Origin of the sequence: Pseudomonas chlororaphis subsp. aurantiaca (assembly GCF_013466605.1) — a bacterium.
Taxonomy (GTDB): domain Bacteria; phylum Pseudomonadota; class Gammaproteobacteria; order Pseudomonadales; family Pseudomonadaceae; genus Aquipseudomonas; species Aquipseudomonas chlororaphis_I.
The window spans coordinates 6889669-6947339 of sequence record NZ_CP059162.1; the positions used below are offsets into that span (position 1 = coordinate 6889669).

A 57671-nucleotide genomic window follows, 5' to 3' on the forward strand; every position below is an offset into this window, starting at 1 on the left:
TCCGCTTCTCTCGCCACGCAACCGTTCAACACCGTCGACCCCGTAGCCACGCCTACCGATGTCGAAGCCTTCACCCGCACACTGTTCGGACACCTCGATAAACTGCCCGACGAGCAAGCCATCGAGCAGTTCCAGGCAAAGGCCGCGGACATCAACACACGGATCGATGAAACCCGCGGCACTGAAGAAGTACTGCAAAGTCCGTTGCATGTCCTGGCGGCGCAGACGCGGGCACTCAACGCAATCGCGGAAGTCGATCTCATCGCTAAGGCGGCGGGTGGCATTTCGCAAGGCATCAACAAACTCACCAGCATGCAATGATCCGCTCGCGCAAACATCTCGGCCTAGCCCTCGCGCTCATGCTGCTCGCCGGCTGCAAGATCGATCTGTACAACGGCCTGTCCGAGCAGGAAGCGAACGAGATGCTCGCGCTGCTCATGCTGCGCGACATCGCGGCGGAAAAGCAGACCATCAAGGGTGGCACAGTCTCGATCAAGGTCGACAAGAGCCAATTCTCCGAAGCGGTCGAAGTACTGCGTCAGCATGGCCTGCCGCGCAAGACCACGGCTTCGATGGAAGACTTGTTTCCATCTGGCCAGTTGGTGACATCGCCCGTTCAGGAACAGGCCAAGATCCTGTTCCTGAAGGAGCAGCAGCTCGAGGCCATGCTCACCAGCATGGACGGCGTGGTGAACGCACGGGTTTCGGTGGCCGAAAGCGTGCCGCAGTCGCGGCGTGAAAGCCCGGTGCTCTCGGCCTCCGTGCTGGTTCAATACACGCCTGATCGCAACCTGGCCAGCCGCGAAACGGATATCCGCGGCCTGGTGCAGAAAGGCGTGCCAAATTTAAAAGCGGAGAATATCAGCGTGGTGCTGCAATCCACCGAATACCGCTATCGCCCGCAGCTCGATCCGGCTCAAGGCGCCACGGACGAAAACGCCCTGGTGCGTTATCGCGTACCGCTGGCGGCCTCACTGGGTATCGTCTCGCTGTTATGCCTGGGGATACACGCCTGGCGCCAGCGCCCAACACTGCGACGCTTGGGTAAATCATGAGCGGACCGCTGCACAAAGAAGTCAAACGCCTGCATCGACTGGCTTGGCAGCCAGGCGCGTGGCTCGATACGAGCTGGTGGTCGAGCCTGGGGCTTGCCGACTGGGAGGCGCTCTATGCACGACATGTGTCATGCCGCCCCGCCATCGATGCCGCCCTGGTGGCCCGGCGCGGTTACCCCGACGGGCCGCTTCCCGGCTCGCTGAATGCACGCCAGACCGCACTGCTGGCACTGGAGCCGCGCCTCGTGACGCTAACCACTGCGCTTGGCCTGATCGCTCTTGATTGTCCCGAATACCTGCTGCTGCGCGAGCATCGCCAAGCGCTCTCCCCACGCCTGGGCGACCGTGCTTGCGAGCAACTCTTCGCCCTGCACCGAGGCTGGAACGCCCTACCGGCGATCGAGAACAACGCCAGCCTGAACGAAACCGTGCTTCAGGCGGGTACCCAATGGCTGACACGGCAAGCTGGCTCTTGCGCAGTCACCCACGCACTGCTCGGGTTACTGCCATTCGCCACGAACAGCGTCTCGGATTCGCACGGTCCGAAGCCAAGCGGCACTGCGAGCGCCCAGGACTGGCTCATCAAGATTGGACGATTCCTATGAACGGGCCCTTCATGCCAATCACCTATTTGCCCGGCCCCGCTCCACTGGAAACCATCGTCAGCGCCGAGGCACTGGCACATCACTACAACGCACAGCGCATCGTCGACAGCGCCAACGAAAAATCGGCGCAAATCCTCGCCGAACTCGAGCGCAAGATGGCCGCGACCCGTGGCGAGATACGCAGGATTCGCGAGCAAGCGCGTCAGGCGGGTCTCTCCGAAGCACAGGAAGAACTCGACAGGCTACGCGCCGACACCATCGCACAAAGCGTCGAATGGCTCGTTGCCGAGGACGAACTCGAACGCCGCATCGCCAACGACCTCGATGCACGACTACGCACCCTGCTCGCTCAAGCCCTCGCCACATGGCTCGACGAACGCAACGCCGTCGACGACGTGATGCAACGCGTGCGGCAGCGCCTTGAAAGAATGGCCGACGATGAATTCGCCACGCTATACGTCGCGCCCAGCGTCGAACACGCCGTGCGCGAACGGTTCAGCGCCACGCCACGAGTGCGGGTCCATATCGATGCGGAATTGAGCGAAGGACAAGCACGCCTCGAATCCCGTCTCACCATCATACGTTTCGACCTGGAGGCACATCGTGACCTCATCCTCGAACGCCTCGTACGACCCTGCCAGGAGTCGACGTGATCAATAGAATCGACAGTACGTCAACCGCCAGCAGCGGGCTGATCAACACCCAACAGACGGCGGCCAAGGAAGGGGCACGACAGATCTTTCCCGCGCGCTCGGCGCTGGACCAGGCGCAATCGGCATTGAAACCCGGTACGGCACCGCCGGCAGCGGTGCTGCAGCCCTCCAGCCTTGCCGAAGTTATGGAGGATGCCGGTTTCGCGTTGCATCAGCACCGCTCCGAATCGCGCCAGGGCACCCGTGGAATGCAACGGCCACGCGCACAATCCATGCTCCAGCAGCTCGTGCAGCAGATGAAGGACCATGGCGATGCACGGCTGGAAGACTTGTTGAAGCGAATTCCCCAGATCGACAACGAGGAAGACCTCGCCGACAGCATGCGTCAAGGAGGTTTCGATGCCGGCGAGATAGCCTTGCTGCTGGCCGCGCTGACCGCCGACGAAAAACGCAAGGATAGCGCCCGCCGCCGCAGGCTCGAGGCCGCGCTCGACCAGGTCATGGAAGACGACCAGTGGGCACTGCAACTGTTCTGCTCGCTGGAGTTCGGCCTGCAAAGCGCCACCAACCTCGCGGCACTCAAGCAGTTGTATCAGCGCGCGACCGGCCGGCAGACGCGCCTGACCCAATGGTTCGACGAATTCCGCCGCCTGCCGGACCGGCGGCGGAAACTGCGCGCGCTGATCCGTGCGCTGGCATTCGAACTGTCCGCGCAAGAGGCCGTCACCGACGAGCAATTGGCATCCGTCATCACCGACCTGAAGCGTATCCTGCACTTCTTCAGCATCGAAGATCACTGCGGGCGCGTCGCCGAGCAAATGAGCCAGGAGGCACTGGACAGTGAGTCCATCATGCTCGCCCTGCTCGACACAATCCAACAACCCTGGATTTACGCCGACTGGCTGGACGAACGCACGCGCCGCGATTTACCCGGCGACCAACCGCGCCATGGCTACGCTCGCCATCTGAAAGAGCTGACCAAGCTCCTGCCAGACGACTGCTTCGACAACATCGAACAGCGCGACTCCATCCTTGATGCTTTCAACGAACTCCTCGATCGACTGGACAACGAGGAATGACCCGTCGCCCGTGCATCATCGTGCTTCTCTCTACTGGCACTTCAGGTCATTGCCCGATGTCTCGGCTGTCGTTCCATAGCGAAGATACAACCTGCCCGTCATTCACGGTCACGGACCCAAGCTTCGCTTTCAGGAAACGATCGCCATGCATCTCTCCTTGCAACGCTACCAATACACCGTTGCCCCTTCGCCCATGCAGACCGCCACGTCCACCGAACAACCACAAGGCTCGCTGGGCCAATTGCTCGAACGTCTGCAAAATGGCCAAGCCCTTTCGACCAACCAGCAAAAGCAGGTCCTGCACGTGCTTGCCCAGAGCGAGACGAACGGCGACCGGGAACGTCCCGGCGAACTGAACGGCCAGGGCGTCACACTGCGCGACGAACAGGGCGCGGCCTATTTCAGTCTTCCCGGTAGCCATGCAAGCAGCGGTAAAATTGAGCTTCGCGGGCAAGACGATGGTCTGTTCCATGGCCTCGACGCTGAGCGGCGACAGACCGCCAGCGGCCCCTTCCTCCACGCGTTGCTGAGCGCCGCGCGCGGTACCGAGGTCGAGACCAATCCGGCGCATACCGACGACCTCGCGCAGCACCTGGGCGCTTACGCGCTCGCTCATGCAGAGGAGCTTGAGCGCTCGTTCGAAAACCTCGGACCCACCAGCGCCGAAACCGCTCCAACGGTGAGCGCGGCCAACGACAATGGCGATGTCCAGGAGCACCTGCTGCGCAATGTCCTGACCCGTACCGTTTCCCAAGTGGCGACCCGCATCAGCGCTCGGATGCTCGATCAGGTCCTCGCCGGCACTGTGCTCGAAGGGCTCCGCTTCGAAGACATGACTCAACTCCAGCCAGTGCTGGAGCAGTTCCGCGACGGCGAGCGCCCTTTGACCCTGCGTCTGCAAGGTCTGGCCGACGCCCTGGGCCGCGTGGCCAGGAGCCCGGACGGCGCCGTGGCCAACGCCCAGCAATGCCTCGAACTGTGTCTGAAAGCCGCCAGACTCGCCGAAACTATCCGTGACGAAGGCGTGAGCCTGGATGCCATGCAACGGGCGCTCACGCACATGCACGAGGCCCTGGAGCAGCCCATGCTCAAGAGCTGGGGCGACACCTCTGGGGCACGTGCAACCCTCGTGCAAGCCAGCCAATGGCTGGGCGAGTTAGCGCCGTTTCTCGGTCATGACGTGTCGCTGAAGGACTTTCTCGTCTCACTCAGCGAAAGCCCGACACTCAAGGAGATACTCTCAACGCAATACCAGGGCGCCGTACAGGTATTCGATGAGCTTGGCAGCTTGTTCGGTGCATTAAGGGAACGCCAGGTAGAAGCACCCGCCGCAAGCTCACTGGGGCAGGTGGCCTGGTTGCTGGGGCAGGTGGGTAGCAGCCAATTGGGGCAACTACTTTCCGAACGACTGAGCGATACGTTCGAACCCCTCTTCGCCACCTTGCAGAGCGCCAAGCATGCCGTGGCGGCGCTACGCGAGTTCCCCAGCGAACAATCCATGCTGCAACAGCTCCAATGGCTGGGCGAACGAATGGGACAAGGCGATTTCGAGCAGGCATTGCCTCGAGCGTTGCGCGAATCACTGCAAGACGGCATCAGGGGCCTACCCGTCTCGCTGGGACACATGCTGCACCTGGCGCCGCAACTGGCCCGTTACCCCAAGGACGGCGACTGGCAGGAAAAGCTAAGCTGGGGCGCACAATTGCTCAGCACTCCCGATGCCAGCCCGTTCTTGCAGCAGGTCCTACCCGAGCCGCTTTCTCAGCTTCTGGTGAAACCTTTCCAAGCGCTGCATCAGGCCCAAGACTTCCCTAGCAGCGCCTCTCCCCTAGCCCAGTTGCAATGGACCGCCAGTCTGCTGGCCAGGCCGGAGAACCTAGCGCTTCTGCAGCACTACGCACCGGCGGGCTATGACCAGGTACTCGCCCAATTGGGCAACCTCTCGGCGCTCAGCCAGAGCGCTGCCGCGCTGCGCCAGACCCTCGCCAGCGACAGCGCCTGGCCGAGCAAGGTCAAGGGCGTGGCGCAGCTGCTCCTGCAACCGCTGGCCCAGGAACTCAAGCGCCATCCGGAGCTGCTGCTGAAAACCGCGAGCTGGGCCAGCGGCGGCAACAAGACCACGGTCGGTGCGGCGCTCACCGCGCTACGCTTGTACACCACAATGCCGCAGGGTTTGAGCCCTAGCGAAAAAACCTCCTGGATTTTCAAGAGTGCCCTGCGCGAAGTGCTAAACGAGTACAGCGCGACGCTGGGCCTAGCGGTGACCCATGGGGAGAAGTTCCGCACCCTGCTCAACTACGCGAAACAGACGGTGCAGTTGTACCAGGCGTGGTCGAACCCGAAGCGGATGGAGCGGGAACTGGGCAATCTGACCGAGTTGCTCAAGCGAGACCTGCCCCTGCCTGACAACCTCAAACCGCTGCTTGATGCCCTGCCGGCCCTTCCAGCGCTGCTGCACGCCCACCAACAATACAAGGCACAGCCGGACAGCCTGCCTTGGCAGGAGCGCCTCTCGCGCATCGGCGGGCAGCTCTCCAGCAGCGATAGCCTAGCGCTCAAGCGCGTGCTCGATAGTGTCGAAGCCTATGCGGTGAACGGGCTGGTCGATGGCGCGAACCGGGCCATGCAGGCGCTATCCAACCACGACCCGCTGAAATTCCCGGCAGCTCAAGCCAATAACGTCCCCCCGGGCAATGGCGTGTCAAGCCTGATCGATGCTAACGATCCCTATATCCAGGCGTTCGAAGCCTTGGCAGCGCAAGCGGGCGTGGGGCCGGCCACGCACAACGTGCCGAGTGCCCCTGCGGCCACAGTAAACGCGTCTGCCGCGCCATCCATCGGCAACACCTCCACCGCCGCGCTCATGGCCGGGGGTGGCGCACTGGGTCTGATCGGCTCGCTCGGCTTGCTCGGCTATGGCCTGTACCAGCGCAACCAGCCGCAGGAAGCGATGCCGCGCGCCTTCGAGATGAAAGTGTTCAGCGACAAGCGCCCCGAAGCCACGGGGCAAGCCGCCAACGGCAGTGAACGTGAAAAACTGGTAGCCAATTGGGAGATCGTCATCGATATCGACGAGGTCAAGCAGGACACCGTCATCGATATCGAAAGCAGCGAGCATGAGACGCTCGTCGCTACCAACATTGCCGTCAACGTCGAGGAAGGGGACCTTGATGATGGCTTCGACATCAACGAGAAACTGGCATCCATGACGCCATCCAGCCCGCCCCGAAGCGGCGGTGGATTGCAGAGCACCCCTGCCCTGGTGATGCTGGGTTTGGTTGCGGGTGCCTCCGGGTTGGCGATGGCCAAGGGGTTGTACGACTTGAGCAACGTCCCGGAGCCGGCCAGCCCGGCCACCAACCCGCCTGACTCGACAACGGAGCCAACCGCCCCAACCACGGACCAGCCCGAGGCTGCAAGCCTGGCCCCCCTGGACGAACTCGACTACCTGAATCTGACCGACGACCTCGACAGGATCGATGGCGAGGTGCGCGAACTGCTCGCCCATGGGCAGACCTACGATATCGACGAGCTGCAGCGGCTGATCGACGATATCGACCAAACCCTGGAACTGCTAGGCGACATCGAGGGTGCCTTGGGCGTGAACCTCGACGACGTGCCGACCAAAGCAACTGCAACGCACGCTACCGTCCAAGCCCATCACCGCGCTAAGCGCTCCATCGGCTCGAACGATATCCGCACGCAACAGCAGGCCTTACACAACGCTGATGCCGCGCTGCAAAAAGACCCCAACGACCTGGGCGCGCTGGCGCAGAGCAAGCAAAGCCTGTCGCGGCTACGCCGCGACCTCGAAAGCCTCCAGTTGCCGGCCTCGCAGAGCGAAGCGCTGACCACGGCGCAAAAGCGAAAAGCCGAGCAAGTCATCCAGGCTGTCGACCGGCTATTGGAACCCCCGGAGTTTCCGCCAAGCCCGATCGACTTCCTGGAAATCCAGCTCACCGCCCTGGCTACCAAGCATGACTGCCTGAATAACATCGATAGAAAAACAAAAGTCAAGGTCAACTATGTAAGCGAAAGGGCCAAATTCGGCCTAAACACGATGATTTCAGCAGAAAAGAGAAGCGTAAAAGAGTTCGACCTTATCGATATTCTACGCCGCGAGCATATCCGCTTCCTAAACAAGAACAATGAAGGCCCTGGCTACGAGCGAATCTCCTTCAACGATGCCAGGCTACCCAATGCTTTACTGAATGACATCCTGGCTACCGATGTCGAGGCCCAATACCATGCGCTGATCGACGCGTTCAAAGCAGATGCCCATAGAAATCCGGAGTTATTGGCAAAACGCAAAGAAAAACTGCAGAAAAATATACAGGGAATAGTCAAAAATATAGTAAATAAATACCCTCGTTTTCCTGATATCAGCTACCTGAAAAAGTTCCTGCAGAACCAACAAGCCAGTCAAGCCAAACTGAACATCCCAGGCACCCCAACTGCCAACTTGAAAGACAGTTTCTTCATTGAGACCAGAAATGGCGGCGGCTTTCTGTTCTTCCTGAATAACCAGCGAGTGTACAAACTACCGGAAAACGAGCAGGCGCGCAGGACCTTTATCGAAGGAAATCAGAACCTGCAAAAAGATATCAAGGCCGCCCTCCCTCTGTTCGAGCAACTCGACTTAGGCGACAAAAGTCTTCGCTACGCATACTCCATGCCTAATCAGATGAATCTTTACAAGGGTCAATACGTCCCAATTCTGGCATTCCAAAAGACATCGAATATTGTCGACTCACTGTCGAATATCGGCTTGGAGCACGATAAAGCCAATATGGATACCTTGGCGGTCTCCGACGGTGAAATCTCCTGGGACAAGTGGATGGCTGCCGCGCGTTTTGCCAGTTTCGCACTGTCGCTGGCTCTACCAGTCGCCGCCGCCGCACCGGCGTTGGCCAGCCGGGCGATGCTACTTGGCGTGTTGAATACCGTGCAAACGCTGGGTCTTTCGACCGCGCCCAACGTTCTGAAGTCGATGTACGCCGACCTTCCCGAAGAGCGCGCCCAAGCCCTGAAAGCAGCCACCATAGATCTGATCGGCGAAGTCGGCGGCTGGGGCCTGACCGGCCTGAGCAAGGTCGGCGCTTTCAACAAGTTGAGCGAGAAGGTCAACAACATTGTCAACAAGATGAAAAAGAAACCGGTGAACCTGCCAGACACACCACCGGTACAGATGCCCAAGCGCCCGCCAGCGCAAGAGCTGCCCATCGACCTGTTGAAAACCAAACCCCAGTACCAGGCGGTTGATGACTTCTTGAAGGAGCGAATACAGGGTTACGCAAGATACGTCCAGACGCCCGCGCTGAACTGCTCCCACGCCATGCGGGATGTCATCAGCGCTCTGGAGGGGAGGCTACCAAGCACCCTGTCAGTCAGGAACATTGAAAAGGTCGGGGTCATCATGGCCAAGCCAGAAGGCGTGGACTCCCTGGCCAATCACTTTCTGGTAAAGGCCAATATCAACAATAAGGATATGGTGATCGACCTAACCGCCGGACAATTCCGCACCGGTCACAATATTACCGGTGGCGGCTTTATCGGAACCCTCGACGAGTGGCTGGAAACCTTCAGCAAGCTGGAAAAGAATAACGGCCGTATGATCGCGATCAAGACTACCGGCAAGAACGTAGACCTCGTCAAGGAGGTGAACGATACGATCACCAACGCCAAGAATATTTTCGATCTGCCACAAAGCGGCTTCAATCTCATTCATCAACCGCCGTGGTTCACCCAGGCTTCCGCTCATGATCTGGCGCAACGCTTCGCCGAAACCTGGAAGAACAGTCGAGAAAAACTGCTGGGTAGCCTGGACCAACTGGGTGATGCGATGCCCTTCAACATGGAAAGCCTGCCCGGCCCATTACTGAGCCGTCTGGACAAGCAACTCCTGAAGGCAACGGTCAAGACACTACTGCCCAATTCGGACAGCGATGTCGAGCTGAACAGGCTGCTCGATGAGATCGAACAAAAGCGGCAGCAACTGCTTGGCAATCAAGCGATCAGCGAATCCACCACTGCAACACCAAGCAGCACGTCCAGTACCGCAAGTACGACAGAGGCCAGCTCATCGACTGCCATTTCCGCGCTCAACCTCAAATTACAACAGATGGTGCAACTCATGCCGTCTTCGATCGAACGGGACGACTTATCGAGCATCATGGCTAACATAGAGCACATCGCCAACCAACTTAACTTCGACAGTTATTTAAGGGAAGACATCAACTCACCTTCCGCCCAGGAAACCCAGAGACTGATCAGCGACTTGCAAAACTCCCTAAAAGCAAGAGAGAAAGAAATAGACCAGATTGAAGACAAGTTCACAAATTATATAAAAATAGGGGAATTTTACATTTATTACGACGCCATAACCACAATGCTCAGCGATTCTAAACGACCCAGTGACAGTGATTGATGAAGAAGCCCGAAAACGCCTACTTTCCACGCTGGAAATACGTAGCGCGGGAATGCGCCAAGAGTGTGTGGGTGGCTTTGCGTGGCTCCGGGCGCTGCCCTCTTCCGAACGCGACCCGCCCCTCTCCCTGAAGCGGAGAGGGGTAATCCACGCCGGGAAGTCCGAGCGAACCTGAAGCCCAACGCGTCTGAAACTGCAAACAGGCGGTGGGGGCGCGACTGCGCCCCATCAGGAGGCCGAGTGGAAGCGTTGCAAAGCGCAGTAACAGCCGAAGGGCGAGCGTAGCGAGTCAGGGGGACGAGCGGCATGGATGCCGCGAGAGGCGTGTGGGGCCAGGGATGGCCCACACCGGATTGCCAATACGCTATGAGCTCCATTCCCGGTAGGCAGCCAAGAAACAAAAAATCCGCTGCCGGATATCTGGCAGCGGATCCTCAGGGCGCCCCGGCAACCGCCCTGCTTCAGCTGTTTTTGCCTTGCCTCACCCCGGCGTGTCAGACATTGCGCAAGCGTTGCTGCAACAACATCCGCGCCTGTTGATCCTCGAAACTCGAACGGTGTAGTTCCGCTCTCGCCAACCCGGGCTCATCGTCCCAGAGCGGGTTGATCGGCATGTGGTAGCCAGCGTCCTTTGCCTGCTGCACGAGTTCCGCCAGCTCCTGGTTGTTCTCGATCACACAGATTTCCTCGAAGCGGCCGATTCTTTCAGGCAGGAAGAAGGTGGCGGGATAATTGGCCGCAGGATCGGTGGCCGGACTACCCGAGTCGGCGTTGTGGTGCACCAGCCACTGCCCCTCTCGGCCGACCAGTGCCTCATTGATCTCGGGAATCATCTGCTTGATGCGCTGCGAAGCATTACCGACCAGTTTGTCTTCTGCCGCGTAGAACTGGGCCGGGTTGCGGAGGTCAATGGCAGCCTCGCGCAACAACCGCTCTTGTGCGCTTGGGCTGTAATGGTTCAAACGCTGCATGAATTTTCCATGGGACACATCCGGCAATCGCAGATTGTCGCGCTCATCCAGTTGAGCCAAAGACGGGCCGATCATCAGCAGGTCGTAATCGGCGGTCAAAGGCAGCTCATTAGGCGGCGGCGGCTGGTGGCAGCGTTCCGGGCCATTGGGCAACAGGCTCACATCCAGAGGGGTGCCTTTCAGCACCTCCAGCGGCTGGCCTTCGTGCTCGATGTGGTAGGCCAGCTCGCCTTCCTTGCCGACTTGTTTGCCTTGGAATATGTAGTACTCGCCACTTGGGGCACGTGCTCTAATCTCAATGTCACCGTGCACGCTGACTTCGGACAGCCGCAGTGCGGGCTCATCGCCGGTCTTCGCAGCGTTTTGGGCGAAATGCTTCTGTATCTCCTCCAAACGCTCGCGGCCCACGATCAGTGGACCGACACGGGCATGTCCGGCATCGAGACATTGCCGGACTTGTTTGTTGTATTTCTCGATGTCCTTGGGGTCACGGCCCTCCAGTTTACTGAAGCGCTGATCGGCACAGATCAAACCTGCCTGCGGTCCCCAGGAAGCACTCTTGCCCTTGATGAGGAAGTTCTTCGTCGGATGACCGTCAGAGATGAGGCCGGTGGCTAGTGGATCGACTGCACGCACGCCAATCACGCAGTTGCTTTCCGTGGCGTAGCGCTGAAAGGGCACGAGGTGCTCGAAGACAATACCCGTCTTGTCCTTGACCTGTTCAGCCAACGCCCGCATCGCGGGTTCTCGGGCCGCGTGTTCGGCCTCGGACATGCGCACTCTGCCCAGTTCAGGTAATGCGGTGCGGAGCTCGGCCGTTACGGGGGCCCCCTTTATTGCAGATAGGGTCAGCATATGAAGTAAGCTCCTAATTCGAATTTTTCCAGGCCTACCCCGCCCGTTGTCCACGTCATCGGCTGAATAGCGCTGCTCAACCGGCCTCGGGGTCACGTGGCGGTGGCGGCGGCTCCCGATACGACATCGCGCCTAACATGAGCGGGTACTGCCCTCCTCCAATGACTGCGGCCAAAGCATCGCGTACCGCCGTGACCTGTATTGCGCTCAAGCCCGTTGCCTGGATGAAGGGGGCGAGCATATCGTCGATAAGGAAGGTATTGGTTCCCGAGCTGGCACCCAACGCATAGCTGCCAAGAAGTTGCTGAACAAGCTCCCGACGCTCGGGAAGCGCTACCTCCAATGACAAGCGCAGCTCCTGGCGCGCCTCAGGCGAGCTCGAGCAGTGGCGCCAGGCATGTGAGAGAAATCCTCCAGCCGTCGAGGCCGCGGCGTTGATGACACCACGGTTCAAGTCCGCCAAGGGCTGCCACCCCTGCCCTGCCGAGGCCTGGCCTTGCCCTGAGGCTGGCGCACCGTGGGAAGATGCCTGGTTCGCAGCCATCGTATTGACTACCGATGAAGCCGTGATCATGGCAGCCGCCTGGGCATTGACCGGGCTAGAGTTGTCTTGCAGACGCAACCACGACAGCATGGCTTCGCTCATCGCGGCATGAACCAAGTTGTACGCCGCTAGGGTCGGTGCCAGGATGGCCAGCGAGCCGGTCATGCCGGCAGCGACCATCAGCGCCCCCCCAACCAGCAAGCCGCTGCCTCGGGACAGATTGGAGGTGGTGGTGGCCACACCACGCACGTTGTCGTGTACCAATCCCGCAGCCCCGAGCAGCAGTGGTAACGAGCCCGCCATCGCGCCCAGCGCGGTACGCGCTGCCGCGCTGGCATTGCCACTGGTCAAGGATTGTTCGATAGCAAAGGCGACAGCCTGTCTGACGAATGTCGGTATGCCGGTGGCTATCACCGATTGCAGCGCCATGTTGGCGACGTTCGATAGCCGTCGCGCATGCGGATTTTCAAATTCATTGCGGGCGACTCGCTCAAGTGCCGTCAGCACGGCGCGCAAGCGTCCCGCCACCGCTGCCTCATCGCCGGTAGAGGCATCGAAATACGCTTCTGCTCTTTCAGACGTACCCGTAATGTCAGAGCGGGCATCGAAATACTCATCGCTCCAATCGGACGTACCCGTGATGTCGGAGCGAGCATCGAAGAACTCTTCCTCTATCGTGGAAAGCGCATCCTCGAAGACCTCGCACAGCTCCACGGCAGGCGAGTTCGCGGATAAATCGCCTCGGTTCGGTACCTCACCGTCGTTCAAGTAACCCTGGATATCGGCGCTCAATGCTTCGGCACCTTGCCGTACCTGAGGCTCGTGGAAGGTCTCGCACCAGCTCTGTGTCTGCTCGAGCAGCATGTCGAGCTCCAGCACGGTATCGAGCATGGTCCGAACGTTGTTCGTAATGTCTTCAGCCTGCTCGCGCGGAATATTCGTCGGCGGAGTCAAATTCAGCGGTAGCTCTAGATTCTGGCTCCCCGGGGGGCTCCCTCCTGTCCCGGACACGGGAGGCATGGAATGCAGTTCGATGGTTTCAGTTGCCGGAGACGATCCGGCTTGAGTTTGGCGAAACGTCGGAGCATCGATTTTCATGAGCGTTCCTTGATGTCAGGAAGCACCTTCTGTCCCAGGTGATAGGTGCCATGCCCGGTCATCATTGACCAACCACAGCCATGTCGCTTCCAAAAACCGTCTCTTGCTTCCCAAACTCCACTCATCAACCTCCACTCATCGTCATGCGCTGTGATAGCGCTGCCACAAGGTCAAGATGACCGCCACTGCCGCCTCGCAGGCATCCAAGCCATTCGTCAGTACACAGTAATCATCCGGAGTATTCGGCCGTGCCAGGAGTTTTCGCAGGCGGGCCTGTTCGTCTTGCAGCGATGCAACCGCCTGATCACGCTCGGAGCCACAGGTGTCCTCTCTCAAAATGTCTTCAAGGTTTGTCAGACGCATGGGTTTCTCTCTCCAAAATCAATCACAACTCAGCACTTACAAATCGATTGGAAGTGACAGCAACTGCTGGCCCCTGACCAGCGCGATAGCCTTGCGGCTGAGCGCATGCACCCGATAGCCGCTGGGCAATACGCTGCCTTGTTGCAGGCGCATGCCATTGGCCAGCTCCACATAGATCGAATCCCGAGTACCCCCTACGGTCACGACTAGGGCCGGCAATACTTGGGCGGCTGGAGGTGCCGATGGGATGTTCTGGTATTGCGCAGTGAGGCGTGGCTGCGCTTCGTTGAACGCTTCGATTACGCTTGACAACGCCATGTTGCGATCGGAAGAAAGCTCGCCGCTCACCAGGAAAGTCCGATTGGATACCGCCAGGCTCACGCCTTCAAGCAAGTCATACTCGGTCAAGGTGGCGAGAAGGCGCTCGAACAGTTCTGCCTGGTCATTCTTGACCCACCAATCGCGCAAACCGGGAATACTCCGCAATTGCTCGGCGGTACGCAGCCAGTTGCCATCGGCGCGAATCGCCCCGTGCACTTCGACGGTATCCACCATGGCGCTGGCGACATCCACATCGTGGTAACCGTTGAGCTCCAATACCTTGCGTACGCTGTCGCGTACCGTATCCGCGCACACGCTTTCATCTCGGAAGTGCACTCGCCATCCGCGCAGCGCATCACGCAACGCGTTCACGCTGCTCGAGCGCTCACAGGTGCCACGTAGCACACGTTCGCCACGCGCCCTTCGCTCCAGCCGCAGGCCTTGCAATGCCGGCTTGCTCATTTCAGCCTGGAGCCAAGCTTCCAGATCGAATACCTGCACCTCTTTCTCCGGCTGCCAAACCACCAGGCCAACGGCAATCAGGCCAATCGCAGATACCGCCGCGGCAAAAAGGTTTGAGCGTCCCCGAGGCTTCTCCTGTGGCAAGGCGCGTGTGGGTACGCTGAGATAAGCGATGTCCGTATCTTCGTGCCCCAGCACAAAGGCCACTCCCGCAAGATCGACGGCCTGCCCGAGCGGCAGGCACTCCAGCTCGTTCATCGCTACGCCGTCTATCCACACCCCCCCTTCGGAGCTGAGCCGAACGCCCTCCTCGTTCGTCGAGAGCACGGCTTCGCTCATGTTTTCCAAGGGCAGCAGGATGTCTCCGTTGGGGCCGCCAATACGCAGCTCCCCCTCGGGCAAGACCAGCTCCCTACCGCTGAACGGTCCGTTCAGCCATCTCAATTTGAATCCGGACGACGACATGCCAAAGCGCTCAAATACTTGACAAAGGTTCAGCGGTGATCAGGAACAGCCTGAGCGTTTGGCGCTTGTTCTCCTGGGTGGTGCGGAATAATCTGCCCAGCAGCGGTATATCTCCTAACAAGGGAATCTTGCGAGTTCCAACGATCTGCTCGTCCTGGATCAAACCGCCAAGCAACAATCCCTGTCCCATCTTGAGCAAGGTTTGCGTGGCGATCTCGGAGTTGAGGGTTTGCGGCAACGGTTCCTGGCTACTGAGCGGCGTGGTTTGCCGTCCATCTTGAATCACCAGCGAAAGCATGATGTCGGTGGAGCCGTCATCCGAACGCACCACGCGCGGCGTGACACGCAGCAGCGAGCCGGTCGAAATCGACTCGAGCTTGGCTTCATGCTCTGAACTCACCTTGGTGTAGAAGGTGACGTTGCGGTCGAGCACGGCCTGGGTATTGTTCAAGGTGACCACCGACGGGCGCGACAGCATATGCGCCTTCGAATTCTGCTCCAGAGCGCTCAGGCTCAGCATGAAATTGCCGGTGTCGCTCACCACGCTGGAAAAGTTGCCGTTGCCGAGCCCGGTGCCACTGTTGAACTTGACCGTGCCCCCTCCAACCCGCGCGGACGCGGACCAGTCGACGCCCAGCGCCGACAGGTCTTCCGAGTTGATGTCGATGATTGCCACGGAAACCGCGACAAGCTCCGGTTTGTAGTCGAGCTGAGCGATCAGATCATCGTAGATGGGCAGGTTGATTTTGCGGTCGCGCACGATCACCGCATTTTGCCGTGGGTCGACCGACAGCATCGGTAGCGCCCGATCCGCAGCCTGGGGCTGGCCGTGATTTTCCTTCAGCGGCAAGGCGCGCCCCTGCATCATTTCCCTGAGCACAGTCACCACGCCCGGCACCACGACTTCCTGGCCACGGTAGCTGTAGTTCATATCGGCCGCGGTGGCGTATCGCAGTGCGAACGAGCGAATCACTTCCTGATTCTGATCGTGGTTGAGCTTCTGCCCATCAAGTTCCTTGGCGAGCTTTTCGACCCGCTCCAGGCAGACGGGAAGGCCATGGATCTCCACCGCGTTCGAGCCGGCCACTTCGCGCATACTGCAGTAGCGCGCATTTAACAGCCCCATGCTGTCCAACTGTTGAGTCAGCGTGTCGACCGGTAGATAGGTAGGAGCGATCAGCCGGCTGCCGAACTCATCGGCCTTATAGACATGGATCGTTCGCCCGTCGTAATACCAGGCAAGCTGATGCAGCTTGGCCAGGTGATCGAAGGCCTGCTCAGGACGCATGCCGTTCAAACTGCCGATGAACGAATCATCGATTCTCTGACTGACGATCACCGGGATGCCCTGATGCGCTCCCAAGTCCCGCAGTACATTGGCGAGCTTGCTACCTCGGGTGGAGAAGTAGAACTCCGGCGCTTCGTCCCAGCTCATGCTGGCAGTGGCGCTCTGCAGCGAAATGGCGCAGTACGCGGCGCAAACCAACAATGCACGTGAAGAACAGGCCATCGCGCTCATGCCAGATTCTCCGTGACTGAGGTGCAGCGAGCATCGGACGAAGCCTCACCAAGCACGGCAAACCAGCGGGCAATCGAGAGCATTTGGCTTAGCGATGCCTCCAACTCGGCAGGCTCGATGGTTGCTGCGTGCCGGCGCACCAGCCAGATGGCTTTCTCATCGAGCTGCAAACTGTCATCGAGGCCCGCAGCCGTGGAGGCGAGCCACAGGGTGGCCTGCCTGAGCCAAGTGTCATCATCACTATCACGGTCTACGGCCAAAGCGACCAGCAAACCGTTGGGGTGCTCCAAGGTCCAACCGCACTGGTCCGCTAGCTTGAAATGGATCAGCCCCCCTTGCTCACCTACCGGTCTCAACGATTCGAGAGAGGAAAATACAGAAGGAAGTTTCATCACGGGATCGGCATGCTCTGGAATAGTCGTTAACTACCTATTCTCGGGGTCGCCCCTGAAAACCACGATCAGGTGATGACCTGAATTCAATACCCGCCCAGTAATGGAAAGAAGCTTTTTGCTTCAGTTTTATGGAGATATCAAACGACGCAAGTCGTGCAGATCCCCTTCACACAACGGCTCACCATCACGGGCGAGGTTCTCCAGGTGTTCAGCCACCTCGCAGACGAGCGTCATGCCCACCAAACCCGCGCATCCTTTCAGGGCGTGCAAGGCTTCCAGCAGCTCGCCTTCCTTTTCCCGCCATGCCACAACGACCCGCTCATGCAAACTCATCAGCTCAGTGATCGCTACCAGCCTCGTCTGCTCGTCCGACATCTTGATCAATGGCCGCTCCAGATTCCGATTCGGCGACATCTCGATACCTCTGGAAACCTGCATCACGGCAACCTCGGAAACCATGGCGGCCAACTCATCGATACCGACGGGTTTGGTCAGGTAGCCGCACATCCCCGCTTCGCTGGCGCGCTCATGCTCTTGCTGAGCGGCATTGGCGGTCACGGCGACGATCGGCGTATCCGGATCGAGCACGCCAGAGTGCTCCTCACGCCACGCCCGTGTGGCAGTGAGGCCATCCATCTCCGGCATGCGGATATCCATCAACACCAGGTCGAACACCTGCTGCCGCCCCAACTTCAACCCCTTGGATGCGGATGCCACGGTTTCGACGACATGGCCCATTTCACGCAGCATGCGCCCAAGCACTTGCCGGTTGGTTTCCACATCATCGATGATCATTACTTTCAGTGACCATGGACACAGCATCGCTGAGCGCATGGCCATATCCGTGGGCATGGCTTCCTTGTCATGCAAAACGCTGCTTAATTTCTGCCACAATTGCCCCGGCAAATGCACTAACTCCGGCACGCCCAATACATTGGAAGATCCATTGAATACCTCGACTCCCCACTCACGCAATTGCTTCTGCAACACAAGCGGAGCAGGCAATTGCCCCGAGAACATCGGCAGCGGTGCGCTGGCATCATGCAATGGGACGCTCAAGGTAAAGCTCGCGCCCTCCCTCTCTCGGCTTTCCAAACTGAGTTCGCCATCCATCATCTGCGTCAGACTCCAGGCGATCGCCAAGCCTAATCCCGTTCCGCTGTCGTAAACGCTGCCCTGTACGAATGGCTGGAAAACCATGTTATGGCACTCTTCCGCAATTCCCTTTCCAGTATCGGTAACCGTGACCATGAGTCTTTCCCCGTGCATTACGGCCCGCAGATGAATCTCTCCCTGCTCGGTGAACTTGACGGCGTTACCCAGTAGATTGACCAGAACCTGGCGAATACGCAGCCCATCGATTACCGCGTCCTGCGGCACATCGGCCGCAACAAACGCCGTCAGCTTCAGCCCCTTTTCCTGGGCCTTGAGGCTAACGGTCAACAATGCTTGGTCAAAGATTGGCAACAGTGCTGCGCGACTGTATGCCAACACCAACTGGCCACTGTCGATGCGCGAGAAATCAAGCATGTCATTGATGATGTCCAAGAGATGTGCGGACGATTGTCGCGCGGTTCTGACCAACTCGAGATGACGCGGCGGTAGGTTGGAACGCTCCAGCAATGAGAGCGGACCGAACACACCATTGAGCGGCGTACGGATCTCATGGCTTAGGTTGGCCAGATGCTCGCTCTTGCGGGTGCTGGCTTTCTCGGCCTTGAGCTTGGCTTTGGCCAGCTCCTGAGTACGCTCCAGCACTTGCTGCTCGAGAGTCTGCTGATTAGACAAAACCAATCTCTGCTGCTTGTTGTAGAAGCGCGCGATAAGGCCCAACTCATCCGGGCTGCTCTCGGGCATCATTGGATTCTGGCCGTCTGGATGCCAAGCACCGATAACATTGATGATGCGTTGCAGCGGCGTACCCAACATACGCTTGAGCAGGAGCGACGCGCAGATCATCAACAACACTTGAACCAGGAGGTTCCAAGGTGTCGTTGAATACAACAAAGAAACCGTCGAGCGGGAAATCATCTCCGCTGGGTAGATCACCGTGATGCTGCCGAGCGGATCTCGCATTGGCATGCATAGTACATAAAAGCCAGCGACTCGAGCCGGCTCCTGATCACAGCCTCCTGGAAGCTGCTTGAGCACGAGAGCCGACAATGGGTCTTGCGTGCTCCACAATACGCCCCCTGAGCGATCCCTCATCACCACTTGCATGTTCTCATGCAACATGGTGAGCGCTTCATTATAGAAAACCTGGCCGGAAAGCACCTGCTTGGCAGCATCCCCCCTGGATACCAGCAGCATGGACTTGCCCTCTTCGCCGCTGGGTAACACATTCCATACCAGATCAAGGTCCTCCTTCCGTCGCGAACGCTCCTCCAGAACCTTGACGGTACGCTGAAGATCCTCAAACGTGATCGTCGGCTGATAGAACACGACCCCTTGTCTAGGCAGGACAAGAAAGAGATTGGAGCGGACTTCAGGCGCACCGCTGCCGAACAGACTGATGATTTCATGAGCCATACGAAGAGCCGTTGGATCGGAGTCGAGACTCCGATCCTGGAACGGAACGAATACCGTATGAGCCGTCAACACCGAGTCCTGATCGATACTCAGACGTTCGCGCAGGCTGCTCCAGGCGTGCAACAGTAAGGACACGCGCATTTCGTCGTAGTGATTACGCTGTTCCTCAAGCTCCACCATCCCCTGCAGCTCAATACGCATCGCCGTATGAACGTCCTGAATACCTTTCATGTAGCGAAAGTGGAGCCCGATCATTTCGGACAACAGCCAAAACACGATCATCACGCAACCCAGGGTAATCCCTATGCGTCGTACCAGGTTTGCCTGCCAGAACCTCTTCAACCCACTCACTAGCAACATGGAAGCTATCACTCCTGTTCTCTGTATTCAGGTTTTTACCGGATAGAGCCAAATAGGCGAACTATAGAAGATGCTCCAGAGCTATCGCATCGAAAGAGACTTCATGGACCTGCAAACAGAGCGCCGGCTCGAAAAATTCCTGCAACTGTCGGACCTCCCGACGGTTCGCATCGACCCGCGCATGGAGTTCCATTTGCCGCCCTTACATTTCTACATCGAATATATGGACTCCCGTGTAGTGCTCACCATGAGCCGAGCCATCGATAGCCCTCACCGCGACGACGCCTTCAAGATGTTGCTGAACCGCTGTCATCCAGTACGCACGCAGGGCATACCACTGCGCGCCTACATGATCGCCGAGCGGCTGTTCCTAAGCTTCTCACCCGCTCCCGAGCATGAAATCAAGCATTGGCTGACATGCCAGCAGACGATGCAGCGGTTGCTTGAATCCCTTCATGGTGGCGAGCGATGAAACACATCAGCAAATGGTTAGCCCTGGCTGCGCAGCGCCAGGACGTCGTACTGGCGATCGTTCTGCTGGTAGCCGTATTCATGATGATCGTACCCTTGCCAACCTGGCTGGTCGACATGCTCATCGCCATCAACCTCACTGTATCCGTCATTCTGCTAATGATGTCGCTGTACATCCGCGATCCGCTCGAGTTCTCGGTATTTCCGTCGCTTCTGTTGATGACCACGCTATTCCGTCTTGCGCTTACCATCAGCACCACGCGTTTGATCCTTCTACAGGCCGATGCCGGAGAGATCATATATACCTTCGGCAGCTTCGTGGTCGGCGGCAATCTGGGCGTGGGGCTCATCGTCTTTCTCATAATCACGGTGGTTCAGTTCATCGTGATCACTAAAGGCTCCGAGCGAGTAGCCGAGGTCGGCGCGCGCTTCTCGCTCGACGCCATGCCAGGCAAGCAGATGAGCATCGACGGCGACATGCGAGCAGGGGTCATCGACGCGCATGAAGCACGCCGCCTGAGAAGCCAGGTACAGAAGGAAAGCCAATTGTACGGCGCGATGGATGGCGCAATGAAGTTCGTCAAGGGCGATGCAATCGCCGGCATTATCATCATCATGGTCAACATCCTTGGAGGCGCGGCGGTAGGTGTATTCATGCATGGCATGAGCGCTGGCGAGTCGATGTCGACTTATGCGCTGCTGTCAATAGGCGATGGCCTGATCGGCCAGATTCCCGCACTCCTGATCTCCATCGCCGCCGGTATCATCGTTACTCGCGTGCCGGGCGAACAGCGCCAGAATCTCGCGGATGATATGAGCGATCAGATCACCAGGTATCCTCAGGCGCTCACTCTGGCAGCTTGCGTGCTCATCGCCTTCGCGCTGATTCCTGGTTTTCCGTTCGTATACTTCCTGCTGCTCTCGGCGGTGATATTCAGTGGCGCCTGGTGGCTCAAGCGACGCCGCGGCTCAAGCGCCTCCGGCACAGCATCATCCAACCACGGCGATCCTGAGCGGGCGCTCCCCGTTGGCGGCGACGCGGAGCATGACAGTGCTCCGGGAATGAAACCAGGCGCCGAACCCTTGCTGATTCAGGTGTCGGGCGATCTACTGCGCAAAGGGGCGTTGCGTCAAAGCCTGTCTGCCCTGCGCTATAGAATGTTCGAACGGCTCGGTATCCCACTACCGGACGTTCACGTTCAGGAAAACCGTGAGCTGGCACCGGGCAACCTACAAGTGCTGCTCTATTTGGAGCCCGTTCTTCAGGTCAAGATCCACGACGACATGCTCCTGGCCGACGCCGCAACCCCGCCACAAGCGCTCGCCCGGCAGACGGACGCCCTGCCCTTCAATGGCTTGCAACTGCAATGGTTCGATGCGTCCGCGAGTCATGCCTTGGCCGCCACAGGCGTGACGATCTATGAGGGAGATGCGCGCATCGTTCACTGCGTATCGCTGGCTATCGAGCGCTATGCCTCGGACTTCGTCGGCGTGCAGGAAACTCGTTACCTGATGGATGCCATGGAGGACAAGTACGCCGAACTGGTGAAGGAAGTGCAACGCCAGTTGCCCATTGGGCGAATTGCGGATGTGCTCCAGCGGTTGGTCGGCGAGAACGTTTCGATTCGTGATCTACGCACCATCTTCGAAGCGCTTATCGTATGGGCGCCCCGCGAGAAGGACCCGCTCATGATTGCGGAATACGCACGCATGGCGCTGCGCCGCCACATCACCACACGGCAACGGGCCAAACAGATGTGGATCAGCGCTTGGACGATCGGAGATCGTATCGAGGGCATCATCCGCGAATCGATCCGTCAGACCTCCGCGGGTTCCTATTCGTCGCTCACGCCAGAACAAAACCAGGCCATTCTCGGCTGCATCCGATCGATGCTCGAGCAACGGGAGTCACAGCATGGCGTGCTCCTGACGGCAATAGATGTCCGTCGTTTCCTACGCAAACTCCTTGAACGCGAGTTCTACCATTTGCATGTTCTTTCGTTTCAGGAAGTCAGCGATGAGCACGAAATGCGCGTGATCGGCAACATCGATCTAATCGGCGAAGCGTGATATGCAAAGACCTAACGCACGCAAAGTGCACGAACTATTGAATGAGCACCTGGCAACGAGCATCGGCTCGCTGCACTGCAATCCGGCATCGATGGAGTCCTGCTACGGACGCATCGTCGAAATCGGACCGACGCTGTTGCGAGCTTCCCTGCCGGGAGTCAGCCTGGCCGAACTATGCCGGCTCGAACCACAGGGGCTCGAGGCGGAGGTCGTCGCCGTCGAGGGGGACTTCGCCTGGCTCTTGCCTTTTGGCGAACCTATCGGGGTCACGGTCCGAACCCTCGTCAGCACTCAAGGCGCCCCACATTCGATCGCCCTTGGCGAGCACCTGCTTGGCAGCGTCATCGATGGCCTGGGACGCCCTCTCGACGGTACTCCCACCCCCGAAGCGACAGCTCGGCGCGGCCTTGAAAACACCGCCCCCAACCCACTCACCCGAAGGATCATCGATACGCCTCTACCGCTGGGCGTTCGCGCTATCGACGGCGTGCTGACCTGTGGGGAAGGACAACGCATCGGCATCTTCGCCGCGGCAGGCGGCGGTAAAAGTACCTTGCTTGGCATGATCTGCGATGGCTGCACGGCCGATGTCATCGTCCTCGCCTTGATCGGTGAACGAGGCCGTGAGGTTCGTGAGTTTCTCGAACAGACCCTGCCGGAACAGTCACGCCAACGCAGCGTAGTCGTTATCGCGACCTCGGACCGCCCCGCAACCGAGCGCTTGAAGGCTGCCTATACCGCAACAACGGTGGCCGAATACTTTCGTGATCAAGGCAAGAAAGTGCTGCTCATGATGGACTCACTCACTCGCTTTGCCCGGGCGGCTCGCGAGATCGGCCTTGCTGCCGGTGAGCGACCGGCCGCGGGCAGCTACCCGCCCAGCTTCTTTGCACGACTACCACGCTTACTGGAGCGCGCGGGGCCGGCCGAGGTCGGCAGCATCACGGGTATCTACACCGTACTTGTGGAAGGGGACGACATGAACGAGCCGGTCGCTGACGAAGTCCGTTCGATCCTCGATGGGCACATCATCCTGTCGCGCCAACTCGCCCAGGCCAACCACTATCCAGCCATCGACGTCAGCGCCAGCGTGAGCCGGATCATGCATCAGGTCACCGGCGAAGAGCATCGTCGCCACGCGGGCAAATTGCGCCGCCTGCTCGCTGCCTACAAAGAAATCGAGCTACTGGTCAGGGTCGGCGAGTATAAACCCGGTCAAGATTCGCAAGCGGATGAAGCACTGGCGCGCAAGGAAGCGATCCAGGCGTTTCTATGTCAATCCGTCGATGAAAAGACTCCCTACGAACAAACGCTAGAGGCACTATGGAAAGCCACGGACGGACAACTCTGAGGGCCCTGCTGTCCATCAAGGTGCAGCGTGAGCGCAGTCTGCGTTCGCTGCTCGCGACCTATACGCAACAGGAATCGGAGCTGCTCGACAGGAAGAGCACGCTGCTCGAACAGCGCCACCAGCATTGGGAGAACTGGCGCCAGCAAAGCGCGATCGAACAGCAACTCAACCATACGCAACTCCAGTTGCTGAAACGAACCTTGGCCAGCTATTCGGAAAAAGACTTGCATTTCGCGGAAAAATTGGACGAGCTCCAGGCTGAATGGCAGCAACTACAGGTCAACAAGTCGGAACAACAGTCGCTACTGTGCAAGAACCTGCTCGAGCAAGAAAAACTCAGGTTGATTCTGGAATAGAGCATGCAAATCTCCAAACACACGACCCCTCGCGCGCGCGGCGAAGTGCCGGCGAGCGAGATAATTCCCCCTCAACAGCAGGCCGCATTCCTTGCCCTGCTGCAGGGTGGCGATGCGCCCGCAGCAGACGAGCGGCGAGCAGACCAACACAGGCCCACGGCTGGGCGCGAAGAGGCAGCACGCTTCATCATGCCCACGCCGATGCGTCCCCTGCCGACTGCCGAGCAACTCTGCCTGCGACTGACCAATGGCGCGCTCGCAGGCATGCTGATCGAGGCACGCCTGCAGGGAGGCGTGCTCACGTTACGTTTGCGCATGAGCGAGGCACAACGAGGCGACCGCAACAGCACCTGGCAGGCCGAGATGAAGCGTGAACTGGCCTCGCACCCCGAACTTCCCATTCATCTAGAGTTCGTTGATGACCATGCACCAACCGATCAAACTGACACTGCAAGAAGCTGAGCTGCTGCGCAAGCTCGGCCCTGGACGGGTGGCCGCCTGGGAAGGCGGCCGGCTTTTCCTGGGCTTCGCCAAACAGCAGCGTGGCGAGCTCGTGCTCGAATGCACGCTCGATGAACAGCCGCTGCACCTGGGCATAGTCGAATCGAAATGGCTCGCCTGGATCGAGTCCGAACTGCCCATAGCGTCCTGGTCCATGCTGGCAGAGGACCTGCACCTGCCTTTGGCGGCATTGACCGTCACATCCCTGCAAGAGGCGCTGCACCCGCTTGGCCTGCCCTGCCCAAGCGCGCGCACGTTCGAAAAAACCTCGGCGCAAAGGCTACACAACGGCTGGTTCCTACGCTTGGAACACGAGGAGCGCATACTGGACCTACAACTGCTGGTGGCGCCGCTGGATTGGCTGAGTTCGCTGATCGAAGCCATGCAACCCGTTCCCGAGGAAAACAACGAAGCGCCAATGCCGAGTGCCCCGCTGTCCCTGGTCACTGGCTGGAGCACCGTTGAACGATCGCACTTGCACGGCATGCGCTGCGGCGATGCCCTTGTCCTGCGACACGTATGTCCCGTCGCTCAGGCCCAGCTCGTGCTGTTCATGCAGCGCCCGCTGGCCACGCTTACCGCGTCTTTCCCAGATACCTGTCACATCGAGAGCGTCATGTCCGACTTCAACGATTGGCTGGACATACAGCCAACACCTCCCAATGCTTCCGCCCCCAATGCTGACCTGCTCGTCACGGTCGTCGCCGAGGTAGCTAGTATCGACGTCCCATTACACAAGCTCACGGCTCTCAAAAAGGGCGACCTTCTGGAAGGGCCGATCCACAAGAACGAGCTTGTCGCGTTGAAAGTCGGTGGTCGTCCCTTCGCCTACGGCACGCTACTCGATATCGACGGCCAACTCGCGGTGCGTGTCGAACGCTTGGTCTGAAACACCACGCATCCATCGACGCAGAACGGCCCATCAAGACGATGGTGCCGGGTTTTCGTCCCCTCTACCGTTCGGAGCGGGTCAGGGAGAAGGCCCAGGGCCAGTTCAGGTCTTCCCCCGATACCTGCCAGCACAGCCTCCCGGAATAATTCGCCCCATCATTGAACGCCCTGGAGTCACCGATGGGTTTGCTGGATCAACCGTTGCAGTTGATCGTCGTGCTGCTAGCACTCTCGATCATGCCCTTACTCGTCATATTGGGTACTTCATTTCTCAAACTCGCCATCGTCTTCGCGCTGCTGCGTAACGCACTGGGGACGCAACAGATTCCTCCCAATATCGCGCTTTACGGTCTCGCCATGGTGCTGACACTGTTCATCATGGCGCCGGTAGGACTCGACATTCAGGAGCGTCTCGAGAGCGAACCGATCGAACTGAAGTCGAAAGACTTCGTGCGGCAAGTCGAAACCGGCGTTCTTTCGCCTTACCGGGATTTTCTGGAGCACAACACCGACCCCGAGCAAGTGAGTTTCTTCTCGGAAATTGGGCATCAGGTCTGGCCCGAGAAATACCACGCGCGCATCCCCGAAAATTCCCTGCTCGTATTGCTTCCGGCGTTCACGGTCAGCCAACTGATCGAGGCATTCAAAATCGGCCTACTGCTGTTCCTGCCGTTCATCGCCATCGATCTGATCGTCTCCAACGTCTTGCTTGCGATGGGCATGATGATGGTCTCGCCTATGACCATCTCGCTTCCGCTAAAACTGCTCGTTTTCGTTTTGATGAACGGCTGGGAAAAGTTGATCGAACAATTGCTCCTTTCCTTTTCCTGACCCATTCGGAACGCCTATGAGTACCGCCGTCATCACCCAACTGGCCAGCCAGATGCTGTGGATCATCCTGCTGCTATCCCTCCCCGTCGTCGTGGTCGCCTCGACCGTGGGCGTCATCGTCGGGCTGGTGCAGGCACTGACCCAAATACAGGACCAGACCGTCCAGTTCCTGATCAAGCTGATCGCGGTCTCCATAACACTGGCGGCCACCTATCACTGGATGGGCGATGTACTCCTGAACTACGCGATTCGCTCCTTCGAGCAGATCAGCCGAATGGACCTGTGAGAATGGAACTGCTTTCCACCTGGATGCCGGCATTGGGGATATCCATGCTGCGTCCGCTCGGCATGATGCTGATGGTGCCTCTCATGAACCCGTCCGTTCTGGGAGGCACCCTGATCCGTAATGCCGTCGCACTGGCCATTGCGCTTCCAGCGCTGGCGATGTATGAAACCTGGCCCCTTCCGCAAAAAAGCCAGTTGAACGGATGGAGTTATCTGTGGCTCGCCGCCACGGAGATCGGTATTGGCGTGATGATCGGTTTCGTCGCGGCCATCCCATTCTGGGCACTCGACATGGCCGGCACGCTGATCGACACCATGCGCGGCACAGCGATGGCCAGCGTGATCAACCCCATGATCGGTCAGGAATCATCATTACTGGGTATCTTGCTGACGCGCCTATTCGGCGTCTTGTTCCTGGTCACGGGGGGCCTGAACGAGCTGATCGCGGCCCTGTATCACTCCTACGCGACACTGCCGCCAGGCGCGGCCTGGCAACTGCAAGAAAGTTTCCCAGTGTTTTTCATGCGCCAATGGCAACTGCTCTATGAGTTGTGCATACGCTTCGCCATGCCTGCGATGGTCGCGGTACTCCTGGTAGACATGGCGTTCGGTCTCATCAACCGCTCGGCGCCGCAAATGAATGTGTTTTTCCTGTCCATGCCGGTCAAGAGCGCTTTCGCCATCTTCATGCTGATCGTGTCGCTGGCCTATGCGCTACAGGCACCGACCGACTGGTCGCTTCGTCTCGTCGAATACTGGTATGAACTCGCGGAGCACCTGCGATGAGCGAGAAGACCGAAAAACCGACACCGAAAAAAGTCCGTGATGCGCGCAAGAAGGGACAGGTAGCCAAAAGCATCGAAATTACCGGCGGCCTGCAACTGGCCGCCATGCTGGGCTACTTCCTGCTCGAAGGGCCATTCCTGCTCCAGGCATTCGAGATCCTGATCGATGTCTCCATCGAAGTCGTCAACCAGCCCATCGGCCCCGCCACCGACCAGATAGTCGCCGCCTTCGTCGGGCTGACGCTGCGCTTTCTCGGCGGTATCGCCGCGCTCGTCATCGCCATCACGGTCATCTCGATTCTCAGCCAAGTTGGCCCACTGCTGGCTTCCGAGGCATTGAAGCCATCTCTGGAAAAGGTCAATCCACTGAACAATGCCAAGCAGATGTTCTCGATGCAGAGCTTGTTCGAGCTCACCAAATCGATTTTCAAGGTACTTGTACTATCGCTGATCTGCTACTACCTGATCCGAACCTATACCCCCTCCATACAGCACTTGCCATTGTGCGACGTTGAGTGTGGCATAACGACCGCTACTCGATTGTTGTTCTGGATGTTGGCTGTATTGCTCGGCTTTTACGCAATATTTGGTCTCGCCGACTTCGCATTCCAACGCTACAACACAACCAAGAAACTAATGATGTCGATAGAAGACATTAAACAGGAATTCAAGAACACCGAAGGTAACGCGGAGATCAAGGGCAAGCGCAAGGAGATCCATCGAGAAATACAAAGCGGCAGTTTGGCGAGTAATGTCAAGAAATCGACGATGATCGTACGAAACCCAAAACATATTGCCGTATGCCTCTATTACCAAAAAGAGGAAACGCCTCTACCGCAAGTTCTCGAGATAGGTTACGACCAGCTCGCGCTACACATTGTCAAGCTTGGCGAAAAAGCTGGAATCCCTGTTGTGGAAAACATAGAAATTGCTCGAACGTTGGCCGCCCAAGTTCCACCAGGAGGATATATTCCATCAACGTTATTCGAGCCCGTTGCACATCTCCTGCGCATTGTAATGGACATAAAATATGAAGACGATACATCCTATTGAATACATAGCACCCGTAAGAAAAAAACTGGACACCTGTTGCTTCAACTTACTCCTTGCAGGGTCTATATACACTAATTCAGCATTTAGTTACGACGCTATCATCAATGAATCACCTGTCACACTCAGTATCAAGCCAAACCCCATACTCATGCAAAAAAACACGTCACCTTCCGCAATCCGAAGCGAGAGCATCAAATGGCGAGACTTAGTAGAAAAAGTTGCAAATGAGGTCGAAATCGATGCTCATTTATTACACGCGATGGTGGCCATTGAATCCCGCTACAAGCATGAGGCGGTCTCTCCCAAGGGCGCTCTTGGCTTGATGCAAGTAATGCCCACCACGGGTAAACGCTTCGGCTTTACCGATCTAACCCTCCCCTATAACAACCTGAGTGCAGGTGCGACTTATATGAAGTGGTTACTTGAGCATTTCGAGTATAATCTCGAATTAGCGTTGGCCGGTTATAATGCCGGAGAGGGGGCAGTAGCAAAATACGGAAAGGCAGTACCACCGTACCCAGAAACACAAAAATATGTAGCAAAAGTCATGTCATTATACGGCAAGAGTCACCCCTCCTTCTCCCCAGCTCCCACCAAGGAACTCCGGCTACCTCTAACAGAGTCAAACACAAAAAACTGGGAAATAGCCGCACAGCTTATTGGGTTATTAATTTCCCCTCCCAAATAGAAGCGCCAATCTTAAACCCCAAAAATCTTTCTATTAGAAAATCTTTAAATCTTCATAACCTAAGAGCGCCCCTCAGAGATCTTGCATAAAATTCTGGGCGAGTCCGAAAAACCAGTTGCCCAATAACGCTCCGAAAGCCTATAAATGAAAGCTCGCCCATTTGCCTCTTGCTGAAACCCAGGATGAATAAAGCGTTGCACCATGACATCAGGTGCATTATCCAGCAGCAAACGTTGAGAGCCTATGGTTTTGGTAAAAATCAAATTATTTATCAAGTAATACTGCAGATGTGCCTCACGATTGACATTATAATGCTCATCCCCATTGCTATCACGACGTTCAATATCCCCCACATAATGAATAAGAACTTTGCCATTCGAAGAAAAACCATTATATAACGACCCAAAGGCTCTGACCTGTTCACTGTCAGAACCTATTTTTAAGATCTCATAATTCGCAACGCAAGATAAATTTGCAACTATATTTCTCTCGCTAAAGACAGCCATATACCAAGGCATCAAAACCAAAAAAGCCATCAAAAAAATACTAGCGATCTTCTTCATGCTTCCCCCAGTCGAGCACTAGCATATAAGAAAAGCAATTGGTCTCTCGCTCATCGAGTCGTGAATCACAGATAAAATAATTAAAATTTCGCAGACCTACTGCACCATTAAGGTAGACTGCTCTGACTCGAAAATTCTTGCCAGGAATTTTAGGTGGAATTTTCCTCAAGTTCGCTATAGCTTGAGAAGCTCTTTCATCTCTTCCAACTAATGGCGCAGCCACATAATACTCCACATCATCTAATTTTTGGTAAAACTGATACTCCTCCTTTACTGCAATGCCCTCCACCCCAACAGAGCTAAATCTATAAAAAAAATACGCGATAGAAGCGTTGAAAATCAAAATAAAAATCACCCAAGCAAGAGCCCTGCGAGACGCTATTATCTTCACTAAACTCGACTCTTTTAAACAGCGAGGAGTTAATGGTTCACTTGTGCTCTCAGGAAGTGATGGTGCATCCTCGCGTTGGTTGAGGATAGCAGTAATAATCTTGTATCCCTCTCTAGGCACTGTAACTATAGCTTTACTTTCACCTTGATAGCAAAGTGCTTTGCGCAGATTAAGAATTGCCTGATTCAAACTTCCAGCAGCAACCGGACGCCCTGCCCAAGCATATTCTATCAGCTCTTCCCGACGTATGGTTCTACCAGGTGTGCGCAAAAATAAATCTAGCAATCTAGCTTCTGGCTGGCTTAGATAAGTTGGATAAGATTTCCCCTCATCGTTGAATACTTCAACCTTCCTAGACTCTAGAAGAAAAGTAGCCTTCCGATTTACACCAATCGTAAATACAACCATTTATGGGGGCGCCTAAAGTTAAGATTAGTAATCATTACAAAAAACACGACTAAAAAATAGAAAGCCATCAGAGTCTTAATAAAGCTGTATGTCCAACCGTGTTATCAAATTCAAAGCAAGCACAATAACCGTAACGACCTACTATCCAGTCTAGCCCATCATCACCATCATCACCATCATCACCATCATCACCAATGATGATTATGCAAAAACTAAAAATTTTGGATAAATTCGAAAGGTACCATGCAGTGCTACCCAGCCACCTTGCCCCAAACGCAACTCTCCGCGCCCTTTCCGAACTTAATGTAACCGAGAGAAGCTCATATGCGAGCCGAACCCCAAAGCCCCAATATCAATCGAGCTTTTAAAACCAGCCAACCCTACAACATCAAAATTATGCAAAAAAAACATAGCGTACTTATTGTAGATGATCATAAGTTTTTAATAACTGGTGTTTCACAGCTTCTTTCTGCGACATCACTATATGACGTCGTGGAAGAGCATGTCTGCGATGGCTTGCAAGTTTATTCCGTCTGCGGACGCATACAGCCGGACATAGTTGTTTTGGATCTTGGGCTACCTGGCATGGATGGTATAGATGTAATCCATCAGCTTAAGAGACGCTGGCCAAAAATAATTGTTATTGTACTAACGGCGGACACTACAGAGTACCGGGCTATCGAAGCGCGTAGGGCGGGAGCGTCGGGATATGTACTCAAGAAAAGCCCTCAACACATATTGCTTTCGGCACTTCAAAAAGCAGTAGTCGGTCAAGTTCTTATTGATCCATCTTTAAATCAATCTCAAGTCGAAGGAGCTGATCTCTTCCTCGCTGACTCTCGATCATTAACTACACGAGAGCGACAAACGCTCAAGCTTATTTCCGAAGGCAACCGCAACAGAGATATTTCCGAAAAACTCTATATCTCCATAAAAACTGTAGAGACGCATCGCCTAAATCTAATGCGAAAACTGAATGCGCACTGCGTAGCAGATCTCGTAAACTGGGCGACTCGTCTTGGATTATCATCTAATTAATGTACTCAATACAATATCGACTGCCCTGCCAGACTGAGTTCTTTACTAAGTAAATACACAGAGCGGACGAAGCCGTCGGCCGAGGAGAATGTAGTGAACCCCGAAAATTGGATGGCCAGTTTTGGGGTTCACTTCTTCAAGCCCCTTAGTTTATAATGAAAATGTTATGGTGATGTGGGGCCGATATATATGTGTCCATTTTTTATTGTATAATGAGCGAAGGCGTTATTTTCGTCCGGAATGGTAACATCAAAGGAAAATTCACCTTCCATAATCTTGGTGTCCATGTTGTGACGAAGCTTAACAGTCCCGCTAATAGCCGGGTAAATTAAGGTTTCCCCTTCGTTATTATATGCATCACTGAACCAGCAGGTTACGGGGCTTTCTGGGGCTGCCGGATTGTATTCTTGGTCATCGTTATGGTTGACTGAGTCAAGCTCTATCCAGATAATACTGGGCAGGGAGAATTCTGGAGTGAGTAGTCCTATGCCCCATGATAGCCTGAGATATCCTTCACCAAGCTCTTCATACTTTCCCCCCACAATCGAGGCGAGGAATTCTTTGTTATTGATAGTGGCTCGAACTTCATTTGTGGGTGATGAGTGCTGTTCAGGTGGGACATCTATAGCTAGAATTTTCTTTTGTTTGCCTTTGTTTGGATATGCTGACATATTTTTTCCTTCTGGTCATTGGTGAATCTCGCAAACAACTATAGGAGGGCTTGGGGTGTTGTCAAAAAAATGGGGCGCTCTGGTGTTGTAAGTATCCCTTGGTTGAAGTCTGCCTAGTGAGTTATGCTTTTGGGACTCAAGGCTGCTCTTAAGCGGAAATACCCATAAAATACGGGTACCTGTAATATCCCCAGTATGAGAATACTCATCGTCACGCCAGCTTTATTTTAGCGCGTGAACATTTCGTGCCGATGCCTTTTGAATCGCCCCTGGTTTCCTAGACACCTCCAAGCCTCATAATGAGGCCCAAATAGGAGGTGCCATGAGTCGTCAGTGTTGCCCCGAAGAGTTCAAGATCGAAGCGGTCAAGCAAGTGGCCGAGAAGGGGCAAGCCTATCGCTGATGTCGCCGAGCGTCTGGGGATATTCGTTCATAACCTTTACACCTGGATCAAGCTCTACAGCAAACCCCAAAACCAGCGTCAGCGAGACGATGACCAGCAAGCCGAATTGCGTGAGCTACGGGCTGAACTCAAGCGGGTGCGGCTTCTGTAACCAGAGGCGCGCTTATGCTGATGAGACACAGATGCCCTCAAAAGCTTATCGCAACCGGTGGTCCCTCCCAATTCCTTGATACGCCGGTCGACTTGAGCAAGGCCTCTGCTTTCACGCCTGTTCTTGCGAAGCTTTCTAGATCCCACTCAAAGAAACTGGAAAATACTAGGAACACCTTGCTTGCTACCACTGAAGTCAATCTTACAGTCGTGTAATTCATGGGGAGCTTCATCCTTGCGAGTTCGGAGATGGTCCACACCAAGGTCCTTAATCGGAAATGCCAGACTGACTCCTGATGAAGCTTGATCTGTTGATAAGTCAGGGGGAACCTCTGTTTACGCAGACTTTGGCCATGAGGCAACGAACTTGGGAGCAGCGTTTGCAGATTACGAATGTTCACCCTCTTCAGATCTTTCGTAACTCTGTACAGCTCATCCACGCCCGCTTCGATAAGTGCTGCATACGCAGCGTCTCGTAAGTCGGCAGTCTTCTCAACCGTGACCGCAACCTCCTTCGGTGCCCGGAGTTTTGCCATCAACCATGCGTTATCGTTTTCTGTAATCCACTGAGTAGGCTTATAGGCTTTCTTCCAGAGATACTCCACGTTAGCGTCAGAACGCAGCGCCAAAAGCATCTCAACTTTTTTGCGATATCTAGTCTTTTTATCAGGTTGCGGTTCCTCGCTCCTGGAAGGTCGAAGCGAAGTTGAAGCACTCAGCAGAATAGACTCTTTCTTCAGTGCTCCCTCGAAGTCATCAGCGCTCGCGAATAAATGCAGCGCGATAATCAAATGCCGCGCGAGTGGCATATTTAGCTGACCTTTATCTGATTTCAGCCTAATCCATTGCTCATGCTTCCCATTATTATAGGCTGGGTCAATCTGTGATAAAAGCTCATCGCCATAAGCACCTTGAATACTCCCAAAAAGTTTTGCGATACCTGCATTGTTTCCAAATATAAATCCGCGTTTCTTACACTGCCGCACATAGCAAGAACTCAATACAGCACTGCCAATTGGCGGAATATTTCGTTGCAGAATATCGTGTGCGAATAGCGCAATTTTTTTTTCAAGATTGGAGCCCTTGCGTGTCGTTGTAGCGTTGAGTGGGCTCCAACCGCATGCGCATGGCTCAGTCAGATTCGGAAGTAGCCTTAATTTTCGATAGAACGGGTGAGAGCACTTGGGGCAAGCATGGATTAGCGAGTCCCCGTGACGCCAGCAGACGGCAACACCAGGTATATGGTGCGATCGATGCCAGTAGGCATAACCCATATCAATCAGATCCTCCTGAACGCAGGTAGGGCAGAGCTTAGCCTTTCCATGGATGGACTCCTCTCGGCGGGGAATCCGGACTACCCCGTCAAAACTGAGCGGTCCTGCATTGTTCTCCGGTCCTTGTCTAACCCCCAGAAAAGGTCTGTATGCCGGAAAAGTCGTGTTGCTACTGATCAGCTCTCCGAGATTGGTCTCCGATTGACCCGGCAGCCTGTCGGCTAGCCCCTCGATCTGCTTAGGTACGATTCCGCCAATACAAAACGGTTTGGAGCCGAACAGATCGCGGTAAGTTTCTGCCGCGGTTCTATTGCCTGATAGGAAGTGATAGCGAGTGATACGAGAGTGCAGCATTTCATCCGGCATCGACACGGGGAAAAATAGTAGATCAGACATCATTTACCGACTAACAAAGTAGGGCTCGAAAAGGACGTGCATCCAGTGGTCAACATATATGTAACACATCAAATCCTGTACCGGGATCTGGATTTTTGAAAAATTTACACAACATGAGGCTCCGCTTAGCCGTGACACGTTGTGTATTTACCTAACCGTTATCGCAATAGTATTACCTAGATGCAAAACACGTATTGATAATGCGATGCGCGTCAATTCAGCGCTTGGTAATAACAAAATTTTGATTCAGGTGGTTGCCGCGTAAAAACATTATTTACCTAGGTGATTCGCCGCCTCCAAGCGGATGCCGCGGCTATTTCAGAGGGTGGAAATGTTTCATGTATTGGACCATCTGCCAAGAGATGGTGAGTGTGGGAGTGGACTTGCCCCTACAAAACCGGACACCAACTCCCCGTTAAATTGATGCTGGCGCCAAGCGCCTGAACTCCCTCGGTGAACGGTAATTCAAGGCGCTGTGCGGATGCTGCTCGTTGTAATGCTCGAAGGCAATTGCCAAGTTACGCAACGCCGTTTCTCGATCCGGCTTGGGCATGTGCGCCACGTAGTCACGCTTGATCGTCTTCACGAAGCTCTCGGCCATGCCGTTGCTCTGCGGGCTGCGCACCGGGGTGGTCACCGGCTGCAAGCCGATCTGTCGAGCAAACAGGCGTGTCTGTTCGGCGGTGTACGCCGAGCCGTTGTCGCTTAGCCATTGCACCGGCGTGACGGGCAGTTGATCACCAAAGCGCTTCTCCACGCTTTCCAGCATCAAGTCGCGGATATCATCGCCGCTGTACCCGGTCGGGCTCGCGACCCAGCCGATGGCCTCGCGATCACAGCAGTCCAGGGCGAAGGTCACGCTCAGTTTGGCCCCGTCCTCGCAGCGGAACTCAAAGCCGTCCGAGCACCAACGCGTATCGCTGGTTTTCACCGCAATACGGCCTTCGTGCCGACGCGGCACGCCGGGCTGTTTGAGTCGACGTTCCAACAGCAAGTTGTGATCACGCATGACCCGGTAAACTCGTTTCACGTTGATCGCCGGCAGCGACTGGGTTTCACGGGCGCGACGCAGCAATCCCCAGACACGACGGTAGCCATAGCTGGGAAGCTCGCTGACCTGTTGCTGGATTTCGACCACCAGCGCAGCATCGTCCACAGGCCTACTTCGCCGTACTTTGGGCGATACCGATTGCTTGATTCGAACCGTTAATTGCGAGCGCGCCACACCGAGACATTCGCTGACCAGCTTCACTGGTCGTCCCCCGGCAACAAGGGTGAGTGCGCAATCCATTTTCGCGACCGGGCGATCTCCACGGCCTCTTTGAGGATTTCGGCTTCCATCGTTTTCTTGCCCAGCATCCGTTGCAGTTCACGGATCTGCTTGAGCGCATCGCTCAGCTCGGAGGCAGGCACCACGGCTTCGCCAGCACTGACCGCCGACAGGCTGCCGTCCTGATACAGCTTGCGCCACAAGAACAGCTGATTGGCATTGATGCCGTTGCGCCGAGCGACGACCGACACACTTTGTCCTGGCTCAAGGCTCTCGCGAACCATGGCCAGCTTTTGCTCTGGGCTCCAGCGGCGCCGCCGCTCCTGGCCCAAAAGCTCCCCACTCTTATCGTTGCTGTTAGTCATAAACATAACCGTTTGCCTATCCCTTATCGTAAGGGGGAAACAGTGTCCTGTCTTTCATGGGGCTCGTTCAGGGAGTTTATGGTGATGCGTCATGATCGGCTGACTACATCGTGAGCCTAATGCTAGCTGCCCTGTAGAGCGAAGATCGTGTGACTAGCTTCCCCTCCGAGAGCAATTTGCGCCTCGCCCACCGCAAACGCCGATCGTGAAAGGCTTCGATTGACTCACAGACCTTGTCGAGTGCTGCTGCACAGAGAGGTAGCTTGGATATCTGCTTTTCAAAGCGGGACAGTACGTGAAGTTCCCGACCAATCCTGGTACGTGAAACTCGAACAGGTTTTCCGGGCAGTGCACGAAGTGCTTTGGCACACTGTCCGACTTCTCTGGCTAGCTTCACATCGAGGGCCGCGAACATGTCGACGCTATTCGTTCTAGGCGCACGGTGGACGCTTTGGCTCGCAGTGCATTTCGACAACCAACGCCTATCACGACGATACAACCAGGCATATCCCCGGCAGGAATGGGCCTTGTGATCGCGATAATCAACCTCGAAGGCCATTCGCCTTTCGCGAAGCTCCGTTAGAAACCTAGCCTCCCTCCAGGCCTCTGGCCCATCGGCCGTGTCGCGGATGCGACGATAGACGTACGCCAGGGAAACGCCTAGTACAGCTGCAATCTTTCTGGCATCGGCTCCCGCTAGAGCATTTTTCCACACAGCCGTCGATGAGCAGTCCAGGCCGTCGCTGGGAATCGCCGGTGAAACGCCCTTCGATATGTGAGTTTTCGGATCAGACGCCAACTCCGGCTCAAATAATCGCCCAACATGCAGCACGCTCTCCATGTCCACCCTAAGTGCGCTGGCCATTAGAATGTATTTGAGCGGGTGGTGAGAAGTGATTGGCTTGCGGAGCAGTTTAGTGACCCATGTGGCGGGTATACCCTTACGAGCTTCGCGGAGTACAGAAAACTCCCACGCACGCGGGAATGCTGCAAAAAAATTGGCCATGTGCTGTGCCAGCATTTGCAGATGCAAGCGATGGTTTCCAGATACAAGGTGGAGTTCCGTTGCCCCTTGTAGAAGCGCATAGCGCACCGCACATGCCGACAAAGCGCTGACCCCAGATTCGAGCACCTGAAGCGAGCGCAACGCTATGTCGTGGAGTGCTGGTATGCACAGCGATGGGATATCAAGCAGAACCGTGTGTGCTTGCACACTCTCGTCACCAGGCAGGTTGAGTTGTCGAGAGTTGCGACTGGACCAGCGATGATCCAGGATCCTGAGTAACATGCCGTGATGCGGACACACTAGCACGCCTGGAAGCATGTGAACCCTATGCCAGTAAGCGACTCCCCCTTGAACCTGATCTTGGGCAATGCACTCCGCGCAAAACCGCACTCTGGAGGCGAATCCAACACGACTCGCGTTGACACCCAGTTTCAGCATCAGCCCTCTACCATCACCGGTCATCGACGCTCGGGCGTGTTCTATCTGGCTCTCACTTAGGAAAGGCGCATAGTAGGGAAATAGCGTGTGGTGCGTGATAACCTCGGCTACCGATAGCTCGGTACCGCTGGGTAGCACCTCGACAAGATCCCCCAACCGACTTGGGAAGGCCACATTCTGCGAAAAGGCCGGCGCTGATCTCACGCCGGCGAAGGCTGCTTGACAGCTATGAACACCGCAAAGACGCGCATAACGAGAAATCACGCTGTGAAGCGTCTCGTCTGGGAATGCTGTGGGGAAGAAATGGAGTTTGAGGTCCACTTCACCACCTCCGACTCACTCTTTGCGATACATCAGTGAGAACTCAAATAGGTCGTTGTTCAGCCAACCTGCAGCCCGCAGAGCGTCGAGGGGAACATTGTGTTCACTCAGCGCTTTAGCCTCTGAGGTTTCCACTGCAACAGCAGCCGGTGCTTGGTGCTCTTTCGCGAAAACTGCTGGAGACGGGACTGCCGGCTTTTCACGCGGCACAACACTTCGAAGCAGAGAAAGGCGGTCCGCTCGTGCCAATCCGTCGAACACCATCATGTCGTTCAGTTGCTCCTCAATCGGCAGCAGATCGTCGAACTGTCGCATCCGCTTCGGATCTCGGCTGCGCAGAGCTGACAGGGCCGGCTTCAGGATCTGCATCTTGGAGTTGCTCACCTTCGCTATGATCTTGGCAGTCAAACACTCCGAGCTACTCTGAACTGCATACCGCTGACTCAACACCAACAGCTTGACGAGGAAATCTGTGACGCCTTGGGTGTGCTCGTACAGTGTGTCGAAAATCTCGTCGGTCAGATCCGCCGTCTGCTTGCACCACTGATAGCTCCAGAGATTTTCAACCAGCAGCCGCCACTCCTCGTCATCCTTCTCAAAGCGTTTGAATTCGAGCGTTCCGGCACCACAGACTCGGCGGGCAGTACGCATGACTTCTGAGAACAGGCTGATCATCGAGTTCGTGCCACTGAAAACGACCGGAATACCGATGTTGTTCACCAGGTGCAGAAAGAAATTCAGCATGCTCTCCTTGCCACCGGTTTTCGCCAGGTGGAGGTTTTGCAGCTCGTCGATCAACAAGGCGCCGATGAAAAACGTACTGGCCACCTGCTCCATCTGTTGTAGCGCATCGTTGATGTTCCGGTGCCTGTAGCGCTTGTGGTAGTCCTTGTCCCCCAAAGCGTCACCAACCGCATAAAAAAACTGCTGGCAGAACCCAGCCAGCGATCCATCCCGAGGGCAGTCGAGCTTGAGCCAAGTGATTTGGGTATGGACAAACTGTCTGCCCTCATAGCGCTCGTGACGAATCGTCTGTGGATAAAGGCTCAAGATGGCGTGGAGCGCCGTCGACTTCCCAATGCCGCTCAGGCCGACGACGGTGAACGTTTCTGCAGTGGACTTGAAGGCATCGTGGTAACGCTGAGCCCCCGATAAGGAATGTAGATGCCTAACAGTAGCGGGTGACGTCGGATTACGCCCAACATACCCACGGCGGATGAGCAGTGAGAACTGGGCCTCCAGTTCCAGGTGCAGCAAAAACGGCTGAACCACCGTTCTCAAACGGTCGATGCAGTGTATTCGGGTGGCCCCTTCGAGGATCAGCTCTTTCGGGTCCACCGGCTGAGGAAAATTCGAGATCAGCTCAATAGCCGCCCCTTCCGAAAGTATCGGGGGCAAAGCTTCGATCAGCGGATTCCCAGCGTACTCCCGAATATCCTGCTTGATGTAATTGGCAAACGTCTTCGCGCCTTTCATTGCGTCTGTCCTGGCCGAATTCTTTTGAGCAAATCGATAACCTGCGCAGTGCGCGGGCCGGCATATGAGTCATTTGCTTTCGGTTCCGGTTCAGATTCAACTGGAACAGGCTCCGCCCGGACACCATCAGGAACAACCGATTTTTCACGCTCCCGGAGCCGTTCTTCGGCGCGGTTTTCACGGATGTTCCCCGTGGCCTCGGCCTTGGTAGCCGGAGCAGGTTCCAGCTTCCGCTCTTCGAGTGCATTGCTGATGATCTGGTGGACCTGGTCGCTGAGCTGCACACGGCTTTCCAGCTCGGCGCGCCGGAGAGCAGGTGGTTTTTGGCGATAGGCTTCGAGCAGATCATAGATCTCGTCCGAGCGATAATTCGCGTAACTGGCATCCGACCGTCGAAGATCACAGCGGATGAACTGCTTGGTATCACCCTGTATCCAAATGTGCGCCGCGGAGTTCGGGTCGTACCAACACTCTATCGACCAGACCCCCCGTCTGCGAGCCTTGGCAAACCAGTCTTTCTCTACAGCCATTTCGCAGACATAGTGCATGCTGCGGAACATCACACCGCCCTTTTGAACCGTCGCGCGCTCCCGGGGCAACAGGTGGAGGTAAACCAGCTCGTCGGGGCGTTTGTTGGGTTCGATCAGTTCGTTCTCGGCCGCCCAAGTCCATATGCCGCTGGGCGTAGGCTCAACGCCATCATTCATCATCGCCTGAGTCAGCCGGTCAGGCTGCCGATGATGCCGGTTATAGTGGAGGACGCATTTGATGATGATCTGGGTGAACTCTTTCAGGTTGAGCGTGGCGTCGAGCCGGTAATCTCGCTCGCCTCGCTCTTTGTCGCGCGCAGCTACCCCGCCTGGTAGCCATCTGATTCCGGTTAGATCATTCAAAATGCCAAACCGACTCTCGACCATCGGCTTCCAATCTGGCCGGAAAGGTGGAGCAGTGCCCATCTCTATGCCCAAGCCTGACGAAAGCCCCTCTGCTGCTAGCGACAGCATCTCGCCCCTGTCGGCGTAAATCTGGTGGGGCAAGTGGTGACAATCCCAGTCCTCCGAGTTGATATCAACGCCATTCTGCGCGCAAAACTCGACTTTGGAGGTAAAAGCATTGAACAACGCCTGCCTGGCCCCATTCCAACTGGGGCCTTCCAACCCTACATAGAGGCCAACAATCATGCCGGAAAAACTATCAACGACGATATAAACTACAGGCCGACCTATGAGCATCCGCCTAGAGTAGCTGTTGACCAAATAAATGTCGGCAATGGTTGCGTCGATTTCGAACTGATGACAAGGCCCACGCAGCCAATCGCGAACTGTACCAGAAAGTGGACGACAGTCTTTAAGCCACTTCCTCAACCCTTTGCGTCCCCGCTCAGTCTCAACCTCATCGAAGAAAATTTGGCCCCAATACCTAAACTGCCTCAAGCTGGGCATCTCTAAACTAGGGAGCAGGCGAAGTTCCTCTACGCTTTTCTTAGAGATGTCTCGAACCGAATAAAATCTCCTCAGCATTTCATCGTAAGCACTGGAAATGGAGGACTTTGAATCATTTACGTAAAGGGCATACCCCACTCGAATGCATCGCTTATCAATCGCGTTGAGCATCTTGGAAGGTGGAATAAGTACACCCTGAAACTTCGGCTTTCGCCCTGGGGGCCTGCTCGGGTCATATTTCCTATTAGCAACACCCACCGACGAATAGTTATTAAGCAATGCGTTGCGAACTTGGCCATAAACCCAATAACGGTAAAGAAGCCGATAAATGGTTTTCCGCTGAATCCCCAGCTCTGACGCTCTCCTGCCCACCAACCGGCCCAGCTCACCCCGAACAAAAAGTTGCCCTGGATAGTCAGGATCTAACAGAGGGGCGATGATGGCCCACTTTTCGTCTCGGCCTGTCTTCGCTTTCTCATCCAGCTGGTCCTCAAGCACAAGCATGAATTCTGGCGTGGCGATGGTTACGGGCTTCGTGTCACCCGACGCCAATGAACGACGAAGTTCCTCAAGACCAACAGCGTACGGCCGCCGAGGAGGGTCAGCTAGATCTATTACAAATGCCACATCATGCTTTTCATCGATGTAAATAATTCTGACTATCGCAGTGATGACCGACAAATCGGTAACCGGCTCAAAAACGCCATTTAGGAAAACACTCATGACTTCCTCTCCTGCAAAGATGCTTGGAGTGGCATCTGGAAAACTTCAAAATCCGGAACTAGCGAAGTGAGGAAGAGAGGAGCACTCACTAAGTCAATCTTAAGCACCTTGTTCCAGACTAGATAGAAAAATACTCTTTGAGCATCGATATAGGACATGGATAAATGGGACGCGATTTTCCTTAAACATGTGGCCAAGGTCCACTGGTAATCCTTGCTACCTTCCAAGCACTCAATGAAATTCACATGCAGTGGTATCCTCATTAAATCACGAGGTAGCCTGGCGTATTTTCTGAGCATTCCAAGATTTTTTATCAAATCCGGAGTAAAAAACTCCTCTGTAACGATGTTCCAATCAACACCTTGGCTTTGCCAAAAGCGTCTTTCAACCTCAAGTTTTTCAAGCGTGCGCTTGCATCCTTTACCCACCAAATCAGAACGATACTTAACCGTTCTAGCGACCGATTTAAAGTTTCCGTTTAACTCTCTAACAGTCAAGAGGAAGTCTGTTGTCATCACATACGGCAACGTGGTTTTAGGGTATCTCGGATAACGTACACCTATCGAGTTTGCAATCGCTTGCGCGCGCTCTGTGGGGAGCAAGGGGTATTGCTCGCGGATATCCACGACGTCTTCAGAAAATTCGCACACAAGGAAATAAGACCGCTCGAGATCTGACAGAAGGTGGTGGATCCGCTCGACCGTCACCCCTTGGATCTTGTGTGAACGTCCTATCGACGGGACATCCTGTACCCGCAGCCAAGGCACGTAACTCGCTCCGGCACCTCCGCCAAATCCATTTGCAATGTGCCGTTCAATGTCCTGCTGTGATGCAAATCTGCGACCTCGCAACCCACGCCTCCTCAGTCCACGCGAACCGCTTCAACTCACGCCGGGAAAATAGTCGTAGGAGAAAATGACCGCCGCAGCGACCTTATTTTGGAATTTCCTAGCCTACACCCGCTGAAAATCGAAGCGATGAATCCAGACCAAAGGAAAAGCCTGGAAAAGCAAAACCCCCATAAATATGGGGGTTTATGTTTTGTGTCAATCTATGTTTCTAGGTGTCACTCTTTATTGTTGTGTGTCAATCTTTATTGTTAAAAACCAAAATCAGCCCGGTTGTGGATAACTCACTCCACCGTCACCGACTTGGCCAGGTTGCGCGGCTGGTCGACGTCAGTGCCCTTGAGTACCGCGACGTAATACGACAGCAGTTGCAGCGGGATGGTGTAGAGGATCGGCGACAGGATGTCGTGGATATGCGGCATGTGGATAACATGCGTGCCCTCGCCGTTGGTCATGCCGGCCTGCTCGTCGGCAAAGACGATCAGCTCGCCGCCACGGGCGCGGACTTCCTGCAGGTTGGACTTGAGCTTTTCCAGCAGCTCGTTGTTCGGCGCCACGGTGACCACCGGCATGTCGTTATCCACAAGGGCCAGCGGACCGTGCTTGAGCTCGCCGGCCGGGTAGGCTTCGGCGTGGATGTAGGAGATTTCCTTGAGCTTGAGTGCTCCTTCCATCGCCACCGGGAATTGCGCGCCACGACCGAGGAACAGGGTGTGGTGCTTCTCGGCGAACAGCTCGGCGATTTTCTCCACCGTGCTGTCCATCGCCAGGGCTTCGCCCAGGCGGGTCGGCAAACGCCGCAGTTCTTCCACCAGGGTGGCTTCGACGCCTTCGCCCAGGGTGCCGCGGACCTGGCCCAGGGACAGGGTCAGCAACAGCAGGCCCACCAGCTGGGTGGTGAAGGCTTTGGTGGAGGCCACGCCGATCTCGCGACCGGCCTGGGTCAGCAGGGTCAGGTCGGATTCACGCACCAGCGAGCTGATGCCGACGTTGCAGATCGCCAGGCTGGCGAGGAAACCCAGCTCCTTGGCATTACGCAGGGCGGCCAGGGTGTCGGCAGTTTCGCCGGACTGGGAGATGGTCACGAACAGGGTGTCCGGCTGCACCACCACCTTGCGGTAGCGGAATTCGCTGGCCACTTCGACCTGGCACGGAATCCCGGCCAGCTCTTCCAGCCAGTAACGGGCAACCATGCCGGCGTGGTAGCTGGTACCGCAGGCGACGATCTGCACATTGCGCACTTTGGCGAACAGCTCGGCGGCCTGTGGACCGAAGGCCTGGACCAGCACCTGGTTCGGGCTCAGGCGGCCTTCGAGGGTGCGTTGCACCACGGCTGGCTGCTCGTGGATTTCCTTGAGCATGAAGTGGCGGAACTCGCCTTTCTCGGCGGCTTCGGCACCGTCACGGTATTGCACGGCTTCGCGCTCGACCAGTTTGCCGTCGACATCCCAGATCTGCACGCTGTCGCGGCGAATCTCGGCGATATCGCCCTCTTCCAGGTACATGAAGCGGTCGGTTACCTGGCGCAGGGCCAGTTGGTCGGAAGCCAGGAAGTTTTCACCCAGGCCCAGGCCGATCACCAGCGGGCTGCCGCTGCGGGCGGCGACCAGGCGGTCCGGCTGGTTGGCGCTGATCACAGCCAGGCCATAGGCGCCGTGCAGCTCCTTGACGGTGGCTTTCAGGGCCACGGTCAGGTCGCCCAGGTCCTTGATCTTGTGGTCCAGCAGGTGAGCGATGACTTCGGTGTCGGTGTCCGAAGTGAACACATAACCCAGGCCTTTGAGCTGCTCGCGCAGGGCTTCATGGTTCTCGATGATGCCGTTATGGACGACTGCCAGGTCACCGGAGAAATGCGGGTGGGCGTTGCGTTCGCACGGCGCGCCGTGAGTGGCCCAGCGGGTGTGGGCGATGCCCAGGCGACCGACCAGCGGCTCGCCGGCCAGGGCCTGCTCCAGCTCGCTGACCTTGCCCGGACGACGCATGCGCTCGAGCTTGCCATCGTTGGTCAGGACCGCCACCCCGGCGCTGTCGTAGCCGCGGTATTCGAGACGCTTGAGGCCTTCGAGCAGGATGGCCGTGATATTCCGCTCAGCGACGGCGCCAACAATTCCACACATGGTTTCTCTCCTAGATGACTGCCGCGCAAATCAGCGTGATGCCGCGGGCTTGAATCTGGTCGCGGGCCTCTGCAGGCAGGCGATCATCGGTAATAAGGGTATGGACGCTGCTCCAGGGCAGCTCCAGGTTGGGAATCTTGCGGCCGATCTTGTCGGCCTCGACCATCACCACGACTTCCCGCGCCACCTCGGCCATCACCCGGCTCAGGCCGAGCAATTCGTTGAAGGTGGTGGTCCCGCGCACCAGATCGATGCCATCGGCACCGATAAACAGCTGGTCGAAGTCGTAGGAACGCAATACCTGCTCGGCGACCTGCCCCTGGAACGACTCGGAATGGGGGTCCCAGGTGCCGCCGGTCATCAACAGCACCGGCTCGTGCTCCAGTTCGCTCAAGGCATTGGCCACATGCAACGAGTTGGTCATCACCACCAGGCCCGGCTGCTGGCCGAGTTCGGGGATCATGGCCGCGGTGGTACTGCCGCTGTCGATGATGATGCGTGCGTGTTCGCGAATCCGCGCCACCGCCGCGCGGGCGATGGCTTGTTTGTAGCGGGAGACCGGCTGGCCGATATCGCCAACCAGTTCCTGCGGCATGGTGATTGCGCCGCCGTAGCGCCGCAGCAACAGGCCGTTGCTCTCCAGGGCCGCCAGGTCCTTACGGATCGTAACTTCCGAAGTTTCGAAGCGTTTAGCCAACTCGTCCACACTCACTTCACCCTGTTCATTGAGCAAGGCGAGAATATTGTGGCGTCGTTGGGGGGTGTTGCGTTTCGACATGAGCACTTAAGTTTCGATTCGAAAGATAACGGAAGCAATCAAAACCTATTGCCGGAAATTCGTCAAGCGAGGGAAATGAAAAAAATGCTGTGGATAACAGCCTGAAGAAACTATCCACAGGGATGGCGCTTCGCGGGCTACAGGAAGATGGGTATCAATCCTGTAGCCGCGAGTTTGCTCACGATAGGCAGAACGAACAGCACCGACCTTGCATCGGACTGTGGATAACTCAGCTCTTCTTGATTTTCACCGGGCGTTTCCAGCCGTCGATGTTCTTCTGCCGGGCACGGGCCACAGCCAGCTGGGCTTTTTCCACAGTCTGGTTGATGGTGGAACCGGCCGCCGTAGTGGCGCCATCCTGGATATCCACAGGTGCCACCAACGAGTTGTTGGAACCGATGAATACGTCTTCGCCCAGCACCGTCCGATGCTTGTTGGCGCCATCGTAGTTGCAGGTGATGGTGCCGGCGCCGATATTGCTGCGCGCACCGATCTCGGCATCGCCCAGGTAGGCCAGGTGCCCGGCCTTGGCGCCCTCGCCCATGTGCGCGTTCTTCAACTCGACAAAGTTACCCACATGGGCACGGGCATCAAGGACGGTACCCGGACGCAGGCGGGCGAACGGGCCGGCATCGCTGCCCTCGCCCAGCACAGCGCCTTCGATATGACTGTTGGCCTTGATCACCACGCCCTTGCGCAGGGTGCTGTCCTTGATCACGCAGTTCGGGCCGATCACCACGTCGTCCTCGATGACCACGCGACCTTCGAGAATCACATTGATGTCGATCAGCACATCGCGGCCGACGCTGACTTCGCCACGCACGTCGAAACGCGCAGGATCGCGCAGGGTCACGCCCTGGGCCATCAGACGGCGGGCCGCCCGCAGCTGGTAATGACGCTCCAGCTCGGCCAGCTGCTTGCGATCGTTGGCGCCCTGCACTTCCATGGCGTCGTGGGGTTGCTCGGTGGCCACCGCCAGGCCGTCGCTGACCGCCATGGCGATCACGTCGGTCAGGTAATACTCGCCCTGGGCGTTGTTGTTCGACAGCCGGCTCATCCAGTCGCCGAGGCGATTGGCCGGTACCGCGAGAATGCCGGTGTTGCCTTCGGTGATCGCGCGCTGGGCTTCGTTGGTGTCCTTCTGCTCGACGATGGCGGCCACCTTGCCGGCAGCGTCACGCACGATGCGGCCGTAACCGGTCGGATCGGCCAGCTCGACAGTGAGCAGGCCCAGTTGCTCAGGACCTGCCTGCTTGAGCAGGCGTTGCAGGGTTTCCACCTCGATCAGCGGCACATCGCCATACAGGATCAGCACGGTGTCGGCGGTGATGAAAGGCACGGCCTGGGCCACGGCATGGCCGGTGCCGAGCTGCTTGTCCTGCAGCACGAAATTCAGGTCATCCGCCGCCAGGCGCTCGCGCACCGCATCGGCGCCATGACCGATGACGACATGGATGCGTTGTGGATCGAGTTGCCGGGCACTGTGGATAACATGTCCAAGCATGGAGTTGCCCGCCACCGGGTGCAGGACCTTGGGCAACGACGAACGCATGCGGGTGCCTTGACCGGCAGCGAGAATAACGATTTCGAGAGACATGACTGGCTACCAATCCTGGGTGGTCGGCGGCTGCGACCAAGAGGTGAATTACAAAAAAGAAAAAAGGGTAGCCGAGGCTACCCTTTTTAATCAATCACGCGGAAATCCCGCGGCTTAGCCGCCGAACTTCTTGCGGATCTGCTGGACGGTGCGCAGCTGGGCTGCGGCCTCGGCCAGACGTGCAGCAGCGGCACCGTAGTCGAACTCCGAGCCTTTTTCATGCAAGGCCTTCTCGGCAGCCTTGACGGCTTCCTGAGCGGAGGCTTCGTCCAGGTCGGCAGCACGCTGCACGGTGTCGGCAAGAACCTTGACCATGTTCGGCTGAACCTCGAGGAAACCACCGGAGATGTAGAACACCTCGGTTTCCCCGCCCTGTTTGATCAAGCGGATCGGACCTGGTTTCAGGTTAGTGATCAGCGGAGCGTGACCCAGGGCGATACCAAGATCCCCCAGCTCACCGTGTGCGATCACCATCTCGACCAGACCGGAGAAGATTTCTCCTTCCGCGCTGACGATATCGCAATGGACTGTCATAGCCATCTGCTTGCCTCAACCTAAATTAGCGCCCGTTGCCGGGCGCCGGGATTACAGTTTCTTGGCTTTCTCGATCGCTTCTTCGATGCCACCAACCATGTAGAACGCTTGTTCTGGCAGATGGTCGTAGTCACCGTTGAGGATGCCTTTGAAGCCAGCGATGGTGTCTTTCAGGGAAACGTATTTGCCTGGAGAACCAGTGAAGACTTCAGCCACGAAGAACGGCTGCGACAGGAAGCGCTGGATCTTACGAGCGCGGGATACCAGTTGCTTGTCGGCTTCGGACAGTTCGTCCATACCCAGGATCGCAATGATGTCCTTCAGCTCTTTGTAGCGCTGCAGCACGTACTGAACGCCGCGAGCGGTTTCGTAGTGCTCGTTGCCGATCACGTTCGGGTCCAGCTGACGGGAAGTCGAGTCCAGTGGGTCTACCGCTGGGTAGATACCCAGGGAAGCGATGTCACGGGACAGTACGACGGTGGCGTCCAAGTGGGCGAAGGTGGTCGCTGGCGACGGGTCGGTCAAGTCGTCCGCAGGTACGTATACCGCTTGGATCGAGGTGATCGAGCCTTGCTTGGTCGAAGTGATACGCTCTTGCAGAACGCCCATCTCTTCAGCCAGGGTCGGCTGGTAACCTACTGCCGAAGGCATACGGCCCAGCAGTGCGGATACTTCGGTACCGGCCAGGGTGTAACGATAGATGTTGTCGACGAACAGCAGAACGTCGTTACCTTCGTCACGGAACTTCTCGGCCATGGTCAGGCCGGTCAGAGCTACGCGCAGACGGTTTCCCGGCGGCTCGTTCATCTGGCCGTATACCAGTGCCACTTTGTCCAGAACGTTGGAATCCTTCATCTCGTGGTAGAAGTCGTTACCCTCACGAGTACGCTCACCCACACCGGCGAACACGGAATAACCGCTGTGCTCGATGGCGATGTTACGGATCAGTTCCATCATGTTTACGGTTTTGCCCACACCGGCACCACCGAACAGACCGACTTTACCGCCCTTGGCGAACGGGCAAACCAGGTCGATAACCTTGATGCCGGTTTCCAGGAGGTCGTTGCCGCCAGCTTGTTCAGCGAAGGTCGGCGCAGGACGGTGAATGCCCCAACGCTCTTCTTCGCCGATCGGGCCAGCTTCGTCGATCGGGTTGCCCAGTACGTCCATGATCCGGCCCAGGGTCGCTTTACCGACCGGTACGGAGATGGCTGCGCCAGTGTTGTTGACGTCCAGACCGCGCTTCAAGCCCTCGGTGGAGCCCATCGCAATGGTACGTACCACGCCGTCGCCCAGCTGCTGCTGAACTTCCAGAGTGGTTTCGGCGCCTTGAACCTTCAAGGCGTCGTAGATGCTCGGTACGCTGTCGCGTGGAAATTCCACGTCGATAACGGCGCCGATGATTTGAACGATACGTCCGCTACTCATAGCTGGATCCTCTGAATATTTGAACCGTTAAACCGCGGCAGCGCCGCCGACGATTTCCGAGATCTCTTGGGTGATCGCAGCCTGACGCGCCTTGTTGTAGATCAGCTGCAAATCGCTGATCAAATCACCGGCGTTGTCGGTAGCGTTCTTCATCGCGATCATCCGCGCAGCTTGTTCAGCCGCGTTGTTCTCGACCACCGCCTGGTAGACCTGCGACTCCACGTAGCGAACCATCAAGCCGTCAAGCAGCTCTTTGGCGTCCGGTTCGTAGAGATAGTCCCAGTGGTGCTTGAGTTCTTGATCCGGGGTTGCCACCAGCGGAATCAACTGCTCCACCGTAGGCTGTTGCGTCATGGTGTTGATGAACTTGTTGGACACCACGGACAGGCGGTCAATCCGGCCGTCCAGGTAGGCATCCAGCATCACCTTGACGCTGCCGATCAGGTCATTGATCGACGGCTCTTCACCCAGGTGGCTGATTGCAGCGACGACGTTACCGCCGAAGTTACGGAAGAAAGCCGCACCTTTGCTGCCAACCACGCACAGATCGATCTCGACGCCATTTTCGCGGTTTACCGCCATGTCCTTGACCAAAGCCTTGAACAGGTTGGTATTCAAACCACCGCACAGACCACGGTCACTGCTCACCACGATATAACCGACGCGCTTGATTGCACGGTCGATCATGAATGGGTGGCGATATTCCGGGTTGGCGTTGGCCAGATGACCAATAACCTGGCGGATGCGCTCCGCGTAAGGACGGCTAGCAGCCATGCGCATTTGTGCCTTGCGCATTTTGCTGACCGCCACTTTTTCCATGGCGCTGGTAATCTTTTGCGTGCTTTTGATGCTCGCAATCTTACTGCGAATCTCTTTTGCGCCTGCCATGTAACACCTATCAGGTTAGCAAGCGGGAGCCTCGCGGCCCCCGCTGCGGCTTACCAGGTTTGGGTGGCCTTGAACTTCTCGATACCGGCTTTCAGGCCAGCGTCGATTTCGTCATTGAAGTCACCCTTCACGTTGATCTTCGCCATCAAATCGGCGTGATCGCGGTTGAAGTAAGCAATCAGCGCTTGTTCGAAGCTACCGATCTTGGCGATTTCGACGTCAGTCAGGAACCCACGTTCAGCGGCATACAGCGACAGCGACATGTCAGCGATGGACATAGGCGCGTATTGCTTCTGCTTCATCAGCTCGGTAACGCGCTGACCGTGTTCAAGTTGCTTACGGGTCGCTTCGTCCAGGTCAGAAGCGAACTGGGCGAATGCCGCCAGTTCACGGTACTGAGCCAGAGCGGTACGGATACCACCGGACAGCTTCTTGATGATCTTGGTCTGAGCGGCACCACCTACACGGGATACCGAAACACCGGCGTTCACTGCCGGACGGATGCCGGAGTTGAACATGGCCGATTCCAGGAAGATCTGACCGTCGGTGATGGAAATCACGTTGGTCGGAACGAACGCGGAAACGTCGCCAGCCTGGGTTTCGATGATCGGCAGTGCGGTCAGGGAACCGGTCTTGCCAGTTACCGCGCCGTTGGTGAACTTCTCTACGTACTCTTCCGAAACGCGGGATGCGCGCTCCAGCAGACGGGAGTGGAGATAGAACACGTCGCCTGGGTAAGCTTCACGGCCTGGTGGACGGCGCAGCAGCAGGGAAATCTGGCGGTAAGCCACTGCTTGCTTGGACAGATCGTCATAAACGATCAGCGCGTCTTCACCGCGGTCGCGGAAGTATTCGCCCATGGTGCAACCGGAGTACGGTGCCAGGAATTGCAGGGCAGCGGATTCGGAAGCACTGGCAGCCACGATGATGGTGTTGGCCAGAGCGCCGTTTTCTTCCAGCTTGCGAACAACGTTGGCGATGGTCGATTGCTTCTGACCTACTGCTACGTATACGCAGAAGATGCCGCTGTCTTTCTGGTTGATGATCGCGTCGATCGCCAGAGCGGTCTTACCGATCTGACGGTCACCGATGATCAGCTCACGCTGGCCACGGCCGACCGGGATCATGGCATCGACAGCCTTGTAGCCAGTCTGTACAGGCTGGTCTACCGACTTACGCCAGATCACGCCTGGAGCAACTTTCTCGACCGCGTCGGTCTCGGTGTTGTTCAGCGGACCTTTGCCGTCAACTGGGTTACCCAGTGCGTCGACTACGCGACCCAGCAGTTCCTTACCAACCGGAACTTCGAGGATGCGGCCGGTGCACTTGGCGCTCATGCCTTCAGCCAGAGTCGTGTATGCGCCCAGTACAACGGCACCTACGGAGTCTTGCTCGAGGTTGAGTGCCATACCGTAGACACCGCCCGGAAACTCGATCATCTCGCCGTACATGACGTCGGCCAGACCGTGAATCCGCACGATACCGTCAGAAACGCTGACGACAGTGCCTTCGTTACGGGCTTGAGAGGTCACATCGAGCTTTTCGATGCGGCCCTTGATAATTTCACTTATTTCGGAAGGATTGAGTTGCTGCATTGCTCTGCTGCCCCTTCAAACTCAAGATTTCAATGCTTCGGCAAGTTTCGCGATTTTGCCGCGAATCGAGCCATCGATAACCAGGTCGCCGGCGCGGATGACGACACCACCAATCAGGGCAGCGTCCTCCGCAACTTGCAGGCGCACTTCCCGGTCGAGTCGTGCACTGAGAACCTTGGCGAGTTTGTCTTGCTGTTCTTGGTTCAACGCAAAAGCACTGGTGACTTCCACATCTACCGACTTCTCTTGCTCGGCCTTGTACAGGTCGAACAGAGCGGCGATCTCCGGCAGAAGCAGGAGACGGTCGTTTTCGGCAACGACGTGGATGAAATTCTGTGCCTTGGCATCGAACTTGTCGCCGCACACGTCGATAAACGTGGCGGCCTTGTCTGCGCTCGTCAGTCGCGGGGCCTTGAGCACGCGCCGCATGGTGTCGTCTTGCGACACCGCTGCAGCCAGGCCGAGCATGGCTGACCAAGAGGCCAGCTGCTGGTGGGCCTGAGCGTGCTCGAAGGCCGCCTTAGCGTAAGGTCGGGCCAACGTGGTCAGTTCTGCCATGATCGCCCTCGCTTAAATTTCAGCAGCCAGTTTGTTAACCAGCTCCGCGTGCGCGTTTTGATCGATTGTGGCGCCCAGGATCTTCTCGGCGCCGCCAACGGCCAGCACACCCAGTTGGGCACGCAGCGCGTCTTTGACACTGTTCAGTTCCTGCTCGATCTCGGCCTGAGCCTGAACCTTCACACGGTCAGCGTCGATACGGGCTTTTTCAACAGCCTCTTCGACGATCTGGTTACCGCGTTTCTTGGCTTGCTCAATGATTTCGGCTGCCTGAGCTTTTGCTTCGCGCAGTTGCTGACCCGCTTTCTCTTGGGCCAGTTCCAGGTCGCGAGCTGCTCGGCTGGCAGCGTCCAGTCCATCCGCGATCTTCTTCTGACGTTCGTGCAAAGCCGCGATGACCGGAGGCCACACGAACTTCATGCAAAACAGTACAAAAATGAAGAACGCAACGGACTGGCCAATCAGGGTTGCATTAATGTTCACGCCAACACCTCGCTCGTTCGTTGTCCATCACACCAATCAACTCGAAAATTCGAGTGATTAGCCAGCGAGTTGACCAACGAAGGGGTTCGCGAAGGTGAAGAACAGAGCGATACCAACGCCGATCATGGTTACGGCGTCGAGCAGGCCGGCAACGATGAACATTTTAACTTGCAGCATTGGAACCATCTCTGGCTGACGCGCAGCGCCTTCCAGGAACTTGCCGCCCAACAGGCCGAAACCAATTGCGGTACCCAGTGCGCCCAGGCCGATCAACAGTGCAACAGCGATAGCGGTTAGACCAACTACAGTTTCCATCTTTCCTCCCGACTTTTACGTCGTATGGTTTAGGTTTTTTAGATTAAAGCGGTAAAACAAATCGTTTCATCGTGCCCTAGACGGGCCCCCTCCCGTTTGACCGGGAGGGACATCAGACTGATCGAGACCGGTCTTAATGGTTCTCTTCGTGCGCCATCGACAGGTAGACGATGGTCAGCATCATGAAGATAAACGCTTGCAGGGTGATGATCAGGATGTGGAACACAGCCCACGCCCATTGCAGCACCACGCCCAGGCCGCTGAGCCAGAGCAGGCCGCTGCCGAACATCACGGCGATCAGGATGAACACCAGTTCGCCAGCGTACATGTTGCCGAACAGACGCAGTGCCAGGGAGATTGGCTTGGCGATCAGCGTCACGAATTCAAGCAGGAAGTTCACCGGAATCAGCAGCGCCTGAACGAAGATGTTCTTGCTGCCGAACGGGTGCAGGGTCAGTTCGCCGATGAAACCGCCGATACCCTTGATCTTGATGCTGTAGAAAATGATCAGTGCGAATACCGAGAAGGCCATGGCCAGCGTGGCGTTCGGGTCGGTAGTCGACACGGCACGGAAAGGAATGTGCGCATCGCCGGAGATCAGGATGGCCAGCTGAGGAATCCAGTCGACCGGGATCAAGTCGATGGCGTTCATCAGGAACACCCAGACGAAGATGGTCAGTGCCAGCGGTGCAATCACTGGGCTACGGCCATGGAAGCTGTCTTTCACGCTGCCATCGACGAACTGGACCAATACTTCAACGAAGTTCTGCAAAGCACCTGGCTGACCGGAAGTTGCCTTCTTGGCCGCCATGCGGAAAAGAAGAACGAAGATCAGACCCAACGCCACAGACCAGCCGAGGGTATCGACGTGGAATGCCCAGAAGCCCATTTCTTTGGCTTCTGCTGCGGTGTGGGCAAAGCCCCAGCCGCCATTAGGTAGCTGACCGAAGGTCAGGTTCTGCAAGTGGTGCTGGATATAGCCCGAAGCGGTTGTTTCTGCCATGGTTGCCTCAAACGCCCTAAGGTCTCGAAAGTCTTGTTCTCATAAGCAGGGGAGCGAACCAGCTGACCAGTTGGGTCAGCACGAAGACGCCGAATACAGCTAGCGGCGCCAATGGCTTCACACCTGCGAACGTCAATGCAAAGAGCACTGCCGTCAAAATCAGTTTGCCCGCCTCGCCGGCATAAAAAGACCGGACGATGGCTTGAGCTGCTCGGGCGCCGGAAAACCGAAATGCCCTGTGAGCGAAATACACATTGGGTAGCAAGGCTATCAGCCCCCCGCAAAGGCCTGAGTATCCGGCTACGACTCCATGCCATTGCCAGAGCGCCAAGGCGGCCAGCATTAAAACGACCAATTGAGCCAATAAAACCGGGAAAACCGCCAAGCGATGGAACGGCAAGCGGTTTGGCGTGCGGGTTTCCATCACTCTTGCTCCTCATGGGTCGGCTGCCATAATTCAATAACTTGGCATAATTTGTGCCGACAAAATGCGCGCAGAGTATAGGGGCGGTTCAGCCCCTATTCAACTGCCGGGTAGTGATTTCCGACTGCACGCTACATGAGGAAATGTTTCAGCGGATGTGTGCAAGGACGCCTTGAAGCTCATCGAGGGAGTTGTACCCGATGACCAACTGACCTTTCCCTTTCTTTCCGTGACGAATCTGCACCGCAGAGCCCAGGCGCTCGGCCAGGCGCTGCTCCAGGCGCGCGATATCCGGGTCGGGTTTGACGGGTTCGGCAGGCTGTTGTTTGCCACTGAGCCACTGGCGAACCAGGGCTTCGGTCTGGCGTACGGTGAGGCCGCGTGCGACAACGTGTCGCGCCCCTTCAACCTGTTGATTTTCCGGCAAACCCAGCAAGGCACGGGCATGACCCATTTCCAGGTCGCCGTGGGACAGCATGGTCTTGATCACTTCAGGCAAAGCGATCAGGCGCAGCAGGTTGGCTACGGTCACGCGGGACTTACCCACAGCCTCGGCAACCTGCTGCTGAGTCAGCTGGAATTCCTGCTGCAGGCGCTGCAGGGCAACCGCTTCCTCGATGGGATTGAGATCTTCGCGCTGGATATTCTCGATCAGCGCCATGGCGATGGCGGTTTCGTCCGGCACATCGCGGACCATCGCCGGGATGGTTTCCTGACCCGCCTGCTGGCTGGCGCGCCAGCGGCGCTCGCCGGCGATGATTTCAAAACGGCCGGAACCGATCGGACGCACCACGATCGGTTGCATCACGCCCTGGCTCTTGATCGAGCTCGCCAGTTCTTCCAGTGCCTGGGGGTCCATGTCCCGGCGCGGCTGATACTTGCCGCGCTGGATCAGGTCCAGCGGCAGATGCTGCAACTCGCGCACATCGGCTTGCACCGCTTGTTCTTCCAGTGCGCTGACAGTCGGACCACTCAACAGTGCATCCAGTCCACGTCCGAGACCTCGTTTCTTGACGGCCATGGGGATTCCTTAAGTTGGCTGGGCAGCGGCTGCGCGTGAATTTTTCCGTTGCCGACGAACCATCTCGCCAGCGAGGGCCAGATAGGCGATGGCACCGCGGGACTGTTTGTCGTAGGCCAACGCCGGCATGCCATAACTGGGGGCTTCCGCCAGACGGATGTTGCGCGGGATCACCGTGTCGTACAGCTGATCGCCGAAGTGTTCCTTGAGCTGCGCGGACACATCGTTCATCAGGCTCAGCCGCGGGTCGTACATGGTCCGCAGCAGGCCTTCGACCTTGAGGTTCGGATTGAGCAATTCGGAGATGCGCTTGATGTTATCCACAAGGTCGCTCAGCCCTTCAAGCGCAAAGTACTCGCACTGCATGGGGATAATTACCCCATCGGCGGCAACCAAGGCGTTGAGCGTGAGCATCGACAGCGACGGCGGGCAGTCGATCAGAATGTAATCGTAGTTTTCCCGGATTGGCGCCAGGGCGCTGCGCAGACGGCTTTCCTTCATCTGCATTTCCAGCAGAACGACTTCCGCAGCGGTCAGGTCGCGGTTCGCCGGCAGCAGTTGATAACCGCCGTGCTCGGAGTAGTGCATGGCCTGGGCCAGATCGCATTCGCCGATCAGCAGGTCGTAGACCGAATTTTCCAGGCCGTGTTTATCCACACCGCTACCCATGGTGGCGTTGCCCTGTGGATCGAGATCGATCAACAGCACCCGGCGCTTGGTAGCAACCAGCGATGCTGCGAGGTTGATGCAGGTGGTGGTCTTGCCCACGCCACCTTTCTGGTTCGCTATCGCGAATACCTTAGCCATTCTTGCTTGTGTTCCCAATCATGCCGTGCGGCGCAGTATCAGCAGATGGCGTTGGCCTTGGCAACCGGGTACGGCCAGGGCGTGTTCGCTATCGAGGTGGAAGTCTGCCGGCAATGCTACCAGCTCATCGGCGGGATGAACGCCCTTCATTGCCAGCCAACGTGTATCGCGGTCGCCGAGGTGGCGAGTCCAGTTGGTGAAATTCTCCATGCTGCTGAACGCCCGGGAAATGATCCCGTTGAACGGCTGCTGCGGTTGGAAAGCTTCGACACGACTGTGGATAACATTCAGGTTATCCAGCTTCAGTTCCAGTTTGACCTGGGTCAGGAAGCGGGTTTTCTTGCCATTACTGTCCAGACAGGTCACTTGCGAATCCGGAAACAGGATAGCCAATGGAATACCCGGCATCCCTCCGCCGCTGCCAACATCCAGCCAGCGACCGTTTTCGATGAACGACATCACGCTCAGGCTATCGAGCAGATGACGCGAGACCATTTCATCCGGATCGCGCACGGCGGTCAGGTTGTAAGCCTTGTTCCATTTGATCAACAGGGCCAGATAACCCAGCAGTAATTCGTGCTGGGTTTCTGTCAGGTTGACACCGAGTTGGCGAGCACCTGTGGATAACTCTTCTGCATGTTGCGAGGTGACCTGCGAACTCAAGCGCTTTGCTCCAACTGACGGCCCGCGCCGCGTTTTTTCAAGTGAATCATCAACAGGGAAATCGCTGCCGGTGTAACGCCCGGGATCCGCGAAGCCTGGCCCAGGGTTTCAGGACGCGTGGCGCCGAGCTTGCTCTGGATCTCTTTCGAGAGGCCGGAGATGGTGCTGTAGTCGATATCCACAGGCAGCTTGGTGTCCTCGCTGGCCCGCAGACGAGCGATTTCGTCCTGCTGGCGATCGATGTAGCCGGCGTACTTGGTCTTGATCTCGACCTGTTCGGCAACCTGTGGATCTTCTGCACCCTGCCCGGTCACTTCGACCAGACCAGCGTAGTCGATTTCCGGCCTGCTCAGCAGATTCAGCAAGTTGTACTCATGGGTCAGCGGCGTGCCGAACTTTTCGGCGATCGCATCGCCTTGTTCGGTACCCGGGCGAACCCAGGTGCTTTTCAGGCGTTGCTCTTCCAGGGCAATACCTTCGCGTTTTTTGCAGAACGCGGCCCAACGGACATCGTCCACCAGACCCAGTTCCCGACCTTTTTCGGTCAGGCGCAGATCGGCGTTGTCTTCGCGCAGGATCAGGCGGTATTCGGCACGGGATGTGAACATCCGATACGGTTCCTGGGTTCCCAGGGTAATCAGGTCGTCGACCAGCACACCGATGTAGGCCTCGTCGCGACGTGGGCACCAACTGTCTTTGCCCTGCGCGCACAGTGCGGCGTTGGCGCCAGCGAGCAACCCCTGGGCGCCAGCTTCTTCGTAGCCGGTGGTGCCGTTGATCTGGCCGGCAAAGAACAGACCGCCGATCACTTTGGTTTCCAGGCTGTACTTCAGGTCACGCGGATCGAAGTAGTCGTACTCGATGGCGTAACCAGGACGCACGATGTGGGCGTTTTCCATGCCGCGGATCGATTGCACGATCTGCAACTGCACATCGAACGGCAAGGATGTGGATATCCCGTTCGGGTACAGCTCGTGGGTGGTCAGGCCTTCCGGCTCGATGAAGACCTGATGGCTCTCCTTGTCGGCAAAGCGATGGATCTTGTCTTCGATCGACGGGCAGTAGCGCGGGCCGATTCCCTCGATCACCCCGGAATACATCGGCGAACGATCAAGGTTGGAAGCAATGATCTCGTGGGTACGGGCATTGGTATGGGTGATCCAGCAACTGACCTGCCGCGGATGCTGCTCTTTCGAGCCCAGGAACGACATCACCGGAATCGGCGTATCGCCTGGTTGTTCGGTCATCACCGAGAAATCCACGGAACGACCATCGATACGCGGCGGCGTGCCGG

Annotated in this window: 50 protein-coding genes and 1 pseudogene (2 of these 51 only partly in view); 19 read left to right on the forward strand and 32 right to left on the reverse strand. The window is 56.8% G+C overall.

Annotated elements, in window-relative coordinates; genetic code table 11:
* The 6 genes from sctI to H0I86_RS31670 form a co-directional block, all read left to right on the forward strand.
* On the forward strand, nucleotides 1-321 hold the 3' portion of the coding sequence (sctI, locus tag H0I86_RS31645; RefSeq protein WP_180923374.1) for a type III secretion system inner rod subunit SctI. It extends 21 nt beyond the left edge of the window; the window shows 321 of its 342 coding nt (coding positions 22-342); its start codon lies off the left edge, out of view; it ends in the stop codon at nucleotides 319-321.
* Nucleotides 318-1055 (forward strand): type III secretion system inner membrane ring lipoprotein SctJ, encoded by a 738-nt coding sequence (gene sctJ / locus H0I86_RS31650; RefSeq protein WP_180923375.1) that lies wholly within the window; start codon nucleotides 318-320, stop codon nucleotides 1053-1055. Before sctI ends, sctJ begins: the two co-directional genes overlap by 4 nt.
* Nucleotides 1052-1660 carry a type III secretion system domain-containing protein gene (locus H0I86_RS31655; RefSeq protein ID WP_180923376.1) on the forward strand — a complete coding sequence of 203 codons (609 nt, stop codon included), beginning with the start codon at nucleotides 1052-1054 and terminating at the stop codon, nucleotides 1658-1660. The genes sctJ and H0I86_RS31655 overlap by 4 nt, the downstream gene beginning before the upstream one ends.
* 11 nt (nucleotides 1661-1671) lie before the next feature.
* The gene (locus H0I86_RS31660; protein WP_180923377.1) at nucleotides 1672-2313 is read left to right on the forward strand and encodes a hypothetical protein; all 642 of its coding nucleotides are present in this window, start codon (nucleotides 1672-1674) and stop codon (nucleotides 2311-2313) included.
* On the forward strand, nucleotides 2310-3392 hold the full coding sequence (gene sctW, locus H0I86_RS31665) for a type III secretion system gatekeeper subunit SctW (protein WP_180923378.1): 1083 nt from the start codon (nucleotides 2310-2312) through the stop codon (nucleotides 3390-3392). The genes H0I86_RS31660 and sctW overlap by 4 nt, the downstream gene beginning before the upstream one ends.
* A gap of 145 nt (nucleotides 3393-3537) precedes the next feature.
* On the forward strand, nucleotides 3538-9819 hold the full coding sequence (locus tag H0I86_RS31670; RefSeq protein ID WP_180923379.1) for a hypothetical protein: 6282 nt from the start codon (nucleotides 3538-3540) through the stop codon (nucleotides 9817-9819).
* Nucleotides 9820-10313: 494 nt separating this feature from the next.
* On the opposite strand, the gene H0I86_RS31675 is transcribed toward H0I86_RS31670, so the two are convergent.
* The 7 genes from H0I86_RS31675 to H0I86_RS31705 form a co-directional block, all read right to left on the reverse strand.
* A complete protein-coding gene (locus tag H0I86_RS31675; RefSeq protein WP_180923380.1) occupies nucleotides 10314-11564 on the reverse strand; it encodes an anthrax toxin-like adenylyl cyclase domain-containing protein in 1251 nt (416 codons plus the stop codon).
* Between the two features lie 157 nt (nucleotides 11565-11721).
* Nucleotides 11722-13287, reverse strand: coding sequence for a hypothetical protein (locus H0I86_RS31680; RefSeq protein WP_180923381.1), 1566 nt, complete (start codon nucleotides 13285-13287; stop codon nucleotides 11722-11724).
* 141 nt (nucleotides 13288-13428) lie between these two features.
* Complete coding sequence (locus tag H0I86_RS31685; protein ID WP_180923382.1) at nucleotides 13429-13650, reverse strand: EscE/YscE/SsaE family type III secretion system needle protein co-chaperone; 222 nt, start codon at nucleotides 13648-13650, stop codon at nucleotides 13429-13431.
* Nucleotides 13651-13686: 36 nt separating this feature from the next.
* On the reverse strand, nucleotides 13687-14835 hold the full coding sequence (gene sctD, locus H0I86_RS31690) for a type III secretion system inner membrane ring subunit SctD (protein WP_373369395.1): 1149 nt from the start codon (nucleotides 14833-14835) through the stop codon (nucleotides 13687-13689).
* Between the two features lie 73 nt (nucleotides 14836-14908).
* Nucleotides 14909-16417, reverse strand: a complete 1509-nt coding sequence (locus H0I86_RS31695) for an EscC/YscC/HrcC family type III secretion system outer membrane ring protein (protein WP_219637308.1) — start codon at nucleotides 16415-16417, stop codon at nucleotides 14909-14911.
* Entirely contained in the window at nucleotides 16414-16809 is a 396-nt protein-coding gene (locus H0I86_RS31700) for a hypothetical protein (protein WP_180923384.1), read from the reverse strand. The genes H0I86_RS31695 and H0I86_RS31700 overlap by 4 nt, the downstream gene beginning before the upstream one ends.
* A 129-nt stretch (nucleotides 16810-16938) precedes the next feature.
* On the reverse strand, nucleotides 16939-19701 hold the full coding sequence (locus H0I86_RS31705) for a response regulator (protein ID WP_180923385.1): 2763 nt from the start codon (nucleotides 19699-19701) through the stop codon (nucleotides 16939-16941).
* A 103-nt stretch (nucleotides 19702-19804) separates the two neighbouring features.
* On the opposite strand from H0I86_RS31705, the gene H0I86_RS31710 reads away from it, so the two are divergent.
* From H0I86_RS31710 to H0I86_RS31760, 11 genes are all read left to right on the forward strand, one after another.
* A complete protein-coding gene (locus H0I86_RS31710; RefSeq protein WP_180923386.1) occupies nucleotides 19805-20173 on the forward strand; it encodes a type III secretion chaperone SycN in 369 nt (122 codons plus the stop codon).
* A complete protein-coding gene (locus H0I86_RS31715; RefSeq protein ID WP_180923387.1) occupies nucleotides 20170-22242 on the forward strand; it encodes an EscV/YscV/HrcV family type III secretion system export apparatus protein in 2073 nt (690 codons plus the stop codon). Before H0I86_RS31710 ends, H0I86_RS31715 begins: the two co-directional genes overlap by 4 nt.
* A gap of 37 nt (nucleotides 22243-22279) precedes the next feature.
* On the forward strand, nucleotides 22280-23593 hold the full coding sequence (locus H0I86_RS31720) for an EscN/YscN/HrcN family type III secretion system ATPase (protein ID WP_308416455.1): 1314 nt from the start codon (nucleotides 22280-22282) through the stop codon (nucleotides 23591-23593).
* Entirely contained in the window at nucleotides 23566-23949 is a 384-nt protein-coding gene (locus H0I86_RS31725; protein WP_180923389.1) for a hypothetical protein, read from the forward strand. The genes H0I86_RS31720 and H0I86_RS31725 overlap by 28 nt, the downstream gene beginning before the upstream one ends.
* 3 nt (nucleotides 23950-23952) lie before the next feature.
* Entirely contained in the window at nucleotides 23953-24411 is a 459-nt protein-coding gene (locus H0I86_RS31730; protein ID WP_180923390.1) for a hypothetical protein, read from the forward strand.
* Complete coding sequence (locus H0I86_RS31735; RefSeq protein WP_180923391.1) at nucleotides 24368-25339, forward strand: type III secretion system protein SepQ; 972 nt, start codon at nucleotides 24368-24370, stop codon at nucleotides 25337-25339. Before H0I86_RS31730 ends, H0I86_RS31735 begins: the two co-directional genes overlap by 44 nt.
* A 182-nt stretch (nucleotides 25340-25521) precedes the next feature.
* Entirely contained in the window at nucleotides 25522-26172 is a 651-nt protein-coding gene (gene sctR, locus H0I86_RS31740) for a type III secretion system export apparatus subunit SctR (RefSeq protein WP_180923392.1), read from the forward strand.
* 16 nt (nucleotides 26173-26188) lie between these two features.
* Nucleotides 26189-26458 (forward strand): EscS/YscS/HrcS family type III secretion system export apparatus protein, encoded by a 270-nt coding sequence (locus H0I86_RS31745; protein ID WP_180923393.1) that lies wholly within the window; start codon nucleotides 26189-26191, stop codon nucleotides 26456-26458.
* Between the two features lie 2 nt (nucleotides 26459-26460).
* Nucleotides 26461-27243 carry a type III secretion system export apparatus subunit SctT gene (gene sctT / locus H0I86_RS31750; protein WP_180923394.1) on the forward strand — a complete coding sequence of 261 codons (783 nt, stop codon included), beginning with the start codon at nucleotides 26461-26463 and terminating at the stop codon, nucleotides 27241-27243.
* Entirely contained in the window at nucleotides 27240-28295 is a 1056-nt protein-coding gene (locus tag H0I86_RS31755; protein WP_180923395.1) for an EscU/YscU/HrcU family type III secretion system export apparatus switch protein, read from the forward strand. Before sctT ends, H0I86_RS31755 begins: the two co-directional genes overlap by 4 nt.
* Nucleotides 28273-28983: a lytic transglycosylase domain-containing protein gene (locus H0I86_RS31760; RefSeq protein ID WP_219637309.1), complete on the forward strand. Its 711-nt coding sequence runs from the start codon at nucleotides 28273-28275 to the stop codon at nucleotides 28981-28983. The genes H0I86_RS31755 and H0I86_RS31760 overlap by 23 nt, the downstream gene beginning before the upstream one ends.
* A 59-nt stretch (nucleotides 28984-29042) precedes the next feature.
* Here H0I86_RS31760 and H0I86_RS31765 read toward each other — a convergent pair whose 3' ends face one another.
* Both H0I86_RS31765 and H0I86_RS31770 read right to left on the reverse strand, forming a co-directional pair.
* Complete coding sequence (locus H0I86_RS31765) at nucleotides 29043-29546, reverse strand: hypothetical protein (protein WP_180923396.1); 504 nt, start codon at nucleotides 29544-29546, stop codon at nucleotides 29043-29045.
* Nucleotides 29530-30345, reverse strand: a complete 816-nt coding sequence (locus H0I86_RS31770; protein ID WP_180923397.1) for a winged helix-turn-helix domain-containing protein — start codon at nucleotides 30343-30345, stop codon at nucleotides 29530-29532. The genes H0I86_RS31765 and H0I86_RS31770 overlap by 17 nt, the downstream gene beginning before the upstream one ends.
* Before the next feature lie 324 nt (nucleotides 30346-30669).
* Here H0I86_RS31770 and H0I86_RS31775 point away from each other — a divergent pair, with 324 nt between their 5' ends.
* A complete protein-coding gene (locus tag H0I86_RS31775; RefSeq protein ID WP_219637310.1) occupies nucleotides 30670-31383 on the forward strand; it encodes a two component system response regulator in 714 nt (237 codons plus the stop codon).
* Nucleotides 31384-31547: 164 nt separating this feature from the next.
* Here the strand turns inward: H0I86_RS31775 and H0I86_RS31780 are convergent, their stop codons facing one another.
* Entirely contained in the window at nucleotides 31548-32054 is a 507-nt protein-coding gene (locus H0I86_RS31780; RefSeq protein ID WP_180923398.1) for a hypothetical protein, read from the reverse strand.
* A 322-nt stretch (nucleotides 32055-32376) separates the two neighbouring features.
* Between H0I86_RS31780 and H0I86_RS31785 the strand changes: the two are divergent.
* Nucleotides 32377-32596: pseudogene (locus tag H0I86_RS31785) on the forward strand (transposase); the annotation flags it as partial.
* A 49-nt stretch (nucleotides 32597-32645) separates the two neighbouring features.
* Here the strand turns inward: H0I86_RS31785 and H0I86_RS31790 are convergent.
* The 22 genes from H0I86_RS31790 to mnmG all read right to left on the reverse strand — a co-directional run.
* Complete coding sequence (locus H0I86_RS31790) at nucleotides 32646-34280, reverse strand: TniQ family protein (protein WP_180923399.1); 1635 nt, start codon at nucleotides 34278-34280, stop codon at nucleotides 32646-32648.
* 412 nt (nucleotides 34281-34692) lie between these two features.
* Nucleotides 34693-35912, reverse strand: a protein-coding gene (locus H0I86_RS31795; protein ID WP_373369362.1) for an IS3 family transposase whose coding sequence is annotated in 2 segments (ribosomal slippage) — nucleotides 34693-35567 and nucleotides 35567-35912 — 1221 coding nt in all. Because the reading frame shifts where the segments join, the coding sequence is not laid out codon by codon here.
* Nucleotides 35913-36015: 103 nt separating this feature from the next.
* Nucleotides 36016-37677: a TnsD family Tn7-like transposition protein gene (locus H0I86_RS31800; RefSeq protein WP_180923400.1), complete on the reverse strand. Its 1662-nt coding sequence runs from the start codon at nucleotides 37675-37677 to the stop codon at nucleotides 36016-36018.
* A gap of 15 nt (nucleotides 37678-37692) precedes the next feature.
* Nucleotides 37693-39153: an ATP-binding protein gene (locus tag H0I86_RS31805; protein ID WP_180923401.1), complete on the reverse strand. Its 1461-nt coding sequence runs from the start codon at nucleotides 39151-39153 to the stop codon at nucleotides 37693-37695.
* The gene (locus H0I86_RS31810) at nucleotides 39150-41318 is read right to left on the reverse strand and encodes a TnsB C-terminal domain-containing protein (protein ID WP_180923402.1); all 2169 of its coding nucleotides are present in this window, start codon (nucleotides 41316-41318) and stop codon (nucleotides 39150-39152) included. The genes H0I86_RS31805 and H0I86_RS31810 overlap by 4 nt, the downstream gene beginning before the upstream one ends.
* Complete coding sequence (locus H0I86_RS31815) at nucleotides 41315-42169, reverse strand: TnsA endonuclease N-terminal domain-containing protein (protein WP_180923403.1); 855 nt, start codon at nucleotides 42167-42169, stop codon at nucleotides 41315-41317. Before H0I86_RS31815 ends, H0I86_RS31810 begins: the two co-directional genes overlap by 4 nt.
* Before the next feature lie 281 nt (nucleotides 42170-42450).
* Nucleotides 42451-44283, reverse strand: coding sequence for a glutamine--fructose-6-phosphate transaminase (isomerizing) (glmS, locus tag H0I86_RS31820; protein ID WP_081363135.1), 1833 nt, complete (start codon nucleotides 44281-44283; stop codon nucleotides 42451-42453).
* 10 nt (nucleotides 44284-44293) lie between these two features.
* Nucleotides 44294-45061 (reverse strand): DeoR/GlpR family DNA-binding transcription regulator, encoded by a 768-nt coding sequence (locus H0I86_RS31825; protein ID WP_007924514.1) that lies wholly within the window; start codon nucleotides 45059-45061, stop codon nucleotides 44294-44296.
* A 229-nt stretch (nucleotides 45062-45290) separates the two neighbouring features.
* On the reverse strand, nucleotides 45291-46658 hold the full coding sequence (gene glmU / locus H0I86_RS31830; protein WP_009051695.1) for a bifunctional UDP-N-acetylglucosamine diphosphorylase/glucosamine-1-phosphate N-acetyltransferase GlmU: 1368 nt from the start codon (nucleotides 46656-46658) through the stop codon (nucleotides 45291-45293).
* A 114-nt stretch (nucleotides 46659-46772) separates the two neighbouring features.
* Nucleotides 46773-47198 (reverse strand): F0F1 ATP synthase subunit epsilon, encoded by a 426-nt coding sequence (locus H0I86_RS31835; RefSeq protein ID WP_009051696.1) that lies wholly within the window; start codon nucleotides 47196-47198, stop codon nucleotides 46773-46775.
* A 45-nt stretch (nucleotides 47199-47243) separates the two neighbouring features.
* The gene (gene atpD, locus H0I86_RS31840; RefSeq protein WP_009041461.1) at nucleotides 47244-48620 is read right to left on the reverse strand and encodes a F0F1 ATP synthase subunit beta; all 1377 of its coding nucleotides are present in this window, start codon (nucleotides 48618-48620) and stop codon (nucleotides 47244-47246) included.
* A gap of 27 nt (nucleotides 48621-48647) precedes the next feature.
* A complete protein-coding gene (gene atpG / locus H0I86_RS31845) occupies nucleotides 48648-49508 on the reverse strand; it encodes a F0F1 ATP synthase subunit gamma (RefSeq protein WP_007924507.1) in 861 nt (286 codons plus the stop codon).
* Nucleotides 49509-49558: 50 nt separating this feature from the next.
* The gene (gene atpA, locus H0I86_RS31850) at nucleotides 49559-51103 is read right to left on the reverse strand and encodes a F0F1 ATP synthase subunit alpha (protein WP_009051698.1); all 1545 of its coding nucleotides are present in this window, start codon (nucleotides 51101-51103) and stop codon (nucleotides 49559-49561) included.
* A 21-nt stretch (nucleotides 51104-51124) separates the two neighbouring features.
* Nucleotides 51125-51661, reverse strand: a complete 537-nt coding sequence (locus tag H0I86_RS31855; protein WP_007924505.1) for a F0F1 ATP synthase subunit delta — start codon at nucleotides 51659-51661, stop codon at nucleotides 51125-51127.
* A gap of 12 nt (nucleotides 51662-51673) precedes the next feature.
* Nucleotides 51674-52144, reverse strand: coding sequence for a F0F1 ATP synthase subunit B (locus H0I86_RS31860; protein WP_023967697.1), 471 nt, complete (start codon nucleotides 52142-52144; stop codon nucleotides 51674-51676).
* Nucleotides 52145-52201: 57 nt separating this feature from the next.
* Nucleotides 52202-52459 carry a F0F1 ATP synthase subunit C gene (atpE, locus tag H0I86_RS31865; protein WP_002555987.1) on the reverse strand — a complete coding sequence of 86 codons (258 nt, stop codon included), beginning with the start codon at nucleotides 52457-52459 and terminating at the stop codon, nucleotides 52202-52204.
* A gap of 133 nt (nucleotides 52460-52592) precedes the next feature.
* Nucleotides 52593-53462, reverse strand: a complete 870-nt coding sequence (gene atpB / locus H0I86_RS31870) for a F0F1 ATP synthase subunit A (RefSeq protein ID WP_007924498.1) — start codon at nucleotides 53460-53462, stop codon at nucleotides 52593-52595.
* 16 nt (nucleotides 53463-53478) lie between these two features.
* Nucleotides 53479-53886 carry a F0F1 ATP synthase subunit I gene (locus H0I86_RS31875; RefSeq protein ID WP_180923404.1) on the reverse strand — a complete coding sequence of 136 codons (408 nt, stop codon included), beginning with the start codon at nucleotides 53884-53886 and terminating at the stop codon, nucleotides 53479-53481.
* Between the two features lie 148 nt (nucleotides 53887-54034).
* Nucleotides 54035-54907, reverse strand: coding sequence for a ParB/RepB/Spo0J family partition protein (locus H0I86_RS31880; RefSeq protein WP_009051699.1), 873 nt, complete (start codon nucleotides 54905-54907; stop codon nucleotides 54035-54037).
* A 9-nt stretch (nucleotides 54908-54916) separates the two neighbouring features.
* Nucleotides 54917-55714, reverse strand: a complete 798-nt coding sequence (locus H0I86_RS31885) for a ParA family protein (protein ID WP_009051700.1) — start codon at nucleotides 55712-55714, stop codon at nucleotides 54917-54919.
* A gap of 18 nt (nucleotides 55715-55732) precedes the next feature.
* The gene (gene rsmG / locus H0I86_RS31890) at nucleotides 55733-56377 is read right to left on the reverse strand and encodes a 16S rRNA (guanine(527)-N(7))-methyltransferase RsmG (RefSeq protein ID WP_180923405.1); all 645 of its coding nucleotides are present in this window, start codon (nucleotides 56375-56377) and stop codon (nucleotides 55733-55735) included.
* Nucleotides 56374-57671 carry the 3' portion of a tRNA uridine-5-carboxymethylaminomethyl(34) synthesis enzyme MnmG gene (mnmG, locus tag H0I86_RS31895; protein WP_180923406.1) on the reverse strand. It continues 595 nt past the right edge of the window, so 1298 of the gene's 1893 nt are visible here — the last part of the coding sequence; its start codon lies off the right edge, out of view; its stop codon occupies nucleotides 56374-56376. Before mnmG ends, rsmG begins: the two co-directional genes overlap by 4 nt.

What these genes read in the sequence shown, in the direction of transcription:
- H0I86_RS31745 (WP_180923393.1), top strand. Translation starts at nt 26,189, where the DNA reads ATGAGTACCGCCGTCATCACCCAACTGGCCAGCCAGATGCTGTGGATC.
- H0I86_RS31875 (WP_180923404.1), bottom strand. Translation starts at nt 53,886, where the DNA reads ATGGAAACCCGCACGCCAAACCGCTTGCCGTTCCATCGCTTGGCGGTT.
- H0I86_RS31775 (WP_219637310.1), top strand. Translation starts at nt 30,670, where the DNA reads ATGCGAGCCGAACCCCAAAGCCCCAATATCAATCGAGCTTTTAAAACC.
- H0I86_RS31705 (WP_180923385.1), bottom strand. Translation starts at nt 19,701, where the DNA reads ATGTTGCTAGTGAGTGGGTTGAAGAGGTTCTGGCAGGCAAACCTGGTA.
- atpE (WP_002555987.1), bottom strand. Translation starts at nt 52,459, where the DNA reads ATGGAAACTGTAGTTGGTCTAACCGCTATCGCTGTTGCACTGTTGATC.
- atpA (WP_009051698.1), bottom strand. Translation starts at nt 51,103, where the DNA reads ATGCAGCAACTCAATCCTTCCGAAATAAGTGAAATTATCAAGGGCCGC.
- sctJ (WP_180923375.1), top strand. Translation starts at nt 318, where the DNA reads ATGATCCGCTCGCGCAAACATCTCGGCCTAGCCCTCGCGCTCATGCTG.
- H0I86_RS31805 (WP_180923401.1), bottom strand. Translation starts at nt 39,153, where the DNA reads ATGAAAGGCGCGAAGACGTTTGCCAATTACATCAAGCAGGATATTCGG.
- H0I86_RS31660 (WP_180923377.1), top strand. Translation starts at nt 1,672, where the DNA reads ATGCCAATCACCTATTTGCCCGGCCCCGCTCCACTGGAAACCATCGTC.
- atpD (WP_009041461.1), bottom strand. Translation starts at nt 48,620, where the DNA reads ATGAGTAGCGGACGTATCGTTCAAATCATCGGCGCCGTTATCGACGTG.
- H0I86_RS31780 (WP_180923398.1), bottom strand. Translation starts at nt 32,054, where the DNA reads ATGTCAGCATATCCAAACAAAGGCAAACAAAAGAAAATTCTAGCTATA.
- H0I86_RS31670 (WP_180923379.1), top strand. Translation starts at nt 3,538, where the DNA reads ATGCATCTCTCCTTGCAACGCTACCAATACACCGTTGCCCCTTCGCCC.
- H0I86_RS31675 (WP_180923380.1), bottom strand. Translation starts at nt 11,564, where the DNA reads ATGTCCGAGGCCGAACACGCGGCCCGAGAACCCGCGATGCGGGCGTTG.
- H0I86_RS31885 (WP_009051700.1), bottom strand. Translation starts at nt 55,714, where the DNA reads ATGGCTAAGGTATTCGCGATAGCGAACCAGAAAGGTGGCGTGGGCAAG.
- H0I86_RS31695 (WP_219637308.1), bottom strand. Translation starts at nt 16,417, where the DNA reads ATGAGCGCGATGGCCTGTTCTTCACGTGCATTGTTGGTTTGCGCCGCG.
- H0I86_RS31755 (WP_180923395.1), top strand. Translation starts at nt 27,240, where the DNA reads ATGAGCGAGAAGACCGAAAAACCGACACCGAAAAAAGTCCGTGATGCG.
- H0I86_RS31715 (WP_180923387.1), top strand. Translation starts at nt 20,170, where the DNA reads ATGAAACACATCAGCAAATGGTTAGCCCTGGCTGCGCAGCGCCAGGAC.
- H0I86_RS31770 (WP_180923397.1), bottom strand. Translation starts at nt 30,345, where the DNA reads ATGGTTGTATTTACGATTGGTGTAAATCGGAAGGCTACTTTTCTTCTA.
- atpG (WP_007924507.1), bottom strand. Translation starts at nt 49,508, where the DNA reads ATGGCAGGCGCAAAAGAGATTCGCAGTAAGATTGCGAGCATCAAAAGC.
- H0I86_RS31725 (WP_180923389.1), top strand. Translation starts at nt 23,566, where the DNA reads ATGGAAAGCCACGGACGGACAACTCTGAGGGCCCTGCTGTCCATCAAG.
- H0I86_RS31855 (WP_007924505.1), bottom strand. Translation starts at nt 51,661, where the DNA reads ATGGCAGAACTGACCACGTTGGCCCGACCTTACGCTAAGGCGGCCTTC.
- H0I86_RS31765 (WP_180923396.1), bottom strand. Translation starts at nt 29,546, where the DNA reads ATGAAGAAGATCGCTAGTATTTTTTTGATGGCTTTTTTGGTTTTGATG.
- glmS (WP_081363135.1), bottom strand. Translation starts at nt 44,283, where the DNA reads ATGTGTGGAATTGTTGGCGCCGTCGCTGAGCGGAATATCACGGCCATC.
- H0I86_RS31700 (WP_180923384.1), bottom strand. Translation starts at nt 16,809, where the DNA reads ATGAAACTTCCTTCTGTATTTTCCTCTCTCGAATCGTTGAGACCGGTA.
- atpB (WP_007924498.1), bottom strand. Translation starts at nt 53,462, where the DNA reads ATGGCAGAAACAACCGCTTCGGGCTATATCCAGCACCACTTGCAGAAC.
- H0I86_RS31680 (WP_180923381.1), bottom strand. Translation starts at nt 13,287, where the DNA reads ATGAAAATCGATGCTCCGACGTTTCGCCAAACTCAAGCCGGATCGTCT.
- H0I86_RS31735 (WP_180923391.1), top strand. Translation starts at nt 24,368, where the DNA reads ATGACCATGCACCAACCGATCAAACTGACACTGCAAGAAGCTGAGCTG.
- H0I86_RS31825 (WP_007924514.1), bottom strand. Translation starts at nt 45,061, where the DNA reads ATGTCGAAACGCAACACCCCCCAACGACGCCACAATATTCTCGCCTTG.
- sctT (WP_180923394.1), top strand. Translation starts at nt 26,461, where the DNA reads ATGGAACTGCTTTCCACCTGGATGCCGGCATTGGGGATATCCATGCTG.
- H0I86_RS31685 (WP_180923382.1), bottom strand. Translation starts at nt 13,650, where the DNA reads ATGCGTCTGACAAACCTTGAAGACATTTTGAGAGAGGACACCTGTGGC.
- H0I86_RS31880 (WP_009051699.1), bottom strand. Translation starts at nt 54,907, where the DNA reads ATGGCCGTCAAGAAACGAGGTCTCGGACGTGGACTGGATGCACTGTTG.
- H0I86_RS31790 (WP_180923399.1), bottom strand. Translation starts at nt 34,280, where the DNA reads ATGATGTCTGATCTACTATTTTTCCCCGTGTCGATGCCGGATGAAATG.
- glmU (WP_009051695.1), bottom strand. Translation starts at nt 46,658, where the DNA reads ATGTCTCTCGAAATCGTTATTCTCGCTGCCGGTCAAGGCACCCGCATG.
- H0I86_RS31760 (WP_219637309.1), top strand. Translation starts at nt 28,273, where the DNA reads ATGAAGACGATACATCCTATTGAATACATAGCACCCGTAAGAAAAAAA.
- H0I86_RS31730 (WP_180923390.1), top strand. Translation starts at nt 23,953, where the DNA reads ATGCAAATCTCCAAACACACGACCCCTCGCGCGCGCGGCGAAGTGCCG.
- sctR (WP_180923392.1), top strand. Translation starts at nt 25,522, where the DNA reads ATGGGTTTGCTGGATCAACCGTTGCAGTTGATCGTCGTGCTGCTAGCA.
- H0I86_RS31835 (WP_009051696.1), bottom strand. Translation starts at nt 47,198, where the DNA reads ATGGCTATGACAGTCCATTGCGATATCGTCAGCGCGGAAGGAGAAATC.
- H0I86_RS31710 (WP_180923386.1), top strand. Translation starts at nt 19,805, where the DNA reads ATGGACCTGCAAACAGAGCGCCGGCTCGAAAAATTCCTGCAACTGTCG.
- H0I86_RS31655 (WP_180923376.1), top strand. Translation starts at nt 1,052, where the DNA reads ATGAGCGGACCGCTGCACAAAGAAGTCAAACGCCTGCATCGACTGGCT.
- H0I86_RS31810 (WP_180923402.1), bottom strand. Translation starts at nt 41,318, where the DNA reads ATGAGTGTTTTCCTAAATGGCGTTTTTGAGCCGGTTACCGATTTGTCG.